Here is a 57671-nt window from a genome sequence, read left to right on the forward strand (position 1 = left end):
ATGGGTTTGATATAAGCGAAGTTGCTCAGGAGTTACTTACAAGGATAGAAAAAAGCATTCTACTACGACGTCTTTCTGGATTGGGTAGAGAGCTTGATAATGTCGAGAGTGATTCGGAAAGGGATAAATTAAAAGAGGAGGCGCTCTCTGTTTCAAAAAGACTTTCTAATATTTAAATTAAAAATTAATTCATTCTTCGAAAAACCAGATGTCAAAAAAAATAGCTAAAACTAAAAAATATAAAAAACTAAAAACAGCTCGCTTGAAAAAGGTGGTGAAGAAGCCTGCAAAAAAAGCCATAAAGAAAGAGGTAAAATCAAAGAAGCTTAAAAAAGAAGCTCCAGCTCAAAAGGCAAAGAAGTCAGCTATGGATGCCGGTGCTCTTCGCCTCATAGCCAAAGGTAAGGATAGAGGCTTCATTACCTACGATGAAATATTAAAAGAATTTCCAACTGTCGAGAATGATGTCATTTTTCTGGAAGGATTGTATGAAAAACTTTCAGGTTCAGGTATCGATGTGCTCGAAGGAGGCGGTCTTTTGGATGAATCGGCCTCAAACAAAACTCTCGATTATGTAAAAGAAGATGGTACTTATGATTCTATACAGATGTATTTGAAAGAAATTGGTCAACACCAACTCATTACTGGAGCTATGGAAAAAGAGCTGGCTAAAAGAATTGCTCTTGGCGATCTCGAGGCTAAAAATCTTTTAGCTCGTGCCAACCTGCGACTAGTAGTTTCTATCGCCAAAAAATATATTGGCCGTTCTGCCGACCTTACTCTCCTCGATCTTATCCAGGAAGGGAACCTGGGGCTTTTCAAAGCGGTTGATAAATTCGATTGGACCAAGGGTTATAAATTTTCCACCTATGCTACTTGGTGGATTCGACAGGCTATTACTCGTGCTCTTGCCGATCAATCACGCACTATCCGTGTGCCGGTGCATATGGTTGAAACTATTGCTAAATATAAGCAGGTAGTGAGGAGGCTTTCTCAAGATTTGGGTCGCGATCCACTAGCTGAGGAAATTGCGCTGGAAATGAATATCGAACCGGAGAAGGTCTATATGATCGAAAAAATCGATCAAGCCACTGTATCCCTTGAGACTCCAGTAGGGGATGAGGAAGACAAGTCGACTTTAGGAGACTTCATGGCTGATGATAAAATACTTTCTCCTGATCAGGAATCCAATCGTCGCATTATTCGTGACCAACTGATGGAAATTCTAGCCGAGCTTCCGGAAAAAGAGAGGAGAATTATAGAAATGAGGAACGGCTTAGCCGATGGCATCTATCATACTTTGGAAGATGTGGGTAAAGAGTTTGGGGTTACTCGTGAACGTATCCGTCAAATCGAAGCCAAAGCTCTGGAAAAAATGCGTCAGCATGAAAAGGCAAACCGTCTTCAGAATTATTTATAAAAAGTGATAGCGGGCGGGCCTTGAGGGTCCGCCCGCTGTGTTACTGCTCGACGACCTCCAATACATCGTCGAACCTGAGGTTTCTGCCGCTGATGCCCGTCCAGAAGTTTCTTCGGGCTAGTTTCAGAAAGTCGGCTTCTTGACCTGGGGCCAAGCTTACCTCTATCGTCTCGGGGTCGTGGGTCACTATCGTTATTACCCTGAGAGTCCTGACCAAGGCGCTCTCGATCTGTTCCTTGTGGGTGCTCCACCCAAATCTGATCTTTAGCCGCATTGTGTGCTGCCTCCTGACTACTATTATATCATATCTACAGTATTTTGCAAGCAAGAGCGACGTGCTATAATCTTTAGGTGAAAGAGGCTTCAAAAAATCAAATTCTCCTGATCGTGGCGGCGATAATGTTATTAGCTTTGGTTGGTTGGGGTGGTTTTAAATTTTATAAAACTGCAGAGAATTTGAAGATGACTAAAGTCGAACTTGCGAGCACTACTGCTGCTCTCCTAACTAAAACATCAGAAGGTGTTGTTCTTAATGATGCTCTTTATTCAGAACAGCAAAAAAATTCATATTTTGAAAATCAAATAAAAGAAATTGCGGGTACTGTAGGAGTGTTGGACAAACTTTCGAAAACCGATAAAGAGCTTTTGCAGAAGTATTCCAAAGTATATTTCTTGAACGAACATTATGTACCACAGTCGCTTGCTACGATTACCCCTATATATGTGAATGAAGAAAATAGATCGTATAAAATCCACTCAAAAATATTATCTTATTTAGAAAACATGATGCGGGAGGCTGAAGTGGCCAACACTCCTATACGAATCGTCTCTGCTTATCGCTCATATGATGAGCAGGTAGCATTGAAGGGAAATTATCAATTTACGTATGGCACTGGAGCCAATACCTTTTCTGCCGATCAGGGATACTCTGAGCATCAACTTGGCACAACTGTTGATTTTACTACAGTGAAATTAGGAGGAAATTTTAACCAGTTTGCTGATACTCTTGGCTATAAATGGCTTTTAGATAACGCTTATAAATATGGTTTTATACTTTCGTATCCGGAAAATAATTCTTACTATCAGTTTGAGCCGTGGCATTGGAGGTTCGTTGGTAAAAGTTTGGCTATGATGCTTTACGAAGAAAAACAAAACTTCTACGATGTCGATCAGCGCAAAATCGACGCTTATTTAGTAAAAATATTTGATTAATCTTGCGGTATGTATAAAAACGATGAGCGCGCGGATGGCCGCGCGCTCTAGCTTGTTTTGGACTCGATAAACTTCTTGAGTCCGAGCTCAACTACTCTGTATTGGAAGTATTCCTCTTGGGAACCGAGCCACTGTTATGCCTCGATTCCTTCGGGGAGCACCTTGTACAGTTGCCGATCGGTCTCTGCCGTTCTTCCCCAGTCACCCTTGTCGTAGTGTTTTACTACTGCGACAAGAATATCCCAGAATTTCTCGCAGAGGTCTAAGTATCCCAGCCCCTCCAAATCTCTGTCTGGATCATGAGGCATTACCTGGGGGCTTTTGGGGTTACTTAATGCGCTACGTTCTCGCATGTAGCGCTCGATCAGGCTGGCGGCTCTGGTGGGCGGGACCTTTTCAGGTTCAATCCCGAGAATGGTTCGGTATAGAGGTGGGTCGTTCGACCAGCATCTCTCTTTACCTTTTTTGTCCCGGTGTTCTCTTATTGCCCACCGGAACTGGACTATAGCGATTTTTGTCACGGCCTTATCCTTGAGTAGGGGGAGAGCCGCTATATGAGCGTGTGTTAATAGCATAACCTTCTCCTTCCCGAAGAGTCGGGCAACTTTCTGCCTCTAGAATAGCAAATTATAATCTACATTGCAATACGTTTATTTCCTTTCGTCAAAATCTAAACAGACCGAATTCATGCAAAAACGTTTGCCTGTGGGGGTTGGGCCGTCTTCAAATATATGGCCCAGGTGCGAGTTGCACTTACTACAAACTACTTCGGTTCTGCTCATGCCGTGTGATTCATCGTGAATCAGATTAACTGAACCAGAGAGAGCTTCATCAAAAGAAGGCCAGCCGGTACCTGAATCAAATTTAGTATCCGAAGCAAAAAGTTTATTACCACATACTACACACTTATACATACCGCTTCTTTTCTCATGCAGCAATTCACCAGTAAACGGCGCTTCCGTCCCTTTCTCCCTCAACACCTTATATTGCTCCTCCGTCAATTTTTTCCTCAATTCTTCTTCGTCCATATTTATATTTTAGCAAAATTATACCCCATCCCCGGATGTATTTGATTTTGATTTATCTCTTACTTATGACACTCTTTTTATATACATCTAAATGTTCCAGAGCGATGCCGGTGCCGAGGGCTACGCAGTAAAGGGCGTCTTTAGCTAGAGCCGCTTTGACCCCGATGCGGCGTAGGACGAGTTCGGGGAAGTTGCGAAGTTGGGAGGAACCGCCGGTCATGATGATGCCGTAGTCGATAATATCGGCAGAAAGTTCTGGAGGAGTTTCTTGCAGGACATCTTTAATCGCTTTGATAATATCGCGCAGTTCTTTGCCGATCGCTCTTACTATCTCATTTGTTTTTATTTCTACTGTTCTGGGTAAGCCTGATATCAAGTCCCGACCTTTTACATCCATCACTAAATCTTCTTCCAATGGGATAGCCGAACCAATTTTTATCTTTACATCCTCAGCCGTTTTGTCCCCGATAGATAGGTTAAAATTTTTCTTTATGTAATCGGCGATAGCCTGATCGATTTTGTTCCCAGCACATTTTACAGAGTTGGCTGCGACAATGCCTCCCATGGAAATGACAGCTACGTCAGTTGTGCCTCCTCCGATGTCGACTATCATGTGACCTCGTGCTTCGTGGATGGGGATACCGGCGCCGATCGCCGCTAGAATCGGCTCTTTTACAACATAGGCATTTTTGGCTCCAGCTTTTATGGCTGCTTCGATCACCGCTCTGCGTTCAGTCGATGTTACTCCTGCGGGAACTGAAATAAGGACATCAGGTTTTATAAAGGTCCATTTACCTAGAGCTTTGTTTATATAATATCGGAGCATGGCTTCTGTTACTCGGTAATCAGCGATGACCCCATCCTTCATCGGCCTGTAGGCGATGACATTGTCGGGAGTACGCCCAATCATGGTCTTGGCCTCAGCTCCCACAGCTAGTATTTTATTGTCCTGCTCCGATACTGCGACAACTGACGGCTCGTTTAGGACGATACCTTTTCCAGGAAGGAAAACGAGGGTATTTGCCGTACCCAAGTCGATGCCGAGCCTTTTATTGAATATGCCCATGTGCAAGCAATACTACACAAAATTGTCGAAAGTCGAAAGTACGTATAGACTTGAAGCAAATGTGGATTATCGAAGTTATCCCAATAAAAAAAGGCTTTGGCAAGGATGGCCTTTCTTACTTCTCGTCCGTTTCGATGGAAGAAGGGAGTATCGTCAAAATACCTTTAAGAGGTAAAACGGTTTCTGGCATCGTCACTGCTTGCACCCCTGCCGCCAAGGCAAAGGCCGAATTAAAATCATCCTCTTTTTCTTTGCGGAAAATTTCTAGTATATCGGCTAAGTATTTTTTTGAAGATGAATGGATCGCGGCTGCCAAAAAAACAGCTAATTTTTTTGCTTATTCTTTAGGTTCGACCATCGCCGCTCTTTCTCCTGTTTCGGTACTTGATAATATTTCAAAATTATCACAGAAGGCAAAAAAGGATAAAGTAAAAAGTACAAGTATTAAATTAAAAACAGAAGTACTCTGCATCCAAAGTGAGGATGAGGAACGTTTCGGCCATTATCGGGCCGCTATCCGCGAAGAGTTTGCTCGAGGTCACTCAGTATTTTTTGTACTCCCTACGATTGAAGATGTTTATGTGGCCGAAGAAGAGTTGCAGAAGGGTATAGCCGATTACACTTTTTCTTTTCATTCCGATCTCGCTTTTCCCGAAATACTGAAAAGGTCGAAAGCAGTTTCCAAAGTGAAGCATCCGGTTCTCGTGGTCGTGACTCCCCAGTGGCTCTTTCTTAAAAGGGAGGATCTCGGCACCGTAATTTTAGATAGTGAAAATAGTTCTGGCTGGAAAACTCTGGGCAGGCCGTATCTCGATATGAGGAAATTTGCCGAATTTTTCGCCAGAGAAAAAGGAGTGAGGTTTATTTTGGGCGCCGACATCCTACGAGTGGAAACTCTGCATCGATACAAACAGGAGGAAATTTTTGCCTTCGAATCAGTGAAATTCAGGTTTTCTTCTTTGGCAGAGTCAGCTCTCATTAGTATGGTAGGGAAGGATGTGGAGAAACAGAAGAAGTTTAGGACTACTTCGCCCGAACTTATGGCTATGGTCAGTGCTGCTAAGGACGAAAAGAAAAATATATTTATTTACGCTACGCGCAAAGGTCTTTCTCCGATCACGGTGTGTAGCGATTGCGGGGAAAACGTCGTTTGTCACAATTGCGCTTCTCCTATGGTTCTGTACAAGCGCGCCAGTGTCAATGTTTTTCGTTGTCATCAGTGTAGTAGCGAAAGGAGTGCAAAAGAAATTTGTAAAAACTGTGCTTCGTGGAGGCTCCAGCCTCTAGGGGTCGGTATAGAAAATATTATTGATGAGATAGAGACATCTTTTCCTGAAGTAAATATTTTACAAATTAGTCGGGATGTCGCTACCCAATCCAGAGCTTCGCAGATTGCTGATAAATTTTATAAAACCCCGGGAACGATTTTAATAGGGACCGAGATGGCTCTTCACTATTTGCGTCAAGGCCAGGTCGATTTTACGGCTGTAGCTTCGATTGATTCGCTTTTTTCTGTCCCCGATTTTAGGATCAGAGAAAAAATATTTCATATTGTGGCCAGAGTGAGGAATCTAGCCCGGGAAGCCTCTATCGTACAGGTGCGCAAGGCTGAGAGGAATACTCTAGAGCTTGCTTTGAGTGGTAATGTTCTTGATTTTTATAAAATGGAAATTGATGATAGGGAAATTTTACAGTACCCTCCATTTTCAGTATTTATAAAGATTACGGTGCGTGGTACTAAAATTACGGTTGAAAAGGAAGCTCATTTCTTAGAAGAATATTTCAGGAAATGGCAGCCGACTATTTTTGACTCTCGTTCCGAGAGGCGCGATAGTCAAGCTGCCTTAAACTGTGTGTTAAAAGTTCCAAAAACGGATTATCCCGATCCTGATTTAAGCTCTAGGCTCCTCTCTTTGCCTCCTCAGTTTGAGATCAAAGTCGACCCTGACAATTTATTGTAGAAATGTTAGATTTTAAGCATGGACGAAATTATCCAGAAGGAGAACCCTATTTTAAGGAAAAAATCAGAGGAAGTGTTGGTAGGTGATATTCCTTCTAAGAAGATTCAAAAAATTATAGCTTCGATGAAAGAAGCTCTCGAGAGCCAGGAGGATGGGGTGGCTATCGCCGCTCCTCAAATAGGCAAGAACCTAAGAATTTTTGTTATGTCTAAAAGGGTATTTGATCTTGTCGGTACTAAGCCCCAAGTTGACAAGCCCTTTGGAGACGCTGTTTTTGTTAATCCTAAAATTACCAAGTTATCACGAAAAAAAATAGAACAAGATGAGGGTTGTCTCTCGGTCCGGTATTTGTACGGTAAAGTAATGAGAGCCGAGAAAGCTACTATAGAGGCATATGATGAATGCGGTAAGAAGTTTGTTTCCGGAGGTTCGGGGTTGGTCGCTCAAATATTTCAGCACGAGTGTGACCATCTCGATGGAGTTCTTTTTATCGACAAAGCAAAGGATCTGCAAGAAATTCCTCCCGAAGTAGAAAAACCACTGAAATGAAATTTGTATTTTTTGGATCAAGCCAGTTTTCTGTTTATGTTCTCGAAGAGCTAGAAAAATCTAGTGTTTTGCCGAGTCTTATCGTCACTGTTCCAGACAAACCCAAAGGTAGGAAATTGATTTTGACTGCGAATGTGGTGAAAACTTGGGCACAAGAAAAAAATATCCCAGTCATTACAGAAATTAATAAAGAAAAATTGAAAGCCGAAAATGCGGATTTCTTTTTGGTAGCAGCTTATGGCAAGATTTTGAAAAAAGAGATTTTTGATATCCCAAAATTTAAAACTCTCAACATCCATCCTTCTCTCCTCCCCAAATATCGCGGAGCTTCGCCTATGATTTCTCAGATTCTAAATGATGCCGGAGGTCCCGAGAGTAGCGAGGGAATGGGCACTTCTATTATGCTGATTGACGAAGGGATAGATACCGGGCCGATATTATCACAACGTAAAATTGTATTTGGTATTCCTCCACCTGCTAAGGAAGGAGGCCCGCCCGAAACGACTGTTTCAGTCGGGCGGGTGGCCGAAGAGCCGGAGGGGGTTTTTAATAGAAGTGAGGTATTAGATATCGAGGAATTAGAACTTTTGATGGCCAAAGGAAGTGTTGATTTATTTGTAGAAATTATAGAAGATTATTTGAACGAAAAAATTGAACCTAAACCTCAAAATAATGCTGACGCCACTTACTGTCATAAAATCAGAAAAGAAGATGGGCTTTTGGATTTGGAGGGAGATGCTCGTAAGAATCTTTTAAAAATCAAAGCGTTTGCAGTTTGGCCTCGCACTTATTTTATAAAAAATGGTAAAAGAATAATCGTCACAGATGCTAGGGTTGAAGATAATAAACTGGAAATTATCCGTGTTATTCCTGAAGGCAAAAAAGAAATGCCCTACGAGGACTTTTTGAGAGGAAACATGTAAAATTAAAGAAATATAAAAAATGTATCTCAAGTCTTTAGAAATATCAGGTTTTAAGAGCTTTGCTAAGAAAAGTAGTCTTGATTTCAAGTCGGCTGTAACAGCGATTGTCGGTCCTAATGGAAGTGGTAAGAGTAATGTGGCCGAAGCCTTTCGGTTTGTGCTGGGGGAACAGTCTATAAAAAGCATGAGAGGCAAAAAAGGTGAAGATTTGATTTGGAATGGTAGTGAGGAACAGCCGCGGGCTAACAGAGCTCTAGTCAAAGCGATTTTCGATAATAAAAAAAAGATTTTTAATTTAGATTTTGATGAAGTGAGTATCGAAAGAGTAGTTAACCGCGATGGTGTTAATGAGTATTCTATAAACGGTACTCAAGTTCGTCTGAAAGATGTTTTAGAGCTTTTGGCGGGAGCCCATGTTGGCGCTTCTGGCCATCATATTATTTCTCAGGGAGAGGCGGACAGGATTTTGACATCTAGTATCAAGGAGAGAAGATCCATGATAGAGGATGCTCTGGGACTAAAAGTTTATCAGTATAAAAGAGTCGAGAGTGAACGCAAACTTGAAAAAACTTTTGAAAATATTTCTCAAGTGGAGTCTCTCCGTAGGGAAATAGCTCCCCATCTACGATTTCTGAAGAAGCAAATGGAAAAAATCGATAAAGCATTGGAAGTAAAGGATGGACTTACGCAGATATACAGGGAATATTTAAAAAGGGAAAGTGTTTTTATCGAGTATGAAAAAGCAAACTTAGCTCTTGAGAAAAAACCTTTATTTGAAAGGCAGGAGAGTCTGAAAAAAAATACTGAAAATCATAAAATATTTGAGATAGAAGCTAATATAAAAAAAGAGAGACAGGAGAAGGACACTCTCTCTCGAGAGGCAGGCAGGTTGGAAGGTGAGATAGCAGCCAGTCAAAAATTGATTGATAAAACAAGACGAGAAATAAATGAGAGAGAAAATATTACCATTTCTATAAAAGAAATTGAAAAATTGTTTCAAGAAATTGAGATAGTGAATGAGATAGTAGAGATAAAAAAGATAATAAGGGGGTTTCTTGATAGTAAAAGGGTCATAAACGGAGAGTCTCTCTTGAAAGAGGCCGAGGAATCGGTACTAGATTTAAAAAGGAGGAAGGAAGAAATAGAACGACAAATCCAAGAAAAAGAATCAAACATCAGAAATCTAGAAAGTTTGGAAAGAGAAGTTTTACAACTTTCTTCTCAGGCTGATGTTATCAAATCCCAAATTGAATCTCTTCATAATAAAGAAGAGAGATTACGCGCCATTGAGGGGGATTTCTTGCGTGAAGTAGAGGAGGCTAGTGTGCTTTTAGGTGTTGCTGTTACTGGATTTAATAATCTTGATATTAGTCGAGAACAAATATTAGGTGAAGAACGAAAAGTTCAAGAAGAAAGGAGGAGGGAAGTAGAGAGGATGAAAATACGATTGGAAGAGCTCGGGGCCTCTGGAGGTGAGGATACAGTAAAAGAATTTAGAGAAGCAACTGAGAGAGATGCTTTTTTGGAACGGGAACTTGCTGATCTTTATAAATCATCTGATTCTTTGAAAACGATGATAGCCGAATTGCAAGATAGGCTTAATACAGAATTTAATCAAGGTATAAGCAAAATAAACTCAGCTTTTCAAAACTTCTTTGAATTAATGTTTGGCGGGGGAACCGCTCGTCTTGAACTTGTCCAAGAAAAAAGCCAAGTTGAGGGAGATTTGGAAGAAGGCTTTGCCCCGAGAAACTCGATCGAAGAGAAGAGCGAAGTGGGGATAGAGATAGATGTTTCGCTACCCAAGAAGCGTATACGAGGTCTCAATATGCTCTCGGGAGGGGAAAGGGCTCTTACTTCTATTGCTTTGCTTTTTGCCATGTCCCAGGTCAATCCACCTCCATTTATTATTTTAGACGAAACCGATGCTGCACTGGACGAAGCAAATTCTAGAAAATACGGTGATATGATAGCTGCTCTTTCTAAGTATTCTCAGCTCATCCTCATCACTCACAACCGCGAAACTATGTCCCGTGCTGGTGTCATTTACGGCGTCACTATGGGCAGCTCTGGCATCTCCAAACTTCTCTCCATCGAATTTGCTGAAGCTGTCGCGGTGGCGAAGTAAATGATAGTCTGTAAGAAATGTCACCTATTCGTTTTGAGATAGAAAAGAAAATCCCAAATTCCCTCGGGCGGGCCGGTAGGTTGAGTACACCTCATGGAGATATTTTGACTCCTGCTTTTGTAGCAGTCGGAACGAAAGGGACAGTGAAATCGCTTACTCCAGAAGAGATAAGAGAAGCGGGAAGTCAGGTCGTGCTTGCAAATACTTATCATCTCTATCTGCAGCCAGGGGATAAGATAATTAAAGAGGCAGGAGGATTACATAAATTTATGAATTGGGGTGGCCCCACTTTCACTGATTCTGGCGGTTTCCAAGCTTTCTCTCTCGGTGTAGCTTATGGTAACGGGATAGGGAAGTTTATAGCCGCAAATGAACCTGATCAGGAGATAATGGAAAGATTGAAAGAAGAAAATAAGCCCGCCCGCCTCGATAACGAGAGCGTTTCGGGCGGGGAAAAATTAGCAGAAAGAAAATCGAAGGTAACAGAAGAAGGAGTGGAATTTGTATCAGTGCTCGATGGCAGTAAACATTTTATGTCACCGGAAGACTCTATAAGAATTCAGAATGACATTGGAGCTGATATGATATTTGCTCTGGACGAATTTACTTCTCCTCATGCCGATCACGCAAAGATAAAAGCGACTATTGAAAGGACAGAAAGATGGGCGAAGAGGTGTTTGGAGGCGCATAAGAAGGGCCTCACCCCCGACCCCTCTCCCAAGGAGAGGGGGGATCGCTTCGGTTGGGATACTGCGATTAAGCTTAAGTTTAGGAACTTACAGGAGCAAGCACTTTTATTTAGAAAGAACCCAACAGAAGCTGAAAAGATTTTATGGGAGCGTTTGAGAGGCAATTTCAATGGTCTTCATTTTAGGAGACAACATGTTGTGGGACATTTTATAGTAGATTTTGTGTGTTTGGCTAATGGATTAGTCATTGAAGTTGATGGTGATATTCACGATGATCAAGTAGAGAGAGATCAAGAAAGGACAAATTTCTTAGAACAATCCGGTTTTAAAGTTGTTAGATTCAGAAATGAAGAAGTTCTGAATAATGTCGACGTTGTTATAAAACAGATTATCGGCATTTTGAAAGCCCTCCCCTTGGGGGAGGGTTTGGGAGGGGCCTCTTCCCAAGCTCTCTTCGGCATCGTCCAGGGCGGTCGGCATGAGGATTTGCGCAAGCAGTCGGCCAAGTCGATCGGTAATATGGATTTCGATGGTTTTGGTATTGGCGGTACTTTCGTGAAAGAAGATATGGCGACGGCAGTGCATTGGGTAAACGAAGTTTTGCCAGAAGAAAAACCACGACACCTTCTCGGGGTGGGGGAGCCTGTGGATTTAATTTTAGGCGTGGAAGAAGGTTGTGATACTTTCGATTGTGTTGCTCCCACCCGTATTGCTCGCAACGGTACTCTTTATACTCGCAACGGAAAAATAAATATTACAAACGCAAAATACAGTAATTTTTTTGAGCCGATAGAAAAGGGTTGTGGCTGTTATACTTGCAAGAATTATACGTGTGCTTATGTGTCGCACTTATTTCGGGCTAAAGAAATGCTTGCGGCCACTCTCGCTAGTATCCACAATCTCTATTTTTTGAATAATCTCATGACTGAAATTCGGCAGAGCATTCTAGATGGTAAATTTACTGAATTAAAAGAAGAATTTTTAGGTAAGTATAAATCTTAATTTCTTGCTATCATTGAAGGCTTATTTATATGCACGGTAAATTCAAAATAAAAAGTACCCATAAACCTGCTGGGGATCAACCGAAGGCTATAGAGAGTTTAGTGAAAGGATTGAAGAAAGGTTTGAGCAGTCAGACCCTTTTAGGTGTAACGGGAAGCGGTAAGACATTTACGATGGCTAATGTCATAGAAGCCGTGCAAAAACCGACTCTTGTCATTGCTCATAATAAGACATTAGCTGCTCAATTAGCTCAAGAGTATCGAGAATTTTTTCCCGATAACGCTGTGCATTATTTTGTCTCTTATTACGATTTCTACCAGCCAGAAGCCTATATGCCAGTCACCGACACTTATATAGAGAAAGAGGCCATGATCAATGAGGAAATAGAAAGATTGCGTCATGCTTCGACTCAGGCACTCTTGACCAGGAAAGACGTGATAATAGTCGCTTCAGTATCGTGCATTTATGGTTTAGGCAGTCCTGAAGAATACGAAAAAGTAAACCTTAAAATAATAAAAGACCAAAAAATTGCTCGGGGAGATTTTATGCGCAATCTGATAGCTATACATTATGAAAGGACTACCCTCGATCTGAAATCTGGCTTTTTTCGGGCTCTTGGGAATACAATCGAGGTCATTCCAGTCTCAGAGAATAATATTTACAGAATAGAAATTGCAGAAGACAGGATCCAAAAAATCCAGAAGATAGATGCTATCACTAGACAAGTAATAGAAGAGCCAGAAACATTTTATTTGTTTCCTGCAAAACACTTTATTACGAGTGACGAGAAGCTCAAGGTTGCATTCAAAACTATAAAATCCGAACTAAGCGATCAACTAAAGAAGTTTGAAAAAGAAGGCAAAATTCTAGAAGCCGATAGGCTGAAAAGAAGAACAAGTTATGATCTCGCTATGATAAAAGAGATAGGCTATTGTAATGGTATTGAAAATTATTCTCGTCATTTTGATGGGAGATCAGTCGGTGAACCAGCTCACACTCTTCTATCGTATTTTCCACGCACTTCCGATGGAAAGTCCGATTTTCTCACTATAATAGATGAGTCGCATGTTACTGTTCCTCAAATCGGAGCGATGTACGCTGGGGATCAAGCGAGGAAAGCAACATTGGTGGAACATGGTTTTAGATTGCCATCAGCGAAAGATAATCGTCCTCTCAGGTTTGAAGAGTTTGAACAGAGAGTGGGACAAGTAATTTATACTTCAGCTACTCCTGCCAAATATGAAATCGAACATAGTCAAAACGTCGCCGAGCAGGTTATTCGACCAACTGGTCTTATTGATCCAGAGGTAAGCATCCGGCCGATCACGGGAAGTTACCAAGGGTCACCCTTGGCCGGAGCCCTTGGGCCAAAGGTGACCCTTGGTAACCAAGCAAGATATCAGGGCCAAATCCAAGATTTCATTAAGGAAGCTGAAAAGGATGTAAAAAAGGGGGGTAGAGCTATTGCCACTACTCTTACTAAGAAGATGGCTGAAGACCTTTCAGAATACTTGAAGGATAAAAAAATAAAAGCAGAGTACTTACATAGCGATATTAAAACAATAGAGAGAATAGAGATACTAACAAAATTTAGGAGGGGTTCAAAGAATGGAGGGTTTGATGTGCTTGTGGGTGTAAATCTTTTGCGGGAAGGACTCGACCTGCCAGAAGTTTCCTTCATCGGAATTTTGGATGCCGATAAAGAAGGTTTCCTGCGAAGCGAAACTTCACTTATTCAAATCATCGGTCGTGCCGCCAGGAATGTGGACGGTAGAGTCGTCCTTTATGCTGATCGTGTCACTGGTTCTATGGAAAGAGCAATAGGGGAAACCAATCGTCGTCGAGCTATTCAGCTTGAATACAATGAAAAGCATGGTATTACTCCGCAAACTATCATAAAAGAAATCAAAGATATTACTGATCAACTTCAAAAAGGGCACAGAGAGGTGGTGGGGGCGCTCCTCAAAATTGATTCTAAAAATAAAAATATTCCAAAACTTATCCGCACCAAAGAAAAACAAATGAATGCCTCGGTCAAAATCCTTGACTTCGAAACTGCCGCTATCCTCAGGGATGAAATAAAAGAGCTAGAGAAAATAGCCTCTAAGTAGTAAAATACAAAGGTATATATCTTGAAATTAAAAATTAAAAATTTTACACTATGTCCTTAAAATCTGGGGTGGGTATCAGTCAAGGAGATGATTCATATACTGTCGGAGCCAATGCTTGTCAGGACGCTATAAATAATTTAGGGGAAAGCGACCCAAGCCTCCTCATCGTATTTTCTTCTGTAAAGTACGATCAGCAAAAAATGCTTGATGGGGTGCGTTCGGTTAGTCCTAAAGCACTTCTCGTTGGTTCCTCTACTGCGGGAGAAATTACTACTAATGGTCCTGCTAAGTATAATTCTGTCGCGGTGATGGCCATCAAATCCTCCGATATTAAATTTTACGCTGGGGTAGGGGAGGATATCGCGAGTGGTGCGAGGGAGGCTGGCAGGAGAGCAGCAGATGCAGTAAAGGCTTTAGCGCAGGAACCGCTGAAAACATTCATGATGATTCCCGATGTACTCGTGGGTAATGGAGCTGAAATAGTGCGAGGGGTGCTCGATTCTTTAGGAGAGCATTTTCCTGTCGTCGGCGGGGCTTCTGGTGATGATTTCGAATTTAAAAAAACCTATCAGTATTTGAACGACAAGGTTTATTCCGGGGTGATTATTGGCCTAGGACTTACCGGTAACTTCAAAATAGGCATAGGAGTGAAGCATGGCTGGATACCGGTAGGTGAACCTCTAAAAGTAACTAAATCTTCTGGTTCGATCCTACATGAACTTGATGGCAAGCCAGCTATAAAAATTTATGAAGATTATTTTGGTGAGGACGAAGCTAAATCTTTACGCACCGAAACTCTTGCCAAGCTTGCCATTACTTATCCTTTGGGTATGAAAGTAGAAGGCAGTGATGAACTCTTGATTAGAGATCCAATAACAGTCGATGCTGCAGGTTCCATCACTTGTGCGGCAGAAATACCAGAAGGCTCTGATATCCGCCTTATGGTTGGTAGTCGTGAAGAAGCTGTAAAGGTGGCTAAGGCTGCAGCCATAAGTGCAGTAGAGCAGCTTGGTGGTGAAAAACCAAAAGCTGTCATTATCTTCAACTGTATTGCTCGCAGTAAACTTTTTGGTGATCGTTCGGGAGAAGAAATAGATGCTATACAAGAAGCCGTAGGAACGGACGTTCCCCTAATCGGTTTCTATACCTATGGTGAGCAGGCGCCTCTTGGAGGTGAGGTGCGTAATATAGAAAAGTGTAACCCCGCATTCCATAACGAGACGGTAGTTATTTGTGTTTTAGCTGATTAAAATCTATGGATTTATTTTCTTTATTTGTTAAAGAAAACGTAGCTATTGTCATCGGGGCTATCATCACATGTATCTTTATATACAAATTTTCCACTGAATCTAGACTTCGAAGTCTGCGAGACAAGGTAACCAAACTTGAAGAAGTTTCCAAGGATCACAGTAAAAGTGCCACTCTCCTTATTAGGCGTGATTTGGAATTGCAAAGAGCGACTGAAAAAATGCGGGAGTTGGACAAAATAAAATCAAACTTTATCTCGGTTGTGGCACACCAACTACGCACTCCGCTCTCTGGTATTAAGTGGACTTTAAACATGATTATTTCTGGAGAACTAGGGCCTATAAATAATGAACAAAAAACTTTTCTGCTCAAGAGCTATGAAAGTAATGATAGGATGATAAATTTAGTCAATGATATGCTCGGGGCCGACAGGGTGCAGTCAGGCAAAGTGCATTACAATTTTAGGTATATCGATATTCTTGATCTTTTAGATAATGTGCTTTTTGAAATGTCCTCTCAGGCTCATAAAAAAAACGTCTCAGTGGAATTTAATGAAAAAATAGCTTTTCTGCCCAAAGTTTGTGTCGATCCGGATACGATGCGAGCAGTATTCCAGAATTTGCTTGAGAACTCTATAAAATATACAATTGATGGAGGTAAGATAATTATAGGAGCGAAGACAGAAGGCAAAAACGTCCTCATAGAAATTAGCGATAACGGTATCGGTATCCCTAAGGTTGAACAAAACAATGTCTTCAATCGTTTTTTTAGAGCTACTAATGCTGTTAAAAAAGAAACAGATGGTTCAGGTTTGGGCTTATTTATTGCCAAGTCTGTAGTAGAAAAGCATGGAGGCAAGATCTGGTTTGAGAGCGAAGAAGGTCAGGGCACTAAATTTTTCTTCACCATACCAATCACTTAATTTATTTTAATGTTACAGAATATGAAAAAAATACTTATAATAGAGGACGATTCCTTTTTGGGTGATGTTTTGGTGCAAAAACTAAAAGGTGAAGGTTTTGAGGTTTCTCTCGCTCGAGATGGTGCAGAAGGATTGAAAGACATAAGAGAAATAAAACCTGACTTAATCCTGCTAGACATTGTTCTTCCAACCATGAATGGATACGAAATACTTGAAGCCAAACAGGCTGATAAAGAAATATCGACTATTCCTGTTATCGTCATTTCTAACTCTGGTCAACCCGTCGAGATAAGTAGAGTCCTTTCTCTGGGAGTGAAGGATTATTTAGTGAAAGCCCAGTTCGATCCTCAAGAAGTAGTTTCGAAGGTGAAGTCGCAACTCATCAAGGGTAATGAGGCTGCAGGTTCTAAAACTTCTGGAGAATTACCTCGGGGGGCCGCTGCTCTTGCCGGTAAGAAGGTTATGTGGGTGGAAGATGATAAATTTCTTTCCGATATTATTGCTCGAAAGCTCTCTTCAACCGGCTGTACGCTCTTTCATGCTCCTGATGGTGAAGCCGCTTTAAAATTGATAGCTGAGCAAATGCCGGATATAATTATGCTCGATGTTCTTCTCCCGGGTATGGATGGATTTGAAGTATTACATCGTATTAAAGCTGATCCTAAAACAAGTAAGGTTCCAGTTATAATGCTTTCAAACTTGAATCAAAAGGTCGATATCGATAAGAGTAAGGAGTTGGGGGCAGCTCAATTTTTGGTCAAAGCTACCATGTCTCTCGATGAAATTATCGAGAATATTCGTCTTATTCTTAAATAGAAAGAGGTTTTTTTCTGTGTTATACTGCTGCACATATACCCCCTAAAGCGAAGAGAGGGGTGTTGTTTTGTACCCATGAATAAAAATATAAACAATAAAAGAGAAGTAAGAAAAGAGGAACTACTTATAGTAAAAGGAGCTCGTACCCACAATCTCAAAAATATTACAGTAGAAATGCCACGTAATAAGATGGTGGCTTTCACTGGTCTTTCTGGTTCGGGCAAATCTTCTCTCGCGTTTGATACTATATTTGCTGAAGGCCAGCGGCGTTATGTGGAGTCACTTTCTTCTTATGCTCGTCAATTCTTGAGGCAAATGGCTAAGCCTGATGTGGATGAAATATCGGGCCTTTCTCCCGCCATATCGATCGATCAGAAATCGCGTTCCAACAATCCTCGTTCTACCGTAGCTACAATTACGGAAATCTATGACTATTTACGCGTCCTGTATTCACGCATTGGTCGGCCGCACTGCCTGACTTGCGGAGAGGAAATTAAACGCTTATCAAATGATGAGATCAAAAATTTTATTCTTGAAAAGGTTTCAAAAACGGAAAAGAAAGATTTATCTTCTCAGAAAGTCCTCGGATCTCCGAAGAAAACTTCGGCCAGACTTTCTTCTAAGACAAATTTTCCTTTTCCTATTTATTTAGAACTTTTTGCTCCGATAGTAAGAGGTAGGAAGGGAGAGTACTACCAACTTCTTTACGATATGCTTGGTAAAGGTTACACAGAGGCTGTGATAGATGGTAAGCGTCAGAGTTTGCGAGAAAGAATAGAACTTTCAAAAACAAAACGTCACGACATTTCTGTCCTTGTCGATTCGATTAATGTGGCTGATTTTACTACTGATCCAAAAGCGGCAAATGAAAGATTGTCGGAATCACTTGAACACGCTCTCTCTGAAGCTGATGGTTTAGTAGAGATTTCTTTCCGTGATATCGGAAAAGATGGGCATCTTCAAAAAGATTCCCTTGAAGATGCCCATCAAGGAGAGAAAACTATTATGTCCAACAAATTTGCTTGCCCGAATGATGGCTATTCTTATCCAGAAATAGAACCTCGTCTTTTTTCCTTTAACTCTCCTTATGGAGCTTGTCCAGAATGTAATGGGTTAGGAACACGACATTTTTTTGGTGATGAAGTTTGTCCAGTTTGTCATGGTGCCAGACTCCGTCCTGAGGCTCTTCAGGTTTTAATCGGTGGTAAAAATATAGTTCATTTTACCTCGCTCTCCATCAAAGATGCTTTTGAATTTCTTGATTCAGCCACGTTAACTCTCCGAGAGAAAAATATTTCAAAGGTAATAGTAAGAGAAATAGAATCGAGGCTTAGGTTTATGCTAAATGTTGGTATCGAGTACCTTTCACTCGATCGTAGGGCACACACACTTTCTGGCGGTGAGGCCCAGCGTATAAGGCTTGCGAGCCAGCTTGGTTCAGGTCTTGTAGGAGCTCTTTATGTGCTGGATGAACCGACGATCGGTCTTCATTCTCGTGACAACGAAAGATTGATCAAGACTCTTCTGGAGCTAAGAGATTTTGGTAATACCATTCTTGTGGTAGAACATGATGAAGATACTATTTTTGCTTCCGATTACATTATTGATATTGGTCCAGGAGCTGGTGTGCATGGTGGGGAAGTAGTGGCTTCTGGCTGGCTTGATGACTTACTTACCGCTAAAAAAAATGATTCTGGTTCCCGTACACTTGCATATCTTCGTGGGGAGGATCATATACAAATTCCGGACGAGAGGCGTACTCAAGATAAGGGTAAACTGGCAATCAGGAGTGGTAATATTTTTAACATAAAAAATATGGACGTGGATGTGCCCCTAGGCCGCATGGTGGCCATAACCGGTGTATCTGGTTCGGGTAAATCATCATTTGTGTACGAAATTATCCATAAGAATTTGCAAGCACGATTTGAAAGAAAATATCGTAGCAACGAGACTTACAATTGCGCTTCTTTCACTGGTAGTGAATATCTGGGGCGTTCGATACTTATCGACCAGTCACCGATCGGGCGTACTCCACGATCAAATCCAGCCACGTACACTGGAGCTTGGAGTTTTATTCGTGAACTTTTTGCTGAGAGTTCAGAGGCCCGTGTCCGTGGCTGGGGTCCAAGTCGATTTTCTTTCAATGTTAAAGGAGGTCGTTGCGAAACTTGTCAGGGTAATGGGGAAATAGAAGTAGAAATGCATTTCCTGCCTACTGTTTATGTGCCGTGTGATGTCTGTGGGGGAAAGAGGTTTATGAAAGAAACTTTGGAGATCAGGTATAAAAAGAAAAGCATTTACGATGTGCTCAAAATGACGGTGGAGGAAGCCCTCAAATTTTTTGAAGATATTCCTGCAATTTACGATCGGTTGAAAACTATGGATGAGGTGGGCTTAGGTTACTTACAGCTTGGCCAATCAGCCACCACTCTTTCAGGTGGGGAAGCTCAGAGAGTCAAAATTTCATCTGAACTATACAGACCTCATATTCAAAAAACAGTTTATATTTTGGATGAGCCAACCATAGGTTTGCATTACGATGATGTTAAGAAGCTCTTAGCTATCTTGCAAAAACTTATCGACAAAGGCAATACAGTCATAGTCATCGAACACAATCTCGATCTCATAAAAAATGCCGACTATGTGATCGATATCGGTCCTGAAGGCGGGATAGGGGGTGGTAAAGTCGTAGCCAAAGGCACCCCCGAAGAAGTGGCCAACAACAAAAATTCCTACACCGGTGCTTATCTCAAAAAAGCACTCAAGTAGGAATTACCTATCTGAGTATGTCAAACTCGTATGTTTAAAATTCTTGATATAATTAAGCTATGGCAAGTAAACCTATAATAGTACGGTTCCCCCCTAGTCCGACGGGGTTGCTCCATGTGGGAGGAGTAAGGACTGCTCTTTATAATTACCTTTTTGCTAAACAGAACGGGGGTAAATTTTTACTACGTATAGAAGACACAGATAAAGAGAGGAGTAAAAAAGAGTATGAGGAAGATATTATAGATTCTTTAAATTGGCTCGGTTTAGATTGGGATAACAAAGGAAGTGAGTGGAGACAAAGTGACAGAACAGAAATTTACAGAGGGAAAATACAAGAACTTATCCAGAAAGGAGCTGCTTATATTGCAGAATTACAGGAAGGAGAGACGGACGAAGATAAAAGAGTAGTGAGATTCAAAAACCCAGGAGGAAAAATAAAATTTCAAGATTTGATCCGAGGGGAGGTGGAAATGGAAGTAGGTGATCTCAATGATTTTATCATTGCCAAAAATATTGAGGAACCACTCTACCACCTGGTTGTCGTTGTAGACGATATGGAGTCGAGAGTGACTCATGTCATAAGAGGGGAAGATGGTATTTCAAATACTCCTCGTCAGATACTCATTCTCGAAGCTCTAGGTGGCGCTCGGCCTATTTACGCCCATTTACCACTAGTGCTTGCAGAGGATAAATCAAAACTCTCGAAGAGGAAGCATGGAGAGGCTGTTTCGCTCAAGTACTATCGCGATCGTGGTTATAGCCCGGAAGCAATATTAAATTTCGTTGCATTGATTGGCTGGAATCCTGGAACGGATCAGGAGGTATTTACTTTGGATGAGTTGGTCAAGGTATTTGACCTCTCTAAGGTGCAGAAAAAGGGAGGAGTGTTTGATATCAAAAAATTGGATTGGGTAAGTCGAGAGCATTTATTGAAAGAAAGTAAAAATGGAAAGATGGAAAAATTGGGAGAACAAATACAGAAAACAAAATATAAGGATAGTGAAAAATGGGGTGATTATGGATTCCTCGATAAATTTTTAGATATAATCTTAGATAGAATTCATAGGTGGGGCGAAGTGAGCGAGGTGCTTGAGGCAGGGGAGTATGACTACTTATTTATCGATCCTGTCTTGGACAGGGGATTGATCGCTTGGAAAAAAAGTAGTCCAGAAAAAGCGAAAGAAAATTTAGAGAAGATAATTGAAATCATTGATTCAAAAGTAAATGATAAAAGATTAGAGATAGAGACATTAGCAGGGGAGAGAGGGAAGGGAGATGTGCTTTGGCCCCTGCGTTATTCCCTATCCGGTAAAGAAAAATCACCTGACCCGTTTACGCTACTTGATATTTTAGGAGTGGAGGAAAGTAAAAAAAGAATAAAAGCTGTGATTGAGATATTAAATTAAAAAATTGAAAATCATAAATTCATTAAAAATTGAAAATCATAAACCAGCCCGACGAAGTCATTCTGGCGAGTTAAAAATTGCCGTCACCTTATCGGCCTTATTTTTGTTTGGTGCGGTGGGCGTTTTTGCTCAAAATGTAACCGAGCTCGAAAACAAAATAGAAAACCATACAGAAGAAATAAAAAAACTCGATCAGGAAATTAAAAAATGGGAGGGGGAAATAAACAGTAAACAGCGGGAAGCTAAGACTCTACAAAACACGATTCAAATTCTGGACACTAATGCTAAAAAAATAGGTACCGAAATAAAGAAAACAGAAGTAAATATAAGTAAGGTCAATCTTTCCATATCAGAACTATCAAAAGAAATCTCTATTATTGAAGGTAAAATAGAGATAAATTTTAAAGCTACTGCTTTGTCTTTAAGCGATCTCAATAGAGCCGATGACGAGTCGCTTGTAGAGGTATTTTTGGGTAGTGAAAGTATGGCTGAAGTACTTGATCAGTATGAAAGTGCTGGCCAGTTCCAGGATAGTATAAGGAGCAAGAGTGTTGAGCTAAGCCAGTATAAAGATGATTTGCAAGGTAAGAAGGTGGAAGTCGAAGGTGAAAAAAAGGAGTTGGTTAGTTTGAAAACTGAATTGGGCGACCAAAAGATGGTGCTCGATATAAACAAGAAAGAGAAAAATACTGTACTAACTGAAACAAAAAATAAAGAATCGGAGTATAAAAAGATATTGGCTCAGAAGCAGATTGAAAAAGAAAAATTTGAAAAGGAGTTGTTTGATTTTGAATCGCAATTGAAAATTGCTATCGATCCAAATAACTATGCTTCCGCTAAAAAAGGAGTGCTAGAGTGGCCTCTTGATAGTATTTTTATTACTCAGCAGTTCGGCAAGACTGCTGATGCTAAGAGGCTCTACACTTCAGGTACTCACAATGGTGTGGACTTTAGAGCCTCACGAGGCACTAGAGTCTTGGCTTCACTTTCTGGCGTGGTGCAAAGCACGGGTAATACCGATGCTCAAAAGAGTTGTTACTCATACGGTAAATGGGTACTTATAAAACATGGTAACGGCCTGACGACTCTTTATGCTCATCTTGATCTTATAAAGGTTGTTGCCGGTCAAGCCGTAAGCACAAGTGATATAATTGGTTACAGCGGACAAACCGGCTATGCCACTGGGCCTCACCTTCACTTCACGCTCTATGCGAGTGAAGGTGTGAGCGTCCAGAGGTATTCCCAAAGCCGTAATTGTAAGAATGTCGACATTCCTGTTGCTTCAAGCAATGCGTATCTCGATCCGATGAGATATTTTCCATCTTTATAAAATAAAAATAATTTTTAAAAATATGAAAAAAAATCAAGTAAATAATGAAGGCAACTTCCCTCTTGATAAAGCAGGGGAGAGGGGCTTCATAAGAGAGATAGTATTAATAGTAGTGGCACTTATTGTAGTGAAGTATTATTTCGATGTAGATGTGATCGCGTATGGGGAAGAATACTTCGGAAAACTAGTTGGCTGGGTAAAAGGCTGGTTTGACTAAATTCTCAAAGAGACCTTTTGTCTAAAGGCCAATAGTGTCAAAACATATATTGTGCGACGTTAGTACCCTAGAGCATTGTTCTCCCCCGTCGCAAAAGAAAACCACCCCTGACCTATTTGGCTCGGGGTGGTTTTTTTTATTAATTGACTCCTTTGCTGTTACCTATTCAGAGCAAGCTCTGTACGGTATTTGGAGTAAGCTTCGGTTTTCTTCCAACACTTTGAGGATGAGATCCAAGGCTGGAGACCTTCCTTTTCGAAGAGATACCTCGCATAAGCGGTGTTACCTTCTATAGTATGAAGATCTATACCAAGTTTCTCAGCACGATCAAGGTGATAATATTCATTGATCTGCATCACTCCCTTGTCGCTCTTGTTTACGAAACCGACGAGAGTTTTTCCATTTTTATCATGCTGCCTAAACTGTGACTCACAGCGAGCAACCTCGACAAGTACGGGCACATCAGAGAAATACTTGTTAACGTATTCCTCCACAGTCAATTCAGATTGGACATTTTCAGTGATGTCGATATTATCTTGAGAAAGAACGCCGTTAAAGTTTGCTCCGATACCCGATACTGACATAAGAAGACCAATCGCTGTAATCTGGAAAATAAGCCTAAGTTTTAAGTATAATCCGTTTACTCTCCTTTTCTCTTTGATGTTGCTCCAGAGTATTCGGGAGCCTATCTTGGAAAGAATCGAGAACACAACCATTAATTCTGCTCTCGCTTTGACCAGTTAGGCTCTGACTTCCCTTATAAAGGAAAGGTCCGGTAAGAAACCAGACTTGTATACATTATACACCTATTCAACCTTGCTGTCAATAGTAATCTGTGGTCAAATAATTTGACCCGAAAAAGACTCAAGAATAAGCCTAAAATACCAAGGATGACCTTCAGGCTGCTGTACTGAGGGTCATCCTTGGTATTTTTTCTAGAATTCTTGATATGTCGGATCTATAGCAAAATTGGCTGTACAGCTGACGGAGGAACTCACTGTAAAGCTATATGAAGGATTGGTGCCACTGCAATTCCCTGTCCATCGAACGAATATCCTGCCTGTAGCTGGGGTGGCAATGAGAGTAACATTAGAATCTTGGGCGTATGTTTCTGAACAGTCAGCTCCACAGTTGATTCCTCCTGGATTACTTACTACTGTTCCCTGCCCTGTTTTGTTGACACTTACATTTACCGTAGGGTTCTGTACTGTTATGGTTATATTATCAGTACCGTTTCCTGGTTGACAGGTAGCGGTGTAGGTTCTTGATGAAGTGAGGTTACCGGTAGCTTGGTTGCCAGAAGTGCCTGTCCAGCCGGTTGGTGATACTGTACATCCTCCACTAGCCCCATTTGAACTCCAGATTATATTTGTGCCTGTGTTGTAGGGTATGGTAGTTTGCCCGGCATTTATATCTACTGTAGCAGCTGAAGCCTGTTTGGCCCAAGAGAAACTGTATGAAGCCCCTCCTCCATTTTCGTAATATTCCATGACTAAAGTTTTATTTCCTGCTGTAACTGCAACTGGTGTAGATGCTACCGTTCTATAACCATGGTCGCTCCAATCATTTACTAAGTAACCAGAATCGGGGCTGCCGTCAAGATTATTGTCGAAATAAAGCCTTACCCCATCGTCCCCTCCTATAGTAAATATATAATTGCCGGCAGTGAAATTGAACGTGCCTTTTGATCTTATGGAATAGGTATTAGTATTTGAAGAATCAGGGCCGCTATTCCCCCAATCTCTATATGGAATAGGGCTTGCAGTATCAGGGGCTGGACTTGATAAAGCGGATTGATTTACTGCTGTGGTCGTAATCGTGTTGAAAGCCATTCCATCATAGAGACAGCCTTTCATAAAGTTTGATCCTGCTCCCGTATCGCAGGAAGCGAGTGGAGCTACAGTCACCGTTACCGATCCGTTTCCTGTTCCTCCCGGGCCAGTACAACTGAGGGAGTAGGTCGTAGAAGTAGTTATATTTCCAGTCGAGACGCCTGTACTATTAGTAGTTCCGGTAGACCAATTTCCTGCTGGCATATTAGTTCCTGTGCAACTTGTAGCATTAGTTATGGTCCAAGAAATATTAGAGGAAGTATTGTAGGCAATGGAAGTAGGGTTTGCGGTAAGAGTTATCGTCGGTAGTCCTGGCACTGCCGCCCGGCTGGCGGTACATGAAGCAGAGGTACTGCCGCCGTTTTGCCCACTACAAGTCCAATTTACTGAAGTGCCTGCAGCTGGGAACGAAGTGTTCGAAGAGGATCCATTGCCACACTGGGTATCTGGACTGTATTGGGTTATGCTAGAAGCATAGGTTTTTCCATTCGCTGTGCCGCAAGTGCCATTTATTGGAGCAACTGTTGCAGTAAATGTCTGAACAACACAATTATTGGATTCGTTAGATTCAGAAACTGAATTATTTATATCAGCGCAAAATTCAAAACGATGAGTGCCCGCATTAATAGAAGCATTCCAGTTTTCACTTTCTGAGGCTCCGGAAGACAGTGCCCCTGTCGTTGCGTTTCCTGGAGTTAGATCCCACGAGCCATTATTCCCAATATCTATTCTTAATCGAGCCTGACTAGAACCAGCAGAACCTGCTCCGGAATTCCTAATATTTACTCTGAAGTCCATATTACCAGCAGAGACTGAGCCTCCTGGGAGTACGACTTCTGCAATCAAATCAGGCCGAGTAACATTTATTGTAAGAAGCCCGCCCAAATCATATCTATCGTCACTATTCCAGCGTCCTCTTATTCCAATAGAATAAGTTGATAAGGGAGTGTTGGCGGCCGTTACGACTCTGAAGGTAGTACTTGCCATGCCATTATTGGGCACACTTACATTTGTAACCGTAAAATTGCAAGTAGCGTTGTTGGGACAAGCGTAGTATCGACTCATATTGACCGTACCCGACATACCGTCAATTGCTTGTATAGTTATCGGGTAGTATGCAGTCTGTCCCGCGTTTATAGTTTTACTTTTAGGTGAATTCAAAGTGACGGTGAAATCGGGTGGGGGCGCGCTACAATCTCCCCCACTACTTATATTGCAATTACTATAGTTTTCTCCAGCATACTCTTGGCATACTCCGTCTCCGCAAGTAGGTCCGGAAGGTTCATCAGAGGCTGGCACCACTATTTGGTACCCATCGTGATCCGCAGTACCGGCACAAAAAGAATTAGAGATTGAAGGTGGAACTTGTGTACCTCCAGGCTGAAGTCGCCTACCCTGGTATTGCAAACCATTATTACAATCAAAAATTTGAGTCCCAGAAGGATAATCTCCATTCATAAATCCCTGCAGAATTGGAGGAGTAATCCAGACCCAAGGGTCTGACACCAGAGAACCAGGATCACAAGCCAGAACCGTCGGATAACATATGCCAGGACTATAAACATTCATACTAAAAAACCCCAGGTCATTTATACTTTCAATGAAATCATAACTCTCAAGCACAACCTCACGCCAAGAAGAGGTATTCATAAAAGAAATATCCATCCTGTCTGACCAACCAAAATTTTGTTCTTGAAAGAAATAGGTTTTAGCTGGCTCAGCATCTACTATCGTCGGAATACAGAAGAGAAAAAGAGTGTAGACAATTAATAATAACTTTCTGGAAATAGATTTCATATCTTTATTTTATACTAGTTATTGATACAACCGGAGAATTAACCACAACACTCACAACTATACCGTTCTTGGTCATTATTATATTTTTGAAGCTTTTATCGAAAGTGGCCACTTCCCAATTATTATCTAAAAAGTACTTTGCATAAAGATTATTGATAGCCTTTAGAGTTAAATTACTACTATACGAAATGGTGGATTGGGTCTTACCATCCTCTGTTTTGCTGGTATAGCTCGATAGAATGACAGCGTCTTTATCTAATACAATATCCTGGGGTAGATCAGATGGAATTTCCTCATTGGACAGTGGCAAAATACTATTTGTATTTTGATTTTCTTCCTTTGGTAGAACTTTAGTAAGAGATCCATTATTCCAATACAAAAAGGCTGTAAGTAGAATAATCACCACTACAGCCAAAATTGCCTGATACTTCCTCCTACCGTTGGTAGACTGATCCATCCCAAAATTATACAGCAAAAATAAAAAGCGTATCTTATTTTGTGGATAAGGCCTGATCGATAATTTGCTTCAATTCAGTATAAGAAAGCGCGCCGACATGTTTTTGACCGTTGATAATGAAAGAGGGGGTACCAGAAATACCAACCTTTCCCGCCATTTGTATGTCAGCATTTACGACACTGGTCTTCTCTCCCCCATCGAGGCATTTATTAAATTCATTGGTATCTAGACTGAGATCTGATGCATAACGCTTGAGACTAGGAATGTCTAGCCCTGCTCCATTCGACTTACCATTTTCAAAAAGTAAGTCGTGATACTGCCAAAATTTATTTTGATCGTTTGCACATTCACTTGCCTCGGCTGCTTTGTGTGCAGACGGGTGTAAGGAAGCTATGGGAAACTGCCTGTATATAAAAGTTATTTTATTAGTATCGACGTACTCTTCTTTTATCTGTTTGTATGTCGTATTCCAAAACTGCTGACAAAATGGGCATTGAAAGTCAGAGAATTCATATACCACCACTTCCCCGTCCCCCTCTGTCGCTTCATCTGCTCTAGATACAATATCTATTATTTCCGTGTTTTCTTGTTGAACATTTATTTCTTGTTTTTGACTTGCTTCTGATGAAGTATTATTACTACTCCAGAAAATACTTATAGCAATAAGTATGCCACTCAATAAAATGCTATTTGAGACTGATAGTATATCTTTATTCTGATCCATTGATGTGTACTGTATCACTTTCACTCAAACCAGACAATACTTCCACATAGCCATCACTTCCTGTAATACCGGTTGTTATTTCCACCTTTTCTATAATCTTTTTCTCTACAAATTTATTTACGTACATTTTACCATCTTCTCTCATCACCGCGTATGTTGGTATCGAGAGAACATCTTTTTTTTCCGCTGAAGCTATAGTTACCCCTGCAGTAAGGCCACTTCTTATTTTGACATCTGGATTGTTTATTTCTATCCTCAATTTATAATTCACCACTTCGTCTACCACTGTTTCTCCCGGATCTATGAAGGTCACAGTGCCCTGGAACTTTTCTCCCGGATAAGCATCGAATTCGATCTTGACCACATTGCCTGCTGCTACTTTACCGATATTTATTTCAGAAACATTAGCCTCTATATACATGTCGTTTTCCGAGATGACTGAGACAAATATTTCTCCTGCTTGAGCGATTTCTCCCACATCAGCATCTTGCCTACTCACCGTACCACCGAAAGGAGCTGTAATGCGTGATTTACGCAGCTCAGCTTCTAGAGAGGAGATAGATGATTTGATTTGATTAACCCTTTCCTCTCCTGCGCCACTTGCACTAAGTACTCCATCGCGCGCAGTGGCCACTGTGTTTCTGGCGCTGTCTATGGCAGTTTTATAACCAGTGACAGTTGCTTCATAAGCAAAATTAGCGGGGGCAAAAGAGTTGACGGCGTAAGCTACTTTATTTAAGAAATTAGAAACAGTGTTTATTCGCTCCAGAGCGATACTCACAAAATTTTTACTGTCACTAGAATTGAGCTGTAAAAGTTCGGCCTGGAATTTATTGAGAGTTATTTCGATGTCAAAACGATTTGAGTTTAGTTCTATCACGATGTCGGATGGTACAGAGAAATAGTGTACGTAGTTTCCATCACTAAACTTAACTTCGAAATTAGGATTGGTGCGCGGAGTTTTGAAAAATTGATCAGCCTTGTTTCGCACTGCATTGTCGGCCGCACTAAAAGCTTCACGAATGGCCGATTCGATCTTCTTCCCCTCGTCCAAAAGCCCGGATTCCTCTTCAGCTAAAAGCGCTCTTTCCTTGGCCAAATTTGCTAAATCAGCTCCCATATCAAGCTCAGCAATAACTTGTCCTTGCACTACCCTATTACCCACCTCGACATAAGAGCGGGCCACTCTGCCATTTTTATCAAACCCTAGCTCTACCTCATTCCTGGCTTTAGTTTTTCCCGTCACCACCACTTCCTGTACAATATCTCTCCTCTCCACCTTGGCTATTTGTGCTTCCTCTCCTCCACCAGCTATCACAAAACCTATAATTACCACAAGCAATAAAATAGCGGAAATAATGTATTTCTTTTTGAAAAATTTTGCCTTCATAAGATTTCCCATCATACCACATTTATCCCTCTATTATCCCATCGACTAATTTGAAAATTTTGTGGGTGAGGCGGGCGTATTCGGGCTCGTGAGTGACCATGACGATGGTCTGGCCGTGTTCTTTGTTGAGGTTGAGGAATACTTTGAGAACCGTGTCAGCTGTTTCTGAATCGAGGTTCGCAGTCGGCTCATCAGCAAAAATAATTTTGGGTTCATGAGCGATAGCCCGAGCGATAGAGACTCTCTGTTGTTCCCCACCAGAGAGCTGGCTCGGCAAGTTATCCATCCTATGTTCCAAATCCACCTTATCGAGTGCTTTGCGGGCAATTTCATAAGCTTTTTCTTTCTCATGGCCTTGCATAAGAAGCGGTACAGCTACATTTTCTAAAGCTGAGAGCTCTGGTACCAAAGCATAATCTTGGAAAACATAGCCCAGCTCTTTCAGTCGGAAGCCGACCCTTGCTTCTTCATTCAAGCTAGAAACATTTGTGCCATCTATGATAATTTCTCCTGAATTTGGATAATCAAGAAGCCCAAGTTGATACAAAAGGGTCGACTTACCAGAGCCTGACCTACCAGTGATAGCCACAAACTGCCCCTTCTCAATATTGAGCGACAAATCTTTTAGCACATGGAGTTCTTTGTCTCCAGAGCGAAAAGATTTCTTTAAATTTCTTACTTTAATTATTTGCATTTAGTCGTATATTTTATTATATTTCTATCCTATATTATCTTCTATTATTTTCCTAGGAAATGCCTCCATTTAAATTATTTAAAAAAGTAAACCAAGAGATAAAATATAAGACTGAGAATAATGAGGACGGTCTTTATATTTATATACTCTTTCCTATTGCCTTCATCTTCCTGCTTACCTTCATGGGAGCCAGGATAATTAGTCATATAAACCCGGACTTACACATCCCATGGTGGGGGGTGCACGTGCACCATTATGCTTATGGTTTTTTCATTCTTGCGGCAGCTGGATATCTTTCCCTAGTTTTTTCTGGACCTAGGGCAAAATATTGGATAGCCATGCTGCACGGTTTTGGCCTTGGTCTTTCTTTCGATGAGTTTGGTATCTGGCTCCATCTCTCCGATGATGATTTGGCCAGATGGAGTTATGATGGTTTTCTCATCATCATTGGCCTTATCGTACTTATCCTCTCTGCCAAAAGAGGCATCAGATTCATTAAAAATTTTATCCCTTTCACCTAAATTAACCAATAACCAAGGATGACCCTTGGTATACCAAGGGTCATCCTTGGTTAAGCCTATCGGCCTAGGATAGAATCTAAAGTGTTTTTCTTTACTACTAACCTTGCAGGAACAAAGCCGGCGATGATAGTGGCGAGTATGATGAGGAAGGCGCGTAAGAAAGTGCCTGGGACTTCAGCTACTAATATGCCGTCGGAGAATGGGAAGTTGATCGGATGAGCAGCGAAGAATGGCACCATAAATCCGTAAAGGAGGGTCATGCCTATAAAGATGCCTAGAGTGGCATAGAAGACTGATTGCAAAACGTATGATATCTCGATCGCTCCTGGAGCAATACCGATACCTTTCATAATACCGATAAATTTTCTTCTTGTAATCGCGTTAATAAATACTACGATGAAGATGGTAATAGAGGCGACGACCAGGCTGATCGAGCCCATGACGTTTCCGAGCATGCCAAAAGTATTTTGAATATCGAGTAGGAACTTCGGCAGTGATTCCTGCCAGGTTTGTACTCGCGATGTTTCCCCTACCCCGGCTTTAAGCAGAGCTTCTTTTACTAAATAAGGGTCACTTCCTGGTTTTAATTTGATCGCAATTTCGTCCACATTAAAATCGCCTCTTCCGATAAGTGGTCGTAAACTTCTATCAAGCATAAATATTCGCATGTCGATAGAATCTGTTTTAGATTGCACGATGCCTTTTATCATTACTTCTTTGGTATTACCGCCTACAGTAAGTCGTACTCTGTCGCCCACAGCTACGTTTTCTAGGAGGGGAAATCCCGGAATGTCGACCGGTAAATATTTTTTAGTTAGGTTGGCGCCGATTAAGATAGCGTCGGCATCGCCGGAATTAAGGTAGGAACCCTCGATGATTTTGGAAGCCAGATGAGTTGTCGCATCTTCTGTATCAGGATCAATACCAGCGACTACTCCCCCAGCACTATTTGGATCATCGGCAAGGCGCACTCTTGCTTTGTAATTGGCCTCGATACTTCCTGATTCCATATATCGAGCCGCCACATTTTCCACCCAAGGCATATTTTTGATCGTGCTCAGTATCGCTGGGCTGTTTTCAATATAATTTTTCTTAGTCAGGTTTGTGATCAAAATATCACCCGAATAATTTTCTACATACACGTCAGTCGAACCTTGAAGTAATCCGACTAATATTCCACGCACCACTACTAAATTTAAGAACGTGAGCGTCATCACAAATATAATCAAAAAAGTCGTCGATTTCCCCGACCTCTTCAGTTGCCGCAGGGCCAAAAAGAACCCAACTTCCATATTGGTTCCCCACCTATTTATTTTTTTAGTTATTCTTTCCATTTACTTCAACCCTTTGCAGTTTGCCGCTGGAGTATAGCCTGCAGCTCGGGCTTCGTCGATAGAGGTAAAGGTAATTTTATTTTTATCTGATATTTGTTTGGCTCCAGCACATGTCGGCAGGTGGTACTTGGTGCCGTTTTTTGACGCCACTACCTCAATTTTCCCCAAAGCCTCTTCTTGAGGAATTGTGGCCGCCGCAGGTTGAGTATTTTTTATAACAGAGGTCTTATTTTTTTCTATATCTTGTTCTTGGTTCTTGATACTTGATACTAAATTTTCTTTTTCTTGCACTACTCTCACTGGTTCCTTCTCGCTCCTTATTGCAGTAAATCGACCCACACAAAAAGCACTTATTGCTACCAACACTACTACTGCGACCCACCACCAAGTACTTCCCAGAAACTTTTCAAACTTGGATTTTAGGCTGTTTTCCTCTTTTTTTTCTAGATCATCTATATTTGCATATTCTTCCATATTAGTTTATTATACATCCCAATATGGCACATAAGAAAGCAGCAGGTTCAACTAAAAATGGTAGAGATTCAGGCCCTCAATATCTCGGGGTCAAACTTGGTGCTGGTTCTGTGGCTCAAATCGGCTCTGTTATTATCCGCCAACGCGGCTCTGCTATCCTACCTGGTAAAAATGTAAAAATGGGTCGCGACCACACCATTTTTTCCTTGAAAGAGGGTAAAGTAGAATTTTCCTCAAAACGCAAGACTCATTTCGACGGTAAGATTATGGTGAAGAAACTTGTGAGTGTGGTGTAAGTATATATTTCTTATACCTCACCCCTCTATATAAGAGCCAGATAATAGCCACGGCGATGGCGAAACGCAGACCTATCAGTTTTATTGTATTTTCTCCTATCACAAAGGCTAAGATGCCCCAGAAGGCACTCCATGCGATTATTGTTGGTATGGAATAAAGAAGGAATTTTTTAAATGGAAAATGTAGTATGCCGGCTGATGTAGAAATGAGCGCGGCCAAATTTGGATGCCAGTAACTCAAGAATATTGCTTTCTTACCGTATTGAGTCAGTTTATTTTGAGCGTCTTCTATCGGTTTTTGAAGCCCAAATTTTAGGAGGATCTTGTACCAACCGTATTTTCCAAGTAGATAGTTGCAGGTATAGGCAATGGTGAGGCCGAGACTCACGAGAGTGATGACCAAAGTGACAGCCATTTTATTATTCCCGGCGAATATTACCCCCAGGAAAATGACCAAACTCCCTGGGTAATAGAGCCCAGCGAAGAGCATCCCCTCTATAATCGCACTTGCAAGTACTATCCAATATCCATAGAGGTCGAAATAGTGTCGAGTCGCTAGTATAAGTTCTGTGTCGTTTGGTAAGCCCGACTTTTTCCAAAAAATCCACAACAAAGTAAATACGACGAGGAGTACTAAGGGCGCCCCCACTACTCTCCAAATATTCCTAATCATGCTTTTATCTTATCATCTTATTGACTTAATAAATTCTTGTAGTATCCTTTTTTATCGGAGGGAAAAAACTATGAAGTTTAGCTTGTATCGGGTCGCTCTCGCGTGCCTTATTGGCGACTTTGGGTCGGCACTGGTTGGGGTGCTCGGCAGCGAGGCAAACAGTGCGAGGCGTCTAATGGTTCAGACTGTGGACCATGTGCTTTTTACAATCTTCGTGATTCTCATTTCTTACCAACTCATCTGTGATATCGTGGATCGGAAGAATAAAGCCGATGCTCCGGATGATGGACATGGTGAGCAAACAGGTTGAGAAGCGGGGGCGTGGAGAGATCCGCGCCCCTTCCGTTTTATAATGCCTCAACTGATAGAACAAGTTCAGCTTTCTTACCTTCGGTTTTGATTTCTATTCTATGCTCTCCAATTTCTTTTAGCATCCCTTTCATCAGCAAAGATTCTTCCGGCAATTTGATATTAGTTTGTTCTTCGATTGCTTTTAGAACTTCTGTTTTGTGAATGCCAGCAAACAAATGTCCTGCTTCACTTGCTTTTGATTTGATTACAATTTTCTTTTCTGAAAGAGATTCAATGTTTTTTTCCAAGAGTTCTTCTTGAATTTTTCTTTCTTCTTCATCTCTACTTCTCTCTATTTTTAATCTCGCCACTTCTTTCTCTGTCGCTACTACTCCCATTTTCCTCGGCAACAAAAAATTCTGCGCATAACCCTCCGCTACATCCTTCACATCTCCCTTCCTTCCTATTCCCGCTATATCTTTTAGCAAAATTACTTTCATATTATCCTAACTCGGCTATATCCTTATCTAAAAGATAATACTCTTTTAGAGTAGCTTCTGCTCTTGGATCGTCAAAAGGAATAAATTCAAGTTTGCTATCTTCTCTTTTTTTACCGAACCAAAGATGTTTATCACCTGGAGCTGGGTTAGGGTTGATATACATACCTCTGTCAGGACCGATTCTATTTTGATGAGCAATAACTTCCCTAGCCGCATCCCTTGCTTCTATTTCTTGAGGGCTATTTTCTGGAGAGTCTGCTGTTGGTTGTGAATTGAAACTCATGAATTATAAATTACCTATAATGGAATCATTCTAACCCAATCCTATATATAATTAAAGCTAAAATTGGGTTTAGGGTATTTAACTTGACAAGTACCCCAATTTGGGTGTATAATACAGGAGGTAAATCCATTGCCAAAACCTTGGCTATCGGTAGAGGTGAAGTGCTTTTCCAGAGGAACGCAAACCCACTGGATCGAGACACATAGTCTCCACCTCGTAGTAACTTGTCAAAGGCAAAATCTCTCGAAAGGAGATAGTAGTATGAAAACCAAAAGTGCAATTTTCCAGATGTACGCCCCAACGGACAGCGAGGTTCCCTCGCATGAATCCGGCCCGGGCCTGCCGGTGGTGTTATTTTTGGCTTTTGTTGCTGTGGTGGTTGGAGTTATTTACTCTCTGCATACCAACAAAGAGGGATACTCCCTGGCGGCTCTAGTGATGTTGGTTGCCTTAGAGGCTATGTGCCTCTGCACCATCATAATCCTCCTCCTCGACAAAAAACGGGGCGGGTGGGAGAGGCTTACCACAGATTACAAGCTCCGCATCGTGCAAGCAAAGGCTGACGAGCTCCAATATCTTTTGGGGTGGCACTTCGCCAAGGACCTACTCTTCAGGATGACCGAGGAGGAAATCCGAGAACGCGCCCACTCTGTATTGCTCTGGGCCGTGAAGGACATTTTGGAAGCCCAGAGCAACCGGAGTGGGATCCCAAGGATCGATTCGCCCACGGTTCGTCAGTATATCGACGAAGCCACCAATTCTCACAGATCAGGACTCGAAGCCGACCTCGGAAAACTCTATGATGGTCTGCTTCGATTCGGAGTCGTCGAGTCGGGCGGGTACGGCAAGTACTTCGATGAGGTGCGGGAAAAGTATCCGCACCTCTCTGAAATGTAGTTGTGTAGGAGTAACTCTCCAGCACACCAAGGGCCGCGCGGCAACGCGCGGCCCTATTTCGTATTCAAAAACTCCACCGCTCTCTCTAGTACCCTGTCCTTACCAGAAGCTACATCTTCCGCCGTATTTTTTATTTCTATTTTAGGCAACAGGCCCCCATTTGATATCGAGTTACCGAGCGGGGTGAGCCAGTGAGCGATAGTCACTTTAAGTGATGTGTCCCCTGTTATATCGACGAGTTCCTGCACCGAACCTTTCCCAAATGTTTTTTCACCGATAAGAACGGCTTTGCCGTGCTCACTCAAAGCTCCAGCCAAAATTTCGGAAGCTGAGGCTGAACCGCCATTTACTAGGATGACAAATTTCAAATTTTTGTTGAATATATCGTAACCATAACTCCTATGTTCTACATTTTCTCTCTTACCTCCAAAATCTTCCGACACGATTATCTCTCCAGTTGGCAGGAACCAGCTTGCCATCGATACTGCCGCTTCCAAGTAACCTCCTGGATTATTGCGTAAATCCAAGATTAATTTATCTGAACCTGATTCGACGAATTGTCGGAGAGCTTGTCTGAACAAATTTGCTGAATTTTCGGAGAAGCTGAAAAGTTGTATGAGGTAGGCTCCGCTTGGAAGTTTTTTGTAATCAATAGTTGGGATGTTGATCGTATCGCGAACTATACTTTTTACTAGTGGTTCTTTCACTCCGTCCCGAGCGAAAGTGATAGTGACAGCAGTTCCCTGCTCTCCTCTTATGAGTGAAATAGCTTCTTCGGTCGACATTTTCACTGCGTTGGTGTCGCCTATCTGCAATATTTTATCGCCCGCTTTTACTCCAGCTTTCTCCGCTGGAGTATCTTTGAGTGGAGCGATGACAGTCAGGATGCCGCTTTGTGAAGCGATTTCCATACCTACTCCACTAAACGAACCTCTTATTTCTTCGGCAAACATTTTTGATTCGACTGGAGGAAAGAAAACAGTGTAAGGGTCGCCATAAGCGGAGGCCAAACCTTCGATCGCTCCCCAAACTTTTTTGTCGGAGGTTAGAGCAGTCGTGTTGGTACTTGTCGAAGATACAAATTTTTCTTCGAGTACCCTCCAAGTTTCCCAAAATGGATCAAAATTTACATCAGCTATTTCGCTCTCTGGAACTCCGCCTATGTTTATGACAGCTCTTTTTTCTTCTTTCCCTTTTCCAAAATAAAAACCAGCGCCAAATATGAGGCCGATCAAAGCTATGGAAACAAATGTCTGGGTCAGGGTGCCCTTGTATGTGGATAAAGGCGAGGCGGTAAATTTCTCTTTAATATTGAACATTGATACAATTGTATCAAAGTGATCACTCATTATCAAAAAAAATATTCTTCTTGGCTCGATGTTAGTTTGCCTCAAAAGGAAGAGATAGAGAAAATTATGCGTGAATACGGACTCGATTCTTCCATCGCAAATGATTTGTTGCATCCTACTCCCAAGCCGAAAGTAGTTGCTTCAGGCGACAAGCTCTACACCGTGGTCCATATTCCTGTTCTTAAACACAGTCACTCTGGTACAAGTAGTGAACAGGAAATAGATTTCGTCATTGGTCGTAAAGTTCTTATTACTGTGCGCTATGACACGATCGACGCTCTTTATAAATATGCCAAAGAATCGGAAGTGAAGGAGATGCTCGAACGCGAGGAAGGCGGTAACCACACTTTCGTAGAAATCATGACAGGAATTTATACCTGCCTTTTTGATGAACTTTTATTCATTGAAGATAGATTAAATGGTATAGAGAAAAAAATATTTCAAGGAAAAGAAAAAGAGATGGTTCTCCATATATCCAAAGTTGGTCGCGACCTACTTAATTTTAGAAGGGTGATCGAGCCTCATGGACAGATGTTTGCTGAACTGAAGCTTCTCGGTACTGAAGTTTTAGGTAAGAAGTTTAATACTGAAATGGATGAACTTATCGAGGAATGGCAGCGTTTGGTAAAATCGGCTAACGATCATGCTAATTTCCTTTCAGAACTTCGAGAGACGAATAATTCCCTTCTTTCTACCAAACAGAATGAAGTGATGAAAACTCTCACCGTTCTCGCTTCTATGACTATTCCCGCTTCTATTATCGCTTCCATCTTCAACATGGCAGTCGATCTGCCCCTGGTTGACCGGGCAGACGCTTTCTATATAATCATCGCCAGCATGATAGGGCTTTCGCTCTGCATGTTTGCCTTCTTCAAAATAAAAAAGTGGCTATAGGATTAATTTCTAATTTTTAGTTCCTAATTTTTATTTAATTATTAATGTGTTAATGTTTGGAAATTCCTAAATTTAGTCATTGATTAAAAATTTTAAATTAAAAATTGAAAATTAAGATGGATATCAAACTTCAGAACACACTTACGGGAGAGAAGGAAAGATTCTCGTCAATATCTGATGGCACAGTCAGTATGTATCACTGCGGACCGACAGTTTACGGTAGGCAGCATATTGGCAACCTCTCCATGTTTGTTTTCACCGATGTTTTGCGAAGAACTTTTGAGTATTTTGATTATAAAGTAAATCAAGTGATAAATATTACTGACTTCGGACACCTTTCTGGTGACAACGAAGGTAATGCCGATATAGGGGAAGATAAAATGACTAAAGGTTTGAAAGCTGAAGGTCTAGAAATAAATATGGAGAATATGAAAGTGCTGGCCAAAAAGTATGCGGACATTTTCAAAGCCGATCTGGAACAACTTAATATCAAGAAACCTTCCCACTTTCCTTTTGCATCTGACTATATAGAAGAGCAAAAAAAACTAATAGAAAAATTAGAAGAAAAAGGTCTCGCTTATATTATTAGTGATGGAGTTTATTTTGATACGGAAAAGTTCCCAAATTATGGCAAGCTCGGCCCCCACTCCGTCAAAGACTTCGCGGGGCAAGCAAGGATTAGTGAAAATCTGGAAAAGAAAAACCCTAAAGATTTTGTTTTATGGAAAATTTCAGAGGTTCCCCCGATGTCTGACATAGGGAAACAGGAATTAGGTTGGGAGAGCAAATGGGGCCGAGGCTTCCCGGGTTGGCATATCGAATGTACCGCTATGATTTTTGCTTTGCTCGGTGAGCAGATTGATATCCATACCGGAGGGATCGAACACATAGGTGTACATCACAATAATGAAATCGCTCAGGCCGAAGCGGCGTCGGGCAAATCCCCTTTCTCCCGCTTCTGGCTGCACCGCGAACATATTCGCATTGACGACACGAAACTCTCAAAATCGACTGGCAACGTGCTCTACCTTTCTGACCTCAAAGAACGCGGCATCCACCCGCTCTCTTACCGCTACTGGCTTTTGACTAGCCGCTACAACACCCCAAGCAATTTTACCTGGGAAGCTGTGGAGGGAGCGCAGGTGGCGCTTGAAAAAATCGTCGCGGAATATGCCGAAAAACCAAGGATGACCCTTGGTTCCGGAATTGCCGAAGGCGAACCAAAGGTCATCTTTAGTTTTTCTGAAGCTATTGCAGATGATCTCAATACTCCCGTTGCTATTGCTTTGCTTCAAGAAATAAATGACAAAGAAACTATAAATAAAATGGATCAGGTTTTGGGTTTAAACATAAAAAAATTAGCAGAACAGATTCGGGAAATCCCTGATGAAATAAAAGATTTACAAAAACAACGTGATGAGGCTCGCAAAAACAATGATTATAAACTCTCCGATGAATTGCGCGACAAAATTGAGCATGCCGGTTTTATGGTAAAAGACACGGGCAATTCTAGTCTTATTTTAAGATCTCTCTCTACTATTGCCCAATAAACTTGACGGATGATTATTAATTTGCTATAATACTAGAGGATAGGTAGTTTGTCAGTCTACAGGAGGGAAACATGAATCGTCTTTTGCAGGTGTTGTTTTTGCTTGTGCTACTCGTAGGGGTTACCCTAGTGGCACAAGAAGCGCCGGAAAACATCCCGATCATCGAGCCGGCCGGCGGGGACAACCCGACCGGAGGCACTTATTGCTTCATGGGCTACGTCCCCAAAGACGTGAACGCCTTGTGGCACATCGTCGGTTCGCGTTGGCGTGAGGCTCTTGCCCACCCCAAGAATGTGGTGTTACAGGAAGCCGAACGCGAGTTTACTAAGAAGGGAATGGTGTTCTACGCCATGAACCTCGGTGAATGCTTCTTCGTCCCTCCGGGGATGAAAGCATACGTTCCACTGATCGCGGAAGAAGTAGTCAAGTCCGACGGCGCGAGGAACGAGGGTGGTACGAACGCAACTTCTAACGAAGCGGCGATCGATACTCCGCCAATCGTTAGTGATTCCATTCTTTTGGGTGTGTTCTTCCTGTTTGTCGTGGTTCTTACGATTTTCGTTATTATTGAAGTCAAGAGAGATCGGACAAATCGGCTGGAAGCGCTCAATTGGGAGCGCGACCATCCCGCTGAAGCTGGTCCTCCTGTCATCGAAGGCGGAATGGAGCAGATCCGTGCGGTGGATCGAATCGAAGTCGCTACTGGCCTACTGCAGGATGTGGCCGCGGCGAGCTTCGTCCCGGATTCGAAACCTCGGGAATACCGGGTGATCGGAGAGATCGTCCGCGGTGTTCTCAACGGGACTGGGATGGTCCAATATGACGGCATCGATCCGCAGGAGAGAGTGTTTACCGACACTCCTGCTGTGCGGGCCCTCATGGAACACATCCCGACCGGGCAACGTGTTCACCGATTCGTCCTGTGGGCATGTGCCAACGGCGCGTGGTCGCAGATGATCGGCGGTGACGGGCTCACTTTCACTCCGACTCTCGATCAAAACGGCCTGCAGATTCGTCTCCAGACTCCTATCGTCCAGGCAACCGCCGCGGATGTTCAGAAGTATGGGGAGCCTGATTACGATCCCCGTTACGACACTGTCGCGGCGGCCATGGGCAGAAATGAACCTCTCGTCCACCTGGCTGCCGATCTACCTCGTCGCAACCGAGTATTCATCGGGGGCGAACGGTAGCGGAGACCACGCACCACAATCCCGTCCCGGGACTCAACCAGAGTCCCGGGCGGTTTACGTTTGATAAAACTAGTGAGGTGTGCTTTAATTTAAAAAGATGTGGCGGTCAAACTCGTTTTGCGGAGGGGCAAGTGGAAGGGTACATACCGGACATTGTTTTTCTTTGCGTCGCTATAACGCTTTCAAGTTGTGCGGCGTTTCGACACAGTCAAAATAAACACAAGAGAAAGGAGGTCAAAAGTGAGGGATTGGTTCTACAACCAGAAACCCGTGGAGAAGGACAGAAACAAGATTGCAGACGCCAGACGTTCGAAGAAACGGGGGCGCAGTCATTCCCACCGGCTTAAGAGAGGTCCCAAATGCCGTATCCCCAAGGGAGAGCGCGGGATCTATCGGCGCCGGAATTATGGGTAAAGCTTTTACCAGCGGTCGGAGTGTGATGCTCCGACCGCTGAATGTTTATTTATATTGAGAGTATCACTAGAAAGTGTTAAATTGAACCTGGAGAGAAGATCCTATGATAGTGAGATTAGTAGCACTCGCAGTTCTTTCTAGTCTTTGTTTGGTGCCCGTCGTGGCTCAAGCAAGGATAGATGTCGTCGCTTTAGATCGAGCGAATGACAAAATCGCGAAAAAGGAGTTTGACAGCGCGGTCGGCCTTTTCGTATTGATTTTCACGGATTTTAATCCGAGAGATCTTGAGACCTGTAACTTGGTCTCTGCTCACGCGGCTATAAGGTGGGTTGAAAATCATGCAATGAGGCGACCAGGGGAAATGGCCGCGCTCGGAGTGACGGCCCAAGCCGCCGCAAGGGTACGCAGAGTATTTGCGGGGATCCTTGCGAGAAACATTTTCGAGAAGCTTGAGAACGGTGAGTCCGTAGAAGGAGGCAGGTGTAGTTTACCGACCTTCGTTACAGGATCGCCGACCGGTTCGGGTTTTACCGACCTGACGAGTTTTTCCAAAATGATCTCGTTTCTCGAGTCTCTCATCACGAGGGACAAAGAGGTGCGAGATGAGATTCCCGAGAAAGGAATCCGCAAACTTCGAGAGAAGTACCTAAAGTGAACGCGAGCGGATGGAAAGCTTCGGCGTCCTCCAAGATGCCGAAGCTTTTGCTTTTTTAATATTTTTACATTACTCTTAGTTTTGTAATAAAATTTTTGTATTTAAATTAAAATGAAACTTGTTATCGTAGAATCACCAGCGAAATCGAAAACAATTTCCAAGTATTTGGGAAGCGAGTATAAAGTGCTCGCGAGTATTGGGCATGTGCGGGATTTACCAAAGAGTAACAAAAAAGCTATCGATATCCCTGGTGGCTTCATCCCCCATTACGAAATAAGTAAAGGCAAAGAAAAAGTGGTAGCTGAAATAAAAGCGGCTGCAAAAAAGGCAGATGAAATATTGCTCGCGACAGACCCCGATCGTGAGGGAGAAGCTATTGCTTGGCACCTCTCAGAGATTATTACTGAAGGAAAGAAGGAAAAAAGGAAAGATATTAAAAGAGTTACTTATCATGAAATTACGAAGGAAGCTGTGGAAGAAGCCTTCAAACACCCACGAGATATAGATGAAAATTTAAAGGAAGCTCAAGAAGCCAGGCGAGTTCTGGACAGGCTCGTCGGTTATGATTTATCTGGTTTAATTTGGAAAAAGGTGCGATATGGCTTATCCGCTGGGCGCGTCCAATCCCCCGCTTTGCGCATTATAATGGAACGTGAGCGCGAAATCCGCGCTTTCAAACCGGAAGGATATTGGGTGGTAACGGCAAAACTTTCTACAGAAAAAAAAGAAGAAATTTTATTTACTTGCACTGAAGAGCCGAAAACAGAAAAAGAAGCAGCCAGTATCGTAGAGACAGGAAAGAACAATGGATGGAGAGTGGTGAGCGTGGAAGAAAGTCAGGTGAAAAGAAGTCCACGGCCACCATTTATTACTTCTACATTACAACAAGCTGCTTCAAGTAGGCTCGGTTTCGCTCCTTCGAGAACTATGGGTATTGCCCAGAAACTTTATGAATCAGGCCTCATAACTTACATGAGAACTGACTCTATCACTTTGTCGGGCAATGCTATTTCCCAGATAAATAACATCGTGGAGAAAAAATTTGGCAAAGGATTATTTTTAGCCAGGAAATTCACAAGCAAATCCAAAAACGCACAAGAAGCCCATGAGGCAATAAGACCGACAGATTTCAGCAAGGATTCTGCGGGTATAAACGATGAACAGAAAAAGTTATACAACCTCATTTGGTCCCGAACCGTCGCCAGCCAAATGCAAGACGCAGAGATGATGAGGACGAGGGTGCTTGCGAATGTCGGGGAACCAAGGGTCACCCTTGGTATTCCTGATTTTGCAGCCAATGGCCAAAGAGTCGTCTCCCCTGGTTGGCTCTTAGCAGATATAAAAGCTCGCGGAGAAGATGTGGAATTGCCAAAAATGAAAGCTGGGGATTCTCTCAATCTTTTAAATATAGGAAGTGAAGGTAAGCAGACAGAGCCACCAGGTCGTTACAGTGAAGCAGGTTTAATTAAAGAATTAGAGAAAAGAGGTATCGGCCGCCCTTCTACTTACGCTTCTACTATTAAAACTATTGTGGATAGAGGTTATGTGGAGAAAGATGGTAAGGCTTTGAAGCCGACGGACACTGGCGACGTCGTCTCTACTTTCTTGGAAAATAATTTCGAAAAATACATTGGTGACACTTTCACCGCCGATATGGAAGATGAGCTGGATGATATAGCCCTAGGTAAAAGGAAATATGAGCCGACCCTGCGCGAATTCTATGGGCCATTTCTGAAGGATGTGAAGAGTAAAGATAAAATAGATAAACTGACTACTCTGGGCGACGTAGATCCCCAAATTAAATGCCCTATTTGTGGCAAAGGCATGGTAATTAAGCTCGGTCGCGGAGGCAAATTCATGTCTTGCGAGACTTTCCCAGATTGTAAAGGTATGCGGACGATACTCGGAGAAATCATAGAGGAAGCCAAACCTATTGGGGTGGACCCAACAACAGATTTGCCTATATATGTCATGGACGGCAGGTTTGGGCCATATGTACAGTTGGGTGAGAAAGGAAAAAAGGAAAAAGGAAAGAAGGAAAAATTAAGAATGGCCAGTATTCCGAAAGAGAAGAATCCTCATGAGGTAACAGTGGAAGAAGCTTTACATTACCTCTCTCTCCCCCGCTTACTCGGTAATCACCCCGAAACTGGCAAACCAATCTCAGCCAATATTGGGCGCTTCGGCCCATATGTCGTACATGAGAAAGATTTTAGATCTCTAAAAGAAGACGACGTTTATAAAGTCACATTTGAACGAGCTCTAGAAATATTCTCTGAACCCAAAAAATTCCGCCGTGGTAGATTTGCAAAGAAGGAAGAAAGTTAGCTTCCTCTACTATAAAGAGAAATTTTTGACGGAGTAAATATCTTGATCTTCCTTGCCCAGCGAAGCTCGACCACCAGGAGATGCGGCGTTGGGTATTAGAGTGTTATCGTCTTTCTTTATATCTTCAGGAGTCCTGTCATCCTCGGCCGTCGTAGCTATTTCAATTTTATCTACCTCCTCCTCTTTTTTGGGTTCTATATTCTGACTTTCAACTTTATGAACTTTTGACTTCTCACTCTCCTCATATCTCTCCATCATCTCATTCCTGCTACTAGCCTTTTTATTTTTTAGGAGTTCGAATATTGCATTAAGGTCGTCGTATGAAAAGAAGTCGATCATCAGCTTACCCCCCGTTTTTTTCCTTTCTATCTGCACACGGGTACCTAGACTTTCAGAAAACTTTTCTTCAAATTCGAAAACGACCGGATCCATTTCTGGAGTAATAACACGAGCTCTTTCCACAGCGATTTTGCGAGCGATAAGCTCGGCTTCGCGCACTGATATTTTTTTGTAAAGTACTTCTTTGAACAGAACTGATTGTTCCTGTGGCCTGTCCGAGAGCATGAGGAGTGGTCTAGTATGGCCTTCGGTAATCTTTCCTTCTGAAACAGCATTTTGTATTTCTTCCGGAAGGGAAAGTAGGCGTAAGGTATTCGATACGTATTCTCTACTCTTGCCTATTTTCTGAGCGATAGTGATGTGTTTGAAACCAAATTCGTCCACTAGTTTTTTGAAAGCTCTGGCGCGTTCGACTGCGTTCAAATCTTCTCTTTGCACATTTTCGATGATAGCAAGCTCGAGTTTCATCAGGTCGTTTTCCTCCCCTGCTCGTATGAGTACTGGCACCTCTCTTAGGCCTGCGAGCCTCGATGCTCGTAGGCGCCTCTCTCCTGCGATCAATTCATATTCTACTTTAAGACCGTCCTCTCGAAAGTTTTCTTTGCGGGTGACTACAAGTGCTTGGAGTACACCATATTGTTTTATCGAATCAGCCAGGGCCTGCAGAGCCACTGGGTCAAATTCTTTCCTTGGCTGGTATGGGTTTGGTTTTATTTTATCCACCTCGACCCAAAATATAGAATCATTATAAAACTGTGACATAAATAATTTGTGTAATTATAGAAAAATTATAGCAGAATAATTTGAAAAATGGTAAAGTCTAAAGTAAGTCCGCTGTTGCTCGAGCTATGGCGGGACAAAGCCGGAGTGGCGGAATGGTAGACGCGCACGACTCAAAATCGTGTATCGCAAGGTGTGAGAGTTCAAGTCTCTCCTCCGGCACTTGACAAACACTACGTAACCTGCTATACTGTGAGCAGGAGGCCTAGTATAAAAGATCCCAACTAACACCGGCTCCCACAGTAACTTCCATTTTTTCCTCATCAAAATAAGTATTTTGGATATTACTCAAGCTAATTTGGACTCCATTGGTAATGGTTTGTCCGTTAGTAGAATGTCCTGTATTTCTGATTTTTACAGCAATATCACGATCGTGATAGCCCTTTAGTATTTTGGCAAGTTCTTCTATATTCGTGGGTGATTCAGTGATTTTGGGTACACCGCGATATATTCCACCAAAATCACTTTGATCAAAATCGTGAGGAGAAAAATTCCCACTAGTTTTATACGGTTGGTCGGGCTCAGTGGTCATATTTTCATAATGAATTTACAATTATAATCATAAGTATATACTAATCTTTTTCAAGATAAACTTCTATGCAAAAAATACTAGTGATTCTCGGCCCCACGGCATCGGGCAAAAGTGAGGTGGCTGTCGAGTTGGCCAAACAATTTAATGGAGAAATTGTTTCGGCTGATTCGAGGCAGGTGTATAAGGGGCTGGATATTGGTACCGGCAAAATTACCAAGAAAGAGATGCAGGGTGTCCCCCACTACTTACTTGATGTTGTGAGCCTTAAAAAACAGTTTTCTGTTTCTGATTATAAAAAACTGGCAGATAAAGCAATAGACAAAATTTTAAAGAAAAACAAGCTTCCTATTATTTGCGGCGGCACAGGGCTTTATATAGATGCTCTACTTGGCAAAATTAATATCCCTGAGGTACCACCCAACCCCAAACTACGCAAACAACTTGAAAGCAAACCTGTAGCAGAACTATTCAATATCTTGAGAAACTTAGACCCAGAGAGAGCTGGGAATATCGATGCTAAAAATCCTAGAAGACTTATTCGAGCGATAGAAATAGCATTAGCTGGCCCCCACTCTACATCTCCCTCTGGTCGAGTTTCGCGGGGCAACACATTGAAATACAATGTGTTGAAAATTGGGATCAAAATAGAAGAGAAGAATTTAAAAGAAAAGATAAATAAGAGGATCGGGGGGTGGATGAAAAAGGGTTTAGTAAAAGAAGTTCAAAATTTGCATAAAGGAGGTCTTTCCTGGAAACGGATGGAAGAAATTGGATTGGAGTATCGTCTTGTCGCTCTATATTTACAAAATAAAATCACCAAAGAAAAATTAATAGATAGGATACAGATAGAGACTTGGCAGTATGCTAAGAGGCAGATGACCTGGTTTAAAAGGACTGTCCGTCAAGGAGGCGGGGACAAAAAAATAATCTGGCTTCCACCTAATATCTCAAAGATGAAATCTGAAGTTAAAAAATTTATAAAATAGATGCTCCGGCTTTTCAGCCGGAGCGAGGGGTTTTGCCTTGAACTGGGAGCGGGTTCTAGGCGAACAGTGGTTCTTGAATTTCCGTAGGTACTGCTTTCCAGATTCTTGCAAACTGTTGGTTACTGGTCAGCAGTGCGAGTCCCTCGGCCTCTTTCAGCGTGATCTGGTCGAGCCTACAAGCGAGGCAAAATAGTATCGCCTCACAAGTTTCTCGAGGACCACCCGCAAGAGAGAAAATGAATCCTCTTGTGCGGATCGCACTGGCTACTTCTTTCTGTGGATTACCCGTTAGACAGAGGAAACTCGTGTCCTGTCCAGGGTTTGCAGCAAGCTGGGCCGCTTCTTCAGCGACTGCTCCAGATAGAGCGGCTACCTTGTTCGAATGTATTTCTCCAGTGATGGTTGTGAATAAGGCTACTCCATTTACTGGATTTGCTACCATGAAAAAACCGCCCCGAATCCGTTCCATGGGAGAAACATTGTTCAGAATCCACGCTAGCTGGTCATGGATTTCAAAAAACTTCTTTTGAGTGTAGATCAAGTTGCGTCCTCCAAAAACTAAGGATCTGCCTCTGCCCTTTTGGGGACGAGAGAACTGATAATATTTTAACATGTTGTTTTATTGAAAAATGGATGTGACTTGATACTGTGGATATGATATAAACTATATGGAGGATTTCGCCTATGAAGACGACAGAATTTCCGTCTTCACAGACGGTCATCGACAACTGCACTAGCCAGAGCCACATCGTCATGGCTTTGCGATATGTGCTGGGTGACAAAAACAAACGTTTTACTCACTGGGCACCGATTCAGGACGCCGAGAACATCGGAGTGATGTATCTTACCGGTAAACATTTGCCTGAAGCCGCGTCACTTTCAGGTCGAGGTTATACGGCGATCGAAGTGGCGGCGTATCTCTACGCCCAGAAGGAACACACAAAGTACCCTCCTTGTCCGGGAGCGGGTGCAGTGAAAGGCTGGAATGTTCACAGCCTCCAATTTGATGGTCATATCAGCGCCCTCGTGCTCTACACTTGGGTCTAACTAGCCCAGGTAGCTCCTACCCCACAGACCCGCCGCATACACGGCGGGTTTTCTGTTAAAATAAGTTAAAATAAAAGTATGGAATTTTTAGATGTGAAGACTTTGCTTACCATAGTGCACCTTCTAGGTGTGGTGACTGGAGCTGGAGGCGCCTATTTGAGTGATGCTATGTTTTTCAGTACAGTGAAGGATGAGAAAGTAAGTAAAACGGAATTAAGATTCCTTAAAATCGGTAGTCGGTTTGTATGGTTTGGTCTTACCCTCCTTATTATTTCTGGTATTGGTATATTTTTGACTGATACGGAAACTTATTTAAATTCTTCCAAATTTTTAACCAAGATGACAATCGTGGGAGTCATCCTACTCAATGGAATTGTATTCCACATGTCGCACCTGCCTCGCATTGAACGCCACGTCGGCCACCATTTTCCCTCCTCCGACGAATTCATGCGACATCGCCCCCTTCTCCTCGCAAGTGGTGCCCTTTCCTTTGTTTCCTGGACATCGGCCATCATCCTCGGTTCCCTCAAAATACTTCCATACTCCTACTCTTCTATCATGATCGTTTATCTATCCGTTATTATAGTCGCCATCATCTCAACTCAAATCCTCTTCCGTCATCGTTAGGATTGTTTTTATGACTCAAGGTTTACTTTTCCTTGTTCTGATTTCAGGGTCTCCTTAATTTTAAGTGCAACTCTAGAAAGAGAATCGAGAGCGTCGCACGCACCATCAACAGTAACTTTTTCTTGATGAACCGCCATTAAATTTTCGAGCACACTAAGTATTGATGGTGTGACAATTCCTGCCCCAGCTCCCGTTCTCCACTCTGTGATTACATTTTTTAAAATTTTCTGATCCGGAGTTTCTTGTATTTGTTCTGGTCCTTGTTCAGACATATGATCTTTTTGTTAATTTTGTAATATACTCCATTATAACATGTCTCTGAATGTGACCCTACAGAGAATCGAACTCTGATTTGAGCCTTGAGAAGGCTCCGTCCTAACCGTTAGACGATAGGGCCGTTTGTAATTGCACAAAAACCATAACACGAATTTAATGATTTTGCCATTCCTTATCCTGTCGTACCAGGAGTTCCTTTTTTCTTTCTGGTTCCGCCATGATTTCTTCCACTAGCCACTCCATGCGGATGGTGTTTTGGGAGCCTTTAGCCAGAACGATGTCGCCTTCTTTTATTATTCCCTGTAGGAACTTGCCCGCTTCCCTACTATTTTCAAATTGAAAAATATTATTTTCATCCATCCCATTTTCCAAAGAACCTAGAGCGACGAAGCGTGACAGGGGGCCTACGGTAATCAAAATATCAGCTACATCTTTTACTAACTTACCTATTTTCTTGTGTTCTTCTATTGCAAATTCACCCAGCTCTCTCATATCTCCTAAACAGGCTATCCTTCGGGACATTCCCTCAGGCCCTGTAGTTTTTATTTCCCCAAGTGTTTTTAAAGCAAGCCTTGCTGCTACAGGAGAAGAATTGTAACTGTCATCGATAACAGTACTTCCTTTTATTCCTTTTAAAATCCTCATTCTTCCAGGAGGAGTTACTATGCTTTCAGAAGCTTTTTGTATTTCTTCCATTTGCATTCCAAGAGCGATACCTACGCTTGCGGCGGCGAGAAGAGAGTAAACATGCCCTTCACCGAAAGCTCCGTCTATTTTGAACTTATGTATTTCATTTTTGTAATCTATTTTAAAATTTGTTCCTGTGATTTTACCTTCCTTGCTATACGCGATTTCCGGCTTGGTCGCTATAATGTCGGGAATTGTAAAACTTTCTTCCCCATCTTGGATGCCATAAGTTATTATTCTGGATTTTGTTTTATTCCTCATCTCTAACACTCTTTTATCATCGCCGTTAAGTATGGCAACTCCGTCTTGGCCTAGGGCTTCTACTAATCTTCCTTTTTCTGCCCACACTTCTTCAGGCGAAGCAAAATTGGCCACATGCACAGGCACTTCGGCTAAGGCGGTGATTACTGATATGTCAGGTTTTACCCAACTTACAATATTTTTAATGTCATTTTTTTGATCCGCCCCTACTTCTAGCACTAGAATTTTTGGATAATTCTTAGAAAAGAAAATTCTCCAAAATCCTAGTTTTATGTTCCATGCCCACCTGAACGGATTTGACCAAGCATTTTTTAATCCTAAAATAGTCAGGGGTACCCCTATCTCACTGTTGAAGCTTTTTTCACTTTTTCTGGTATGGGATTTTGAAGCGACTATGGTATGTATAGCATCTTTAGTCGATGTCTTACCCACGCTTCCTGTCACCGTTATAATTTTAGGATTGTGATGATTAAGCAGGAGTCTCGCTTCCCAAGTTAGTATTGAAACTACAATTTTTTTAAATAGATTTTTCATTTCTATCGGGTGGAATTTCGTAATAATTAATTAAAAATTTGGTTATCTCCATGAACGGTTCAGTTAGTGTTTCAGAAGCGTATTTTACACCTTTTGGATATGTATGGAAGAGAAATATTAAGAACTTCGGATTATAAGCTGGAAAATAACCAAAGAAAGAGTGCAAGTATTTACCATCGACATATCCTGAACGGCCTTCGTCCGACATTTGAGCGGTACCGGTTTTAGCCGCGATACTATATCCTTCCAACTTAGCTTTCCCCCCGGCTAAAGCTTCATCCACTACTTTTATAAGCATGCGAGTGATTTCAGTCGAAGCTTCTTTGGAAATCACCTGCTTGCCTTGTTCGAATGTAAATTTTTTAAATAAACCATTGTCATATTGAACCCTCTTCACTATATGAGGAGTAACGAGGTAGCCGCCATTACCAAGCGCTGACAGTGCTCTAGCTGTTTCTATCGGTGTCATAGCTATGCCTTGACCGTAGGAGGCTGTGGCCATCTCTATTTCTCGCGGACTTTCAAGGTTTGTGATGAGTCCTTTGGTCTCGTTTGGTATATCAATGCCAGTTTCGGTGCCGATTCCAAAACTTTTCATATATTCAGAAAATTTTTCGTTGCCTATTTTGAGGGCAACGTATGTTGCTCCGGTGTTTAAGGATTGATTCAGTACCTCTTGCATACTTACTATTCCACGTCCCCTACCATCGTAGTTACTTATTTTTTTGCCGTTTAAAGTGAGTGCTCCGAGGTCGTTGTAAGTACTATCTGCCTTCACTACTCCCGAATCAAGCCCACTTGCCATAGTGAGAGCTTTTATAATGGAGCCCATTTCAAAAACATTCTCTACTAGGGGGTTGCTATAGATGTGAGGATTTTTTTCCGACTGAAAACTATTCAAATCGAAAGTTGGGTTGTAAGCGATAGCATATATAGCTCCAGTCATGGGGTCGATCACTATTCCCCCCGCGCTCTCGCTCTGCCAAGTGTCCCGTATTTCTGATAGCTTGGATTCAAGGAATGATTGGGTCGAAGGTTCGATCGTGGTCACGAGGTCGCCTTGTGAGTTGCCGCCAACTGTTTCCTGTATATTTGAAAAAAGTTCAGCGAAAAAGTTGTTGTAAACCTGGGACGGATCTTTTCTTAGCACGTCCTCGTAGTATCTTTCTAGGCCGTACCTACCAGCCAACTCATTTTCGTTATAGGAAACAAAACCAAGAGTCTGTGCTGCGAGCTCATTGCCGGGGTAGAAACGCCATTTCTCTTGAGAGAGGACGATGCCTTTTAAATTAAGATTTTTTATTTTTTCTGCCGTCTCACTATTTATTTTCCTCGCCACTTCTTCATAGGGATCGTCATATTTTGAAGCGCGTGCCGTAAAATCGGCCCGATCGATGTTTACAAGGTCTGAAAGTTTGCGGAACATCTCTTCCGGATTTTCAATCAAGGATGGGTGGATGGCTAAGGTAAAGCCTGAACGTGTGAGGGCACCGGGTACGAGCTCTCCCATTTTGGATTCGAAGTAAATATTCCCTCGATCGTAGGGAGTAGTATTCGTGTTTATATACTGCCTGTCAGCTCGCTCTGTAAAGTTACCGCCGTAGACTATTTGCAGGAAATAAAGCCTGAAAAGTATACCAAGGGCACATAAAATCACAGTTACTCCTATTACCCGTATTCGGATCGAATGGCTGTGCGACATTTACAATAGATAATACAGTATTTATTGCTGATTCAAAGAGAGAGTTTTCCCAGATGGTGTTTTTGAAATGAAAATTTTGTTTGGGAGTTCATTTAAGCCGTAACTATAAGCTCTATTTATAGTCAAACCATTCTCACTTTCTATGTATTTATACTCGAGCTCACTTACTGCATTTTGCAAGCTTGTAAGTGTCGTCTCTATCGCCTCACGAGCTACCACATTGCGTACCGAGCTGTTGACACAATAAATATAAAATATAGCCGAAAGTAGAATACCGGTGATAAGGGCGTAGAGAGTAAGCGGACTTTCTTTTATTGCTATTATTTTTGATCTCATATTTTTTCTATTGCTCTTAGTTTGGCACTTCTTGCTCGTGGATTCTCTTTTATTTCTTCCTCACTTGCTATAATCGGTCTCTTATTTAAAATATTTGCCCCTTCTTTTTCTCTCAACTCTTTCCATAATCTTTTGACTATTCTGTCCTCCAAGCTATGGAAAGAAATGACAGCGATCCTTCCTCCTGGTTTCAAAATTTCGAAAGCCTTCGACAATCCTTCCTCCAATGCTCGCAATTCATCGTTCACCGCTATTCTCAAAGCTTGGAAGGTGCGAGTAGCTGGGTGGATTCTCCTAAAGTGATACCAAGTAGGGGTGGCTTGTTTTATAATCTGTACTAATTCTCCTGTTGTCTTTATTTTTCCGACCGTTCTTTTCTCGACGATTGTTTTGGCGATGTGCCTGGCAAATTTTTCTTCACCGTAACTTTCGATGACGGTCGCCAAATTTTCTTCCTGCCACTCGTTCACGATTGTTTCTGCTGTGAACGGGGCTCCTTTTGAGTCGGTAGAAAAGGTCATGAGTAGAGGTTCGTCCTTCTGAAAACTGAATCCCCTACCCACTCCGCCAGCTGGCGCCTCAAATTGGCTCCTGTTCCATCCGAGATCAAAAAGTATTTTATCGGGATTTCCAATTTCTAAAATCTCAGTAACCTTATCGATGTTTCTGAAATTCAGCACCGCAAGCTTCGGCCTTGCTTCCAAGAGTTCTAATCTTGTTTTGGCTACTTCTACTGCGTCGCTATCGGCATCGATTCCTGCGAGTGTCACTTTTTTGGGGAATCTTTTCCATACCTCTTCGCTATGGCCGCCATTGCCGAGGGTGGCGTCGAGGTAAATATCGCCTTCCTCTATGTTTAGAATCTCCAAGGATTCTTTTAAAAGAACAGGTATGTGAGTCATAAATTCATCCAACTAGCCTCACATAATTCCAAGCCCCGAAAGTTTCTCGGCCAGGCCGAGAGCTTCTTTCTCGACAACCTTGCGATACTGTTGCCAATTCTTCTCACCCCATATTTCGACTCGATTCTGGACTCCTATCATCACCACTTTGCCTCTGAGTCCAGCTCTGTCTCGAAGGAAGTCAGGGATAAGGATCCTGCCTATCGAATCGACCTCTGCTTCGTAAGCTCCAGCAAACATATAGCGGGTGAAGCTACGCATATCACTTGAGAGCATCGACGCATTTTCTGAAAGTTTTTTGGCTACCCTTTCCCATTCTTTGGCGGTGAATGTAAAAAGGCAGTTATCCAAGCCTGGGGTGACTACCAGTTTCTTTCCTAAAATCCCTCGAAACTTAGCAGGTAAAGACACTCTGTTTTTATCGTCTATGGTGTGAGTGTATTCACCTATCAGCATTTAATTTTTTACTCTCTATTTCCTTAATTTATAATTTTCCACTTCTTCCCACTTAACACCATTCTATACCACCCTCTTACACCTCGAAACACACTTATCCACAAAATACTGCCTTTTGAGCAGTACGTAACAGTTCTGATAAAAAGCAATATACGCCTTACTCGGGCGAATAAGCCCATATGTTATTTATCGAGTTAAATGCTTAATAATTCGAGGACTTTTTTACGATCAATGGCCCAGAGGAAGGTCGAAAGGCGTGGACCTTGGTTTTTGGTGATGAGGAGATTGTAAACATGTTTAAAAAATTCTTTTTGAGCCGGAGCATTTTCTTTATCAGTGAGATCTGGATCTTTGGGTATTGAATATACCAAGTGTTCAAGTTCTTCGATCGAATTTTGACTATTTTCTAATTCTGTTCTTAATTTTTTAACCTGATCTATAGATTTTTCATTCATAGTCGATAGGTATTCTTTATTTAGAGAATCTCTAAGTACTAAAAGCTCATCTTGATTGTATTTTAAAAGCCAATTTTTAGCTTTGGGTATGCGTATTACTATCGAGTGTTCATCATAATTTACTTTTAAATCCAGACAAAGTTTTTTAATTTTCTCAATATTCCATTGAGTCATTTGCCCTAGGGCTACTGCCTGTTTAAAAGGGATCGAGTTTCCTCCATGTTCTTTGTCGAATTCATCATATTGGCGATAAATCTCGGTATCAAAAGCCAAACTAAAAGCTTGATCTGGCCTCTTTCTAAGGTAGAGCCATTTTAAAAGTTTTGGTTCATATATCTCTAGTAATTCTGCCGGAGATATAGCATTACCTTTTGAACCCGACATCTTTGCCCCTAAACCTTGAATGCCTACAAATTTATATTCCGCGAAAACAGGTTCTTTGGTATTGAATATTTTTTGAGCGATTTCTGTTGCTACATCATAACTACTCCCAGGAGAAGCGTGATCATGGCCTCCTGGTTCAAATACCACTTTTTCTATTCCCCATCGCATTGGCCAATCTATCTTCCACGCAAGCTTAGCGATTCTATTTTTAGACAGGTCTACTTTTTCTATGTTTCCCGTTTCGATGCATTTGTACTCCACTGTTGATTCACCATCGAATCCTAATATTTGTGTTACATCTTTTCCGGTAAAACGAGAATAGACTGAAATAGGATAATATTTTTCTATATATTCCGATTCCACTATACCCCCCTCACTCTTACCTTTATCAGTCATAAAAGAAAGAAGAATTTTAGCTACTTCTTTCCTTTTATTTAAAGCTAAAAATAAAAACTGATCGTACCTACCACTTTCATATTCTTTGGTCTGATATCTATATTCAAGTTCTATACCGAGAGAAAGCATAGCTTCCTCAAAAGGTTTCTGGAAATAATCAGCGTAAGATTCGAATCCGGATTCTGGACTTGGTACTTTCGATAACGGCATACCTATGTATTTCTCAAAATCTTTTGGCGCGTTAGCCGGTATCTTTCTTAAGCGATCAAAATTATCCCAAGAGAAAATACATCTGGTGATGAACCCTTTATTTTTTAGCGCTTCGAATACAGCGTAAGAGGTTACCACGTCTCTAAAGTTACCAAAATGCACTGTGCCTGAAGGACTTATTCCGGCGGCGCAGGTGTATATTGTTTCTTTCGGGAATATTTCTAGGACTTTTTCTACGGCTAATTCAGTCCAATTTTTATCAGAAAGATTTACTTTGTCGATATCTAGTCTCACACTGCTATTTTATATCAACCAACTTGTAAGCGATAGGGCCTTTGGGGGCATTGAAAGTGAAAGAAGAGCCTTTTTTGGTGCCCATGATAGCTTGGCCGAATGGGGAGGTAACCGATATTTTGCCACTTGCGATGTCAGCCTCCTCGGCTCCCACCAGAGTATAAGTTTTTTTCTCATCGTCACCTTCTTTTTTGACAGTCACTACCGAGCCGACACTGACAGAGTCGGTTGAGTGAGTGGAAACGATTTTTGCATTTTTTAGAATAGATTCAATGTGGTTTATTCTGTCTTCCACTGCAGCTTGAGCATCACGAGCTTCATGGTATTCGGCGTTTTCAGAAAGGTCGCCCAAAGATTTTGCGTAATTCAAACTTTCCGCAACTTCTTTGCGCTTAATTTTCTTTAAATAATCGAGCTCTTTCACGAGCTCATCGTATTTTTCTTGGGTTAAATATTCCATTATCCTTCCATTATTCCCGCTCCCATCTTCTATAATTAACACTATACTATACTAATTTTTACGATTGTCAATCCCGCTTAGCTCTTAAACTGTATAAGCACTTCAAAGTCAGCTTTCAAGGTATCTTTGGTGTGTGAGTTATACACAGCTACAGCCGGGTGATAAAGAGGGATCACTTTTATTGCTCCGTAGCTTGTCCTGGTGTCGAAAACTTTACCATGCATCTTGCCTATGGGCTCCAGCTCAAATTCAAGGCCAAATTTTTGCATTACATAGTTACTCGAATACCTGCCGAGCCCGGCTATCACTTTTGGCTGGATGATTTCTACTTGCCTGTCGAGGAATGGTCCGTAAAGTTCTATTTCTTCTGGTAAGGGGTCACGATTTTGAGGGGGCCTATCCTTCACTATGTTTGTAACATAAACATCTTCCCTTTTTATTCCGGCTGAAGCCAAAAGTTCATCAAATATTTTACCTGCCGCCCCGCAGAAAGGTCTCCCAGTTTTAGCTTCGTTTCTTCCTGGAGCCTCACCGATAAACATAATTTTTGCAAAATGATCCCCTTCTCCTATTACTGGTAAATTTTTATTTTCTATTCTAAATGTATATAAAGGCGACTTTTTTAAAGCTATCACCTCGTCTTTTATTTTTCTCAAAGCTTCCTTTCGCTCTTCTATAGTGTCCATACGTATTTAGATTATTTCAGATATCCTTCTTTTTTCAAAATTTTAACTTTGTTTTTAATACCACGATTATAACCGTGCATTTTGCCGTCCGAACCGATTACCCGATGGCATGGAATTTTCGGGTCATAATTTTTAGAAATTATGTTACCGACTGCTCTATAGGCATTTGGACTCCCTGCTTTCATTCCTACTTCCTTATATGTCAGCATCTTCCCTCTAGGAATTTTCTTCACCACTTCATACACTTTTTCTTTGAAAGATTTCATCAGTCTACTACGTGTTGTTTACCGACTCTATATATGCACAGTATTCACAATTCGGTGATTTGCGAGGCGTAGATTCAGAATCAAGGCAAGCTTTCATGTCGGTAAGTGTTTCTGGAATCCACGAATCGGAGCCAGTGTAAGGAATAAGTTTAATATCAAATTCGAGCTTACCATCGAAAGCTTCTCTATCACGTTTACCATTGGCGTATACGAAGTAGCCAGTGTCAGAAACCTTAAAATTATTTTGTCGGAAGAGCCACTGATATACTTCCATTTGTCTCTTATAACCATTTTGCCATTCTGCATCAAGATTTACCTCTTCGGTTTTACTAGTCGCTTTATAATCGACTACTATCAGTTCCTTTTCTCCTTTATTATTCTGCCACACGTCATCAACCCCACCAAAAACTATAAAATTAGTGGACTTGTGGAAAGTCTCGACTCCTTTAAAAGCATCTCTCCATGTATCCATATCTTTGTGTTCAAAAGGTACAGCGTCTACTCCATAACTATCCATGAGTGGATGCGGAGTTCCTTGTTTTCGATGCATATCGAATTCTCTTTTTAGCAAAGTGTCGACCGCGCTGTTCAAGTTAAATGGAAAACCCTGTGGTCTCGATACCCCCAGCCTCCTATCCAAATAAAAACACTTCGGGCATTCTATGAAGAGATCTATTTTTGAACGACTTATCCTGAAAGGCTCGCTCGAACGTGGGTCGTATAATTTTTTTCTATAAAAAGCCATAATTAATTATGAATCTCCGCTATCTCTTTGACCATCTTCTTCACTTTCTCTGTGTGTATGCCTACATCGATTGCGAGCTGCGGGTCAAGGGCTACAGTTTTGCATAATACTATACCAGCGCCCAAAAGCATTTGTTTTTCGACGTTTGAAATGCTGTGTAGACAAGTAATCGGGTGGAGACCAGCGTGTTCCACCAGATCTTGCAAGTTGCCTTCCTTCGGGTAATTCCAACCTATTAATTTCATGTTTTTGCATTCAGCAAAATGTATGGCCTGTACTGAGAATTTGGTATTGGTTACCAACCAGCTTTCATCCACTTTTCTTTTACCGCCATAATCGAAATATATATTTTCTAAGTCATCGAAACGCTCTTTTATATAAAGCACTACTTTTACATCCGATTTTATACCGAGTTCATTGTGAAATTTGGCTTCAACAATAATAAGCTTATTTTCATTCCAGGCTACTACATCGACCTCATGAGGGATGCATTCTCCTAGAAGTTCGACATCGGTCTCTGTCTGATACCCTTTTGATTTGAATATTTCAGCTACAAATCGTTCGAAAGGAAATCCGGAAGGTCCAAGCTCCATGATAGCTTTACGCAAGGAGTACTTTACTGCCACATGTTTCATTTGTCGCGCCAACATATCGAAAGCGTGACTATATATTTCTTTGGTGCTCATGCCGTCGTGCAACTCAGCTTCTATATCTTTTGTGATCTTTTCTGCAAGATCAGGGGTGGCTTTCGCTCGCATGAGCGAAGCCGTTAGTTTTTCACTGTCGAAAAGTTGCCTTTCTCCTGTTGATTTAATGATCTCCACTTCTTTTTTCACTTTACCATTATCTCATACGTTACTCTAAAATGCCTCCTCCCAAACACTTTTCTCCGTCATAAAATACTAAAGATTGGCCTGGTGAAATATAGGTATCTTCTCCCAACTTTACACTTACCTGTCCTTTTTTTACT

The 57671-nt window shown here is 41.8% G+C and carries 60 protein-coding genes and 2 tRNA genes (2 of these 62 cut by a window edge); 29 read left to right on the forward strand and 33 right to left on the reverse strand.

Going from position 1 to position 57671, the window contains the following annotated elements:
• On the forward strand, window positions 1-176 hold the end of the coding sequence (dnaG, locus tag VJH67_03660; protein ID HEY4516254.1) for a DNA primase. The gene continues 1531 nt to the left of window position 1, outside the view; only the last 176 of its 1707 coding nucleotides appear in the window; its start codon lies beyond the left edge, outside the window; the stop codon is at window positions 174-176.
• A 32-nt stretch (window positions 177-208) separates the two neighbouring features.
• The gene (locus VJH67_03665) at window positions 209-1420 is read left to right on the forward strand and encodes a sigma-70 family RNA polymerase sigma factor (protein ID HEY4516255.1); all 1212 of its coding nucleotides are present in this window, start codon (window positions 209-211) and stop codon (window positions 1418-1420) included.
• Window positions 1421-1460: 40 nt separating this feature from the next.
• Here VJH67_03665 and VJH67_03670 read toward each other — a convergent pair whose 3' ends face one another.
• The gene (locus VJH67_03670) at window positions 1461-1787 is read right to left on the reverse strand and encodes a hypothetical protein (protein ID HEY4516256.1); all 327 of its coding nucleotides are present in this window, start codon (window positions 1785-1787) and stop codon (window positions 1461-1463) included.
• Between VJH67_03670 and VJH67_03675 the strand changes: the two genes are divergently transcribed.
• A complete protein-coding gene (locus tag VJH67_03675; GenBank protein HEY4516257.1) occupies window positions 1772-2632 on the forward strand; it encodes a M15 family metallopeptidase in 861 nt (286 codons plus the stop codon). The two genes, VJH67_03670 and VJH67_03675, sit on opposite strands and share 16 nt — an antisense overlap.
• A 134-nt stretch (window positions 2633-2766) precedes the next feature.
• On the opposite strand, the gene VJH67_03680 is transcribed toward VJH67_03675, so the two are convergent.
• The 3 genes from VJH67_03680 to VJH67_03690 all read right to left on the reverse strand — a co-directional run bounded on the left by VJH67_03680 (window position 2767) and on the right by VJH67_03690 (window position 4726).
• On the reverse strand, window positions 2767-3207 hold the full coding sequence (locus VJH67_03680; protein ID HEY4516258.1) for a hypothetical protein: 441 nt from the start codon (window positions 3205-3207) through the stop codon (window positions 2767-2769).
• 75 nt (window positions 3208-3282) lie between these two features.
• Window positions 3283-3660 (reverse strand): peptide-methionine (R)-S-oxide reductase MsrB, encoded by a 378-nt coding sequence (gene msrB, locus VJH67_03685; protein HEY4516259.1) that lies wholly within the window; start codon window positions 3658-3660, stop codon window positions 3283-3285.
• Between the two features lie 52 nt (window positions 3661-3712).
• Window positions 3713-4726 carry a rod shape-determining protein gene (locus VJH67_03690; protein HEY4516260.1) on the reverse strand — a complete coding sequence of 338 codons (1014 nt, stop codon included), beginning with the start codon at window positions 4724-4726 and terminating at the stop codon, window positions 3713-3715.
• 59 nt (window positions 4727-4785) lie between these two features.
• On the opposite strand from VJH67_03690, the gene VJH67_03695 reads away from it, so the two are divergent.
• The 13 genes from VJH67_03695 (at window position 4786) to VJH67_03755 (ending at window position 22797) form a co-directional block, all read left to right on the forward strand.
• Window positions 4786-6687: a hypothetical protein gene (locus VJH67_03695; protein HEY4516261.1), complete on the forward strand. Its 1902-nt coding sequence runs from the start codon at window positions 4786-4788 to the stop codon at window positions 6685-6687.
• Between the two features lie 18 nt (window positions 6688-6705).
• A complete protein-coding gene (gene def / locus VJH67_03700) occupies window positions 6706-7236 on the forward strand; it encodes a peptide deformylase (protein HEY4516262.1) in 531 nt (176 codons plus the stop codon).
• A complete protein-coding gene (locus VJH67_03705; GenBank protein ID HEY4516263.1) occupies window positions 7233-8159 on the forward strand; it encodes a methionyl-tRNA formyltransferase in 927 nt (308 codons plus the stop codon). Before def ends, VJH67_03705 begins: the two co-directional genes overlap by 4 nt.
• Window positions 8160-8178: 19 nt before the next feature.
• Entirely contained in the window at window positions 8179-10287 is a 2109-nt protein-coding gene (locus tag VJH67_03710; GenBank protein HEY4516264.1) for an AAA family ATPase, read from the forward strand.
• Window positions 10288-10304: 17 nt separating this feature from the next.
• The gene (locus tag VJH67_03715) at window positions 10305-11978 is read left to right on the forward strand and encodes a tRNA-guanine transglycosylase (GenBank protein HEY4516265.1); all 1674 of its coding nucleotides are present in this window, start codon (window positions 10305-10307) and stop codon (window positions 11976-11978) included.
• 29 nt (window positions 11979-12007) lie between these two features.
• The gene (locus VJH67_03720; GenBank protein ID HEY4516266.1) at window positions 12008-14089 is read left to right on the forward strand and encodes an excinuclease ABC subunit UvrB; all 2082 of its coding nucleotides are present in this window, start codon (window positions 12008-12010) and stop codon (window positions 14087-14089) included.
• Between the two features lie 50 nt (window positions 14090-14139).
• Window positions 14140-15339, forward strand: a complete 1200-nt coding sequence (locus VJH67_03725; protein ID HEY4516267.1) for an FIST N-terminal domain-containing protein — start codon at window positions 14140-14142, stop codon at window positions 15337-15339.
• 5 nt (window positions 15340-15344) lie between these two features.
• A complete protein-coding gene (locus tag VJH67_03730; GenBank protein ID HEY4516268.1) occupies window positions 15345-16259 on the forward strand; it encodes a HAMP domain-containing sensor histidine kinase in 915 nt (304 codons plus the stop codon).
• Between the two features lie 21 nt (window positions 16260-16280).
• On the forward strand, window positions 16281-17075 hold the full coding sequence (locus VJH67_03735) for a response regulator (protein HEY4516269.1): 795 nt from the start codon (window positions 16281-16283) through the stop codon (window positions 17073-17075).
• 75 nt (window positions 17076-17150) lie between these two features.
• The gene (gene uvrA / locus VJH67_03740) at window positions 17151-19844 is read left to right on the forward strand and encodes an excinuclease ABC subunit UvrA (protein HEY4516270.1); all 2694 of its coding nucleotides are present in this window, start codon (window positions 17151-17153) and stop codon (window positions 19842-19844) included.
• 59 nt (window positions 19845-19903) lie between these two features.
• Window positions 19904-21250: a glutamate--tRNA ligase family protein gene (locus tag VJH67_03745; GenBank protein HEY4516271.1), complete on the forward strand. Its 1347-nt coding sequence runs from the start codon at window positions 19904-19906 to the stop codon at window positions 21248-21250.
• 4 nt (window positions 21251-21254) lie between these two features.
• A complete protein-coding gene (locus tag VJH67_03750; protein HEY4516272.1) occupies window positions 21255-22580 on the forward strand; it encodes a peptidoglycan DD-metalloendopeptidase family protein in 1326 nt (441 codons plus the stop codon).
• Between the two features lie 22 nt (window positions 22581-22602).
• Window positions 22603-22797: a hypothetical protein gene (locus tag VJH67_03755; GenBank protein HEY4516273.1), complete on the forward strand. Its 195-nt coding sequence runs from the start codon at window positions 22603-22605 to the stop codon at window positions 22795-22797.
• A gap of 158 nt (window positions 22798-22955) precedes the next feature.
• Here VJH67_03755 and VJH67_03760 read toward each other — a convergent pair whose 3' ends face one another.
• From VJH67_03760 to VJH67_03785, 6 genes are all read right to left on the reverse strand, one after another.
• A complete protein-coding gene (locus VJH67_03760) occupies window positions 22956-23381 on the reverse strand; it encodes a hypothetical protein (GenBank protein ID HEY4516274.1) in 426 nt (141 codons plus the stop codon).
• Between the two features lie 351 nt (window positions 23382-23732).
• Entirely contained in the window at window positions 23733-26426 is a 2694-nt protein-coding gene (locus VJH67_03765; GenBank protein ID HEY4516275.1) for a CARDB domain-containing protein, read from the reverse strand.
• 4 nt (window positions 26427-26430) lie between these two features.
• A complete protein-coding gene (locus VJH67_03770; GenBank protein HEY4516276.1) occupies window positions 26431-26883 on the reverse strand; it encodes a hypothetical protein in 453 nt (150 codons plus the stop codon).
• A gap of 34 nt (window positions 26884-26917) precedes the next feature.
• Window positions 26918-27607, reverse strand: a complete 690-nt coding sequence (locus tag VJH67_03775; protein HEY4516277.1) for a DsbA family protein — start codon at window positions 27605-27607, stop codon at window positions 26918-26920.
• Window positions 27594-29012 (reverse strand): efflux RND transporter periplasmic adaptor subunit, encoded by a 1419-nt coding sequence (locus VJH67_03780; protein HEY4516278.1) that lies wholly within the window; start codon window positions 29010-29012, stop codon window positions 27594-27596. Before VJH67_03780 ends, VJH67_03775 begins: the two co-directional genes overlap by 14 nt.
• Window positions 29013-29019: 7 nt before the next feature.
• Window positions 29020-29691, reverse strand: coding sequence for an ABC transporter ATP-binding protein (locus VJH67_03785; protein HEY4516279.1), 672 nt, complete (start codon window positions 29689-29691; stop codon window positions 29020-29022).
• 59 nt (window positions 29692-29750) lie between these two features.
• On the opposite strand from VJH67_03785, the gene VJH67_03790 reads away from it, so the two are divergent.
• The gene (locus tag VJH67_03790) at window positions 29751-30212 is read left to right on the forward strand and encodes a hypothetical protein (protein ID HEY4516280.1); all 462 of its coding nucleotides are present in this window, start codon (window positions 29751-29753) and stop codon (window positions 30210-30212) included.
• A 56-nt stretch (window positions 30213-30268) separates the two neighbouring features.
• Here the strand turns inward: VJH67_03790 and VJH67_03795 are convergent, their stop codons facing one another.
• Window positions 30269-31546: an FtsX-like permease family protein gene (locus VJH67_03795; protein ID HEY4516281.1), complete on the reverse strand. Its 1278-nt coding sequence runs from the start codon at window positions 31544-31546 to the stop codon at window positions 30269-30271.
• Window positions 31547-32020, reverse strand: coding sequence for a hypothetical protein (locus VJH67_03800; protein ID HEY4516282.1), 474 nt, complete (start codon window positions 32018-32020; stop codon window positions 31547-31549).
• 23 nt (window positions 32021-32043) lie between these two features.
• On the opposite strand from VJH67_03800, the gene rpmA reads away from it, so the two are divergent.
• Window positions 32044-32316, forward strand: a complete 273-nt coding sequence (gene rpmA, locus VJH67_03805) for a 50S ribosomal protein L27 (GenBank protein ID HEY4516283.1) — start codon at window positions 32044-32046, stop codon at window positions 32314-32316.
• On the opposite strand, the gene VJH67_03810 is transcribed toward rpmA, so the two are convergent.
• Complete coding sequence (locus tag VJH67_03810; protein ID HEY4516284.1) at window positions 32285-32989, reverse strand: VTT domain-containing protein; 705 nt, start codon at window positions 32987-32989, stop codon at window positions 32285-32287. The two genes, rpmA and VJH67_03810, sit on opposite strands and share 32 nt — an antisense overlap.
• On the opposite strand from VJH67_03810, the gene VJH67_03815 reads away from it, so the two are divergent.
• Window positions 32988-33299, forward strand: coding sequence for a hypothetical protein (locus VJH67_03815; GenBank protein ID HEY4516285.1), 312 nt, complete (start codon window positions 32988-32990; stop codon window positions 33297-33299). The two genes, VJH67_03810 and VJH67_03815, sit on opposite strands and share 2 nt — an antisense overlap.
• A 37-nt stretch (window positions 33300-33336) precedes the next feature.
• Here VJH67_03815 and rplI read toward each other — a convergent pair whose 3' ends face one another.
• On the reverse strand, window positions 33337-33780 hold the full coding sequence (rplI, locus tag VJH67_03820; protein ID HEY4516286.1) for a 50S ribosomal protein L9: 444 nt from the start codon (window positions 33778-33780) through the stop codon (window positions 33337-33339).
• 1 nt (window position 33781) lies between these two features.
• On the reverse strand, window positions 33782-34063 hold the full coding sequence (locus VJH67_03825; GenBank protein HEY4516287.1) for a hypothetical protein: 282 nt from the start codon (window positions 34061-34063) through the stop codon (window positions 33782-33784).
• 261 nt (window positions 34064-34324) lie between these two features.
• Here VJH67_03825 and VJH67_03830 point away from each other — a divergent pair, with 261 nt between their 5' ends.
• Window positions 34325-34960 (forward strand): hypothetical protein, encoded by a 636-nt coding sequence (locus VJH67_03830; GenBank protein HEY4516288.1) that lies wholly within the window; start codon window positions 34325-34327, stop codon window positions 34958-34960.
• 53 nt (window positions 34961-35013) lie between these two features.
• Here the strand turns inward: VJH67_03830 and VJH67_03835 are convergent, their stop codons facing one another.
• On the reverse strand, window positions 35014-36279 hold the full coding sequence (locus VJH67_03835) for a S41 family peptidase (protein HEY4516289.1): 1266 nt from the start codon (window positions 36277-36279) through the stop codon (window positions 35014-35016).
• An 18-nt stretch (window positions 36280-36297) separates the two neighbouring features.
• On the opposite strand from VJH67_03835, the gene VJH67_03840 reads away from it, so the two are divergent.
• The 5 genes from VJH67_03840 (at window position 36298) to topA (ending at window position 43340) form a co-directional block, all read left to right on the forward strand.
• On the forward strand, window positions 36298-37203 hold the full coding sequence (locus VJH67_03840) for a magnesium transporter CorA family protein (protein HEY4516290.1): 906 nt from the start codon (window positions 36298-36300) through the stop codon (window positions 37201-37203).
• Between the two features lie 116 nt (window positions 37204-37319).
• Window positions 37320-38753: a cysteine--tRNA ligase gene (gene cysS / locus VJH67_03845; GenBank protein HEY4516291.1), complete on the forward strand. Its 1434-nt coding sequence runs from the start codon at window positions 37320-37322 to the stop codon at window positions 38751-38753.
• A 71-nt stretch (window positions 38754-38824) separates the two neighbouring features.
• Window positions 38825-39943: a hypothetical protein gene (locus VJH67_03850; protein HEY4516292.1), complete on the forward strand. Its 1119-nt coding sequence runs from the start codon at window positions 38825-38827 to the stop codon at window positions 39941-39943.
• A gap of 517 nt (window positions 39944-40460) precedes the next feature.
• Entirely contained in the window at window positions 40461-41012 is a 552-nt protein-coding gene (locus VJH67_03855; protein ID HEY4516293.1) for a hypothetical protein, read from the forward strand.
• Window positions 41013-41123: 111 nt separating this feature from the next.
• Window positions 41124-43340, forward strand: a complete 2217-nt coding sequence (gene topA / locus VJH67_03860; GenBank protein HEY4516294.1) for a type I DNA topoisomerase — start codon at window positions 41124-41126, stop codon at window positions 43338-43340.
• Between the two features lie 9 nt (window positions 43341-43349).
• Here topA and VJH67_03865 read toward each other — a convergent pair whose 3' ends face one another.
• Window positions 43350-44441: a ParB/RepB/Spo0J family partition protein gene (locus VJH67_03865; GenBank protein HEY4516295.1), complete on the reverse strand. Its 1092-nt coding sequence runs from the start codon at window positions 44439-44441 to the stop codon at window positions 43350-43352.
• Between the two features lie 99 nt (window positions 44442-44540).
• Here VJH67_03865 and VJH67_03870 point away from each other — a divergent pair.
• Window positions 44541-44621, forward strand: a tRNA-Leu gene (locus tag VJH67_03870).
• A gap of 43 nt (window positions 44622-44664) precedes the next feature.
• Here the strand turns inward: VJH67_03870 and VJH67_03875 are convergent.
• Entirely contained in the window at window positions 44665-44991 is a 327-nt protein-coding gene (locus VJH67_03875; GenBank protein ID HEY4516296.1) for an FAD-binding protein, read from the reverse strand.
• Between the two features lie 65 nt (window positions 44992-45056).
• On the opposite strand from VJH67_03875, the gene miaA reads away from it, so the two are divergent.
• Window positions 45057-45977, forward strand: a complete 921-nt coding sequence (miaA, locus tag VJH67_03880) for a tRNA (adenosine(37)-N6)-dimethylallyltransferase MiaA (protein ID HEY4516297.1) — start codon at window positions 45057-45059, stop codon at window positions 45975-45977.
• Between the two features lie 55 nt (window positions 45978-46032).
• Here the strand turns inward: miaA and VJH67_03885 are convergent, their stop codons facing one another.
• Window positions 46033-46590: a hypothetical protein gene (locus VJH67_03885; protein HEY4516298.1), complete on the reverse strand. Its 558-nt coding sequence runs from the start codon at window positions 46588-46590 to the stop codon at window positions 46033-46035.
• A 71-nt stretch (window positions 46591-46661) separates the two neighbouring features.
• On the opposite strand from VJH67_03885, the gene VJH67_03890 reads away from it, so the two are divergent.
• Window positions 46662-47024, forward strand: a complete 363-nt coding sequence (locus VJH67_03890; protein HEY4516299.1) for a hypothetical protein — start codon at window positions 46662-46664, stop codon at window positions 47022-47024.
• A 78-nt stretch (window positions 47025-47102) separates the two neighbouring features.
• Window positions 47103-47651, forward strand: coding sequence for a hypothetical protein (locus tag VJH67_03895; GenBank protein HEY4516300.1), 549 nt, complete (start codon window positions 47103-47105; stop codon window positions 47649-47651).
• An 8-nt stretch (window positions 47652-47659) separates the two neighbouring features.
• On the opposite strand, the gene VJH67_03900 is transcribed toward VJH67_03895, so the two are convergent.
• The 14 genes from VJH67_03900 to mnmA form a co-directional block, all read right to left on the reverse strand.
• Complete coding sequence (locus VJH67_03900) at window positions 47660-47923, reverse strand: hypothetical protein (GenBank protein HEY4516301.1); 264 nt, start codon at window positions 47921-47923, stop codon at window positions 47660-47662.
• Window positions 47924-47976: 53 nt separating this feature from the next.
• A tRNA-Glu gene (locus VJH67_03905) sits at window positions 47977-48048 on the reverse strand.
• Window positions 48049-48080: 32 nt separating this feature from the next.
• Complete coding sequence (gene murF, locus VJH67_03910) at window positions 48081-49409, reverse strand: UDP-N-acetylmuramoyl-tripeptide--D-alanyl-D-alanine ligase (GenBank protein ID HEY4516302.1); 1329 nt, start codon at window positions 49407-49409, stop codon at window positions 48081-48083.
• Window positions 49393-51111 (reverse strand): penicillin-binding protein 2, encoded by a 1719-nt coding sequence (locus VJH67_03915; GenBank protein ID HEY4516303.1) that lies wholly within the window; start codon window positions 51109-51111, stop codon window positions 49393-49395. The genes murF and VJH67_03915 overlap by 17 nt, the downstream gene beginning before the upstream one ends.
• Window positions 51112-51132: 21 nt before the next feature.
• Window positions 51133-51447 carry a hypothetical protein gene (locus VJH67_03920; GenBank protein HEY4516304.1) on the reverse strand — a complete coding sequence of 105 codons (315 nt, stop codon included), beginning with the start codon at window positions 51445-51447 and terminating at the stop codon, window positions 51133-51135.
• Complete coding sequence (gene rsmH / locus VJH67_03925) at window positions 51444-52349, reverse strand: 16S rRNA (cytosine(1402)-N(4))-methyltransferase RsmH (GenBank protein HEY4516305.1); 906 nt, start codon at window positions 52347-52349, stop codon at window positions 51444-51446. Before rsmH ends, VJH67_03920 begins: the two co-directional genes overlap by 4 nt.
• Window positions 52350-52367: 18 nt before the next feature.
• Window positions 52368-52805, reverse strand: a complete 438-nt coding sequence (gene mraZ, locus VJH67_03930; protein HEY4516306.1) for a division/cell wall cluster transcriptional repressor MraZ — start codon at window positions 52803-52805, stop codon at window positions 52368-52370.
• Window positions 52806-52999: 194 nt separating this feature from the next.
• Entirely contained in the window at window positions 53000-54544 is a 1545-nt protein-coding gene (gene lysS / locus VJH67_03935) for a lysine--tRNA ligase (GenBank protein ID HEY4516307.1), read from the reverse strand.
• A 4-nt stretch (window positions 54545-54548) separates the two neighbouring features.
• On the reverse strand, window positions 54549-55004 hold the full coding sequence (greA, locus tag VJH67_03940) for a transcription elongation factor GreA (GenBank protein HEY4516308.1): 456 nt from the start codon (window positions 55002-55004) through the stop codon (window positions 54549-54551).
• 77 nt (window positions 55005-55081) lie between these two features.
• Complete coding sequence (locus VJH67_03945; protein ID HEY4516309.1) at window positions 55082-55690, reverse strand: uracil-DNA glycosylase; 609 nt, start codon at window positions 55688-55690, stop codon at window positions 55082-55084.
• 11 nt (window positions 55691-55701) lie between these two features.
• Entirely contained in the window at window positions 55702-55956 is a 255-nt protein-coding gene (locus VJH67_03950) for an MGMT family protein (protein ID HEY4516310.1), read from the reverse strand.
• A gap of 7 nt (window positions 55957-55963) precedes the next feature.
• A complete protein-coding gene (locus tag VJH67_03955; protein ID HEY4516311.1) occupies window positions 55964-56701 on the reverse strand; it encodes a PD-(D/E)XK nuclease family protein in 738 nt (245 codons plus the stop codon).
• A gap of 2 nt (window positions 56702-56703) precedes the next feature.
• Window positions 56704-57537 carry a restriction endonuclease gene (locus VJH67_03960; protein HEY4516312.1) on the reverse strand — a complete coding sequence of 278 codons (834 nt, stop codon included), beginning with the start codon at window positions 57535-57537 and terminating at the stop codon, window positions 56704-56706.
• Between the two features lie 19 nt (window positions 57538-57556).
• A protein-coding gene (gene mnmA / locus VJH67_03965) for a tRNA 2-thiouridine(34) synthase MnmA (GenBank protein HEY4516313.1) crosses the window boundary here: on the reverse strand, window positions 57557-57671 show its end. Its footprint extends 995 nt past the window's final position; only the last 115 of its 1110 coding nucleotides appear in the window; its start codon lies beyond the right edge, outside the window; its stop codon occupies window positions 57557-57559.

The organism is Candidatus Paceibacterota bacterium, assembly GCA_036517255.1.
In the GTDB taxonomy this organism is placed as follows: Bacteria; Patescibacteriota; Minisyncoccia; order Phycocordibacterales; family WO2-35-19; genus DATDXE01.

Coding starts and splice junctions, on each gene's coding strand:
- VJH67_03865 (HEY4516295.1), bottom strand. CDS start 44,441: ATGTCACAGTTTTATAATGATTCTATATTTTGGGTCGAGGTGGATAAA.
- VJH67_03885 (HEY4516298.1), bottom strand. CDS start 46,590: ATGTTAAAATATTATCAGTTCTCTCGTCCCCAAAAGGGCAGAGGCAGA.
- uvrA (HEY4516270.1), top strand. CDS start 17,151: ATGAATAAAAATATAAACAATAAAAGAGAAGTAAGAAAAGAGGAACTA.
- VJH67_03745 (HEY4516271.1), top strand. CDS start 19,904: ATGGCAAGTAAACCTATAATAGTACGGTTCCCCCCTAGTCCGACGGGG.
- VJH67_03955 (HEY4516311.1), bottom strand. CDS start 56,701: ATGGCTTTTTATAGAAAAAAATTATACGACCCACGTTCGAGCGAGCCT.
- VJH67_03915 (HEY4516303.1), bottom strand. CDS start 51,111: ATGTCGCACAGCCATTCGATCCGAATACGGGTAATAGGAGTAACTGTG.
- VJH67_03665 (HEY4516255.1), top strand. CDS start 209: ATGTCAAAAAAAATAGCTAAAACTAAAAAATATAAAAAACTAAAAACA.
- VJH67_03680 (HEY4516258.1), bottom strand. CDS start 3,207: ATGCTATTAACACACGCTCATATAGCGGCTCTCCCCCTACTCAAGGAT.
- miaA (HEY4516297.1), top strand. CDS start 45,057: ATGCAAAAAATACTAGTGATTCTCGGCCCCACGGCATCGGGCAAAAGT.
- VJH67_03760 (HEY4516274.1), bottom strand. CDS start 23,381: ATGTCAGTATCGGGTATCGGAGCAAACTTTAACGGCGTTCTTTCTCAA.
- msrB (HEY4516259.1), bottom strand. CDS start 3,660: ATGGACGAAGAAGAATTGAGGAAAAAATTGACGGAGGAGCAATATAAG.
- VJH67_03890 (HEY4516299.1), top strand. CDS start 46,662: ATGAAGACGACAGAATTTCCGTCTTCACAGACGGTCATCGACAACTGC.
- VJH67_03775 (HEY4516277.1), bottom strand. CDS start 27,607: ATGGATCAGAATAAAGATATACTATCAGTCTCAAATAGCATTTTATTG.
- VJH67_03810 (HEY4516284.1), bottom strand. CDS start 32,989: ATGATTAGGAATATTTGGAGAGTAGTGGGGGCGCCCTTAGTACTCCTC.
- VJH67_03715 (HEY4516265.1), top strand. CDS start 10,305: ATGTCACCTATTCGTTTTGAGATAGAAAAGAAAATCCCAAATTCCCTC.
- rpmA (HEY4516283.1), top strand. CDS start 32,044: ATGGCACATAAGAAAGCAGCAGGTTCAACTAAAAATGGTAGAGATTCA.
- VJH67_03945 (HEY4516309.1), bottom strand. CDS start 55,690: ATGGACACTATAGAAGAGCGAAAGGAAGCTTTGAGAAAAATAAAAGAC.
- VJH67_03850 (HEY4516292.1), top strand. CDS start 38,825: ATGAATCGTCTTTTGCAGGTGTTGTTTTTGCTTGTGCTACTCGTAGGG.
- VJH67_03710 (HEY4516264.1), top strand. CDS start 8,179: ATGTATCTCAAGTCTTTAGAAATATCAGGTTTTAAGAGCTTTGCTAAG.
- topA (HEY4516294.1), top strand. CDS start 41,124: ATGAAACTTGTTATCGTAGAATCACCAGCGAAATCGAAAACAATTTCC.
- VJH67_03695 (HEY4516261.1), top strand. CDS start 4,786: ATGTGGATTATCGAAGTTATCCCAATAAAAAAAGGCTTTGGCAAGGAT.
- VJH67_03875 (HEY4516296.1), bottom strand. CDS start 44,991: ATGACCACTGAGCCCGACCAACCGTATAAAACTAGTGGGAATTTTTCT.
- rsmH (HEY4516305.1), bottom strand. CDS start 52,349: ATGACTCACATACCTGTTCTTTTAAAAGAATCCTTGGAGATTCTAAAC.
- VJH67_03780 (HEY4516278.1), bottom strand. CDS start 29,012: ATGATGGGAAATCTTATGAAGGCAAAATTTTTCAAAAAGAAATACATT.
- VJH67_03735 (HEY4516269.1), top strand. CDS start 16,281: ATGAAAAAAATACTTATAATAGAGGACGATTCCTTTTTGGGTGATGTT.
- VJH67_03705 (HEY4516263.1), top strand. CDS start 7,233: ATGAAATTTGTATTTTTTGGATCAAGCCAGTTTTCTGTTTATGTTCTC.
- VJH67_03720 (HEY4516266.1), top strand. CDS start 12,008: ATGCACGGTAAATTCAAAATAAAAAGTACCCATAAACCTGCTGGGGAT.
- VJH67_03800 (HEY4516282.1), bottom strand. CDS start 32,020: ATGGAAGAATATGCAAATATAGATGATCTAGAAAAAAAAGAGGAAAAC.
- rplI (HEY4516286.1), bottom strand. CDS start 33,780: ATGAAAGTAATTTTGCTAAAAGATATAGCGGGAATAGGAAGGAAGGGA.
- VJH67_03835 (HEY4516289.1), bottom strand. CDS start 36,279: ATGTTCAATATTAAAGAGAAATTTACCGCCTCGCCTTTATCCACATAC.
- VJH67_03855 (HEY4516293.1), top strand. CDS start 40,461: ATGATAGTGAGATTAGTAGCACTCGCAGTTCTTTCTAGTCTTTGTTTG.
- VJH67_03785 (HEY4516279.1), bottom strand. CDS start 29,691: ATGCAAATAATTAAAGTAAGAAATTTAAAGAAATCTTTTCGCTCTGGA.
- VJH67_03895 (HEY4516300.1), top strand. CDS start 47,103: ATGGAATTTTTAGATGTGAAGACTTTGCTTACCATAGTGCACCTTCTA.
- VJH67_03830 (HEY4516288.1), top strand. CDS start 34,325: ATGAAAACCAAAAGTGCAATTTTCCAGATGTACGCCCCAACGGACAGC.
- cysS (HEY4516291.1), top strand. CDS start 37,320: ATGGATATCAAACTTCAGAACACACTTACGGGAGAGAAGGAAAGATTC.
- def (HEY4516262.1), top strand. CDS start 6,706: ATGGACGAAATTATCCAGAAGGAGAACCCTATTTTAAGGAAAAAATCA.
- VJH67_03730 (HEY4516268.1), top strand. CDS start 15,345: ATGGATTTATTTTCTTTATTTGTTAAAGAAAACGTAGCTATTGTCATC.
- VJH67_03790 (HEY4516280.1), top strand. CDS start 29,751: ATGCCTCCATTTAAATTATTTAAAAAAGTAAACCAAGAGATAAAATAT.
- VJH67_03825 (HEY4516287.1), bottom strand. CDS start 34,063: ATGAGTTTCAATTCACAACCAACAGCAGACTCTCCAGAAAATAGCCCT.
- VJH67_03725 (HEY4516267.1), top strand. CDS start 14,140: ATGTCCTTAAAATCTGGGGTGGGTATCAGTCAAGGAGATGATTCATAT.
- mraZ (HEY4516306.1), bottom strand. CDS start 52,805: ATGCTGATAGGTGAATACACTCACACCATAGACGATAAAAACAGAGTG.
- VJH67_03900 (HEY4516301.1), bottom strand. CDS start 47,923: ATGTCTGAACAAGGACCAGAACAAATACAAGAAACTCCGGATCAGAAA.
- VJH67_03765 (HEY4516275.1), bottom strand. CDS start 26,426: ATGAAATCTATTTCCAGAAAGTTATTATTAATTGTCTACACTCTTTTT.
- VJH67_03920 (HEY4516304.1), bottom strand. CDS start 51,447: ATGAGATCAAAAATAATAGCAATAAAAGAAAGTCCGCTTACTCTCTAC.
- VJH67_03755 (HEY4516273.1), top strand. CDS start 22,603: ATGAAAAAAAATCAAGTAAATAATGAAGGCAACTTCCCTCTTGATAAA.
- VJH67_03795 (HEY4516281.1), bottom strand. CDS start 31,546: ATGGAAAGAATAACTAAAAAAATAAATAGGTGGGGAACCAATATGGAA.
- murF (HEY4516302.1), bottom strand. CDS start 49,409: ATGAAAAATCTATTTAAAAAAATTGTAGTTTCAATACTAACTTGGGAA.
- greA (HEY4516308.1), bottom strand. CDS start 55,004: ATGGAATATTTAACCCAAGAAAAATACGATGAGCTCGTGAAAGAGCTC.
- VJH67_03950 (HEY4516310.1), bottom strand. CDS start 55,956: ATGAAATCTTTCAAAGAAAAAGTGTATGAAGTGGTGAAGAAAATTCCT.
- VJH67_03770 (HEY4516276.1), bottom strand. CDS start 26,883: ATGGATCAGTCTACCAACGGTAGGAGGAAGTATCAGGCAATTTTGGCT.
- VJH67_03815 (HEY4516285.1), top strand. CDS start 32,988: ATGCTTTTATCTTATCATCTTATTGACTTAATAAATTCTTGTAGTATC.
- VJH67_03690 (HEY4516260.1), bottom strand. CDS start 4,726: ATGGGCATATTCAATAAAAGGCTCGGCATCGACTTGGGTACGGCAAAT.